Raw genomic sequence first — 56,927 nt, 5'->3', positions numbered from 1 at the left:
GCTTAACCAACGCCTTTGAAGGTCGTCTTCGAAGCGTCTTCACGCGGGTCACAGATACCACTCGTCAATGCATTGCGTATGCAAGGAGATGTCATGTTTGTTGTTATTTTCGGTCGTCCTGGATGCCCCTTCTGCGTGCGCGCCAAGGAGCTTGCCAACACCCTGAGCGATGCCGGCAGCATTGAAGGCTACCGCTACGTCGATATCCATGAAGAAGGTATCACCAAAGCCGACATGGAAAAGACCATTGGCAAGCCTGTGACCACCGTGCCGCAGATTTTCGTGGACCAGACCCACGTCGGTGGTTTCACGGAATTCGATCAGTACGTCCGTGACAACGCCATGTTGCCTGCCTGACCACCACCGGGAGTCGGCTCGACACCTGGCCAGGCACCACCGTGAACGGCTACGCGGTAAAGACACCGCGGTAGGCGGCGATCGGGGAGCCTGATGTGCTGACCGACGCGAAGGACGCGTGGAAGACATCTGAAAGACACGTGAAAAAACACGTCGAGAAAGCACGTAGAGAAAGCTCTTGGTAAAAGCACGGCGAGGGATCCATCGGCCCCCTCGCCGTTTTTTTATGCGCAGGCTTTTATGCTCAAGCGAGCAAAAACGACGTCATCAAAGATCCAAGCAGACAAACGTTCTCGCGTCGTTGAATGGTCCTGACGGCGCCATGCCTATACTCATGGCTCAGGTATCGGGCAGGCAAGGAACGGCAATGACAGAGCAGCAGCGCCTCGTTCAGCAACTCAGGCTGGACTACATTCACCAGCATCCGGATGTCAGTGCCTTGCGCCTGTGGCCAGTGGATGCGCCGATCGAGAGCTTTACCTTGGTGACCTTGAGCCAGTCGCCATGGAACCTCGCGTCACTGCTGCCGATGCTGGAAGCCCATGACTACCGCCCGCTGCACCGCTATGCCCTGCCCGAGCGAGGCCTGCTGGCCTGCTTGCTAGGGGGGCTTGGCGATGGCCCGCGTATCATCATCGTGGAGCTGCAGACCACCCGCCTCTCGCGAGCGCCTCGGGACGCGCTGCTCTCGCTGGTCAAGCAGGGCCACCCTTCGGCCCTGCCCCTTCCCGGCGCTTGCCGCCCCTGGCCGATGCCTGACTGGTCGCTGTATGAACGCCTGCATGCAGCCCACCCGCTGGCTGCCTGGCTGTCAGTGATGGGCCCCAGGGTCCATCACGTGGCGCTGGACTGCCACCACTTGGGCCGTCCGCTGTCACAGCTGGATAATGCGGTACGCCAGCAAGGACTTGCCCTCGGCGACGACGATGACCTCCCGTTGCCGATGTCGGCCATGGTCGAGCATCGCTTCTACCCTACCTGTTCACGCCGACTGGCCTTCGCCCATGGTGATGAGCATCGGGTGCAGCTGGGTGGACTGCTGCTGCTGGAAAAACAGGCCAGTGCCGGCCAGGAGCGCACCGCCGACGTGATGCTGCCACCCCACAGTCGCTGCGAAATCCTCTAGCGCACATAGCGTCAGCACCTGCGCGCATATCCAAGACGACATGCACTCGTCCTGGCGCACCGACTGTCAGCTCGGGGTCGACTCAGCCTCAAGATCCAGTTCCAGCTGCTGCGGTTCGTGGCGTGGATCGACCTCGGCGAAATGCGGTGTCTCCATGACCGGCTGAGCCACGAAGGGCTCCTGCTCCACGTGGCGATCTCGTTCACCATGCAGTCGCACCATCACAAACATGGCCAGCGAAAACGCCGCCATGCCCAGGAACAGCCACAGGCCATCAGGGCCTGCCGCCTGCATCACCAGGGACGCACTGAAGGGGCCGATGACCGAGCCGATGCCGTACCACATCATCAGCTTGGCGTTGGCGGCTACCACTTCTTCCGGCTCCAGCCAGTCGTTGGTGTGGGCAAGGCTTAATGAATACAGCGTATGCAACATGGCGGTATGACCACAGGCGATCGCCAGCAACCACCAGAAACTGCCGCCCGCCACTACCGAAATCAGCGCCCCGGTGACGGTCATGACGATGGCCATCCACAGGATGACGCGCCGCCTGTCCAGCCGATCCGATACGCGACCGAGGCCCCACTGGGCCACCAGCGCCACCAATGTGGTCACCGCCATGAATTTCGCGGTCTGGGCCGTTGTCAGACCGATTTCCTGTCCATAGTAGGGGGTCATGGCAAAGAAGGCCTGGACCATGAGACCGCCAGTGAAGGCGCCGACCAGCCCGACCGGAGCACGACGATAGAGCGTCTTCAGCTTGATCTTGCGAGGGGTAATATCGCCATGGCGGCTGGGCCCGTGGATACGATGAATCGATAGCGGCACCAGGGACAGGGCAAACAGCATACCGACTACCGAGAACAATACCGGCCCGGCCGGGTCGGCGATGTTCAGCATCCATTGCCCACCCGCCAGTGAGGTCGTCGAGATCACCATGTACCAGCCGAGCACCTTGCCCCGATTGTCATTGCTGGACTCACCCGATACCCATGATTCCATCACCATCAGCAGGCCCGCGGTGGCACCACCGCCAATCAGCCGCCACACCAGCCAAGCCCAGGGATTTACCCATAAACCATGCAGCATGGCCGTGACTGCCAGGGAGGCGGCACAGGCCGCAAACACGCGAATATGCCCGACGCTGCGGATGCGCTTCTCGAGCCAATAGCTTCCCGCCACGAACCCCAGCGAAAAGCTCGACATCAATAGGCCTGCCATCTGCGAAGGAAACCCTTCCAGTGACATCCTGACCCCCAGCAAGGTCATGATCAGGCCGTGACCTAGCAGAAAGCACATCTCACACAGAAAAAGCACAGGTAGCGTGGCGGGCAGCGCGCGCAAGGGGAACCTCCGTGGGTATGGGACGTGGACGATCGACCTGTCTGTCGTCCGCTCTGCGTGGGTGGGCTACAGGGACAGGACAGGGACGATACGGGGGCAACGGCGCCGCATTGTACCGATCCGTTGAGAGGAGACCATCCCTCGCAGGAGGTTCATCCACAAAATCTGTGGATAAGGCTGTGCATCAAGGCGTTTGAATGGCCCAGGGGCCCGACCACAGGGGGGGCATGCTCAAGATGGTCACAAAATCGACAACCCCTTGAAGCACTTCAATGAAAGCAGCGCTGAAACGAAAGCGGCCCGGCAAGAGCCGGGCCGCGATAATGCGTGTTCAAGCTGACACGCCAATCAGTCAAATACCATCTCCGGTACGTGCTCTGGAACGATCAGCTTGCCGGCGGTCTTCTCCTTGATCTCCTCGACGCTCACACCAGGCGCACGCTCCTTGAGGATAAAGGCGCCGTCATCGATCTCGAGGTAGGCAAGATCGGTCAGCACCCTTTTGATGCAACCCGCACCGGTCAGGGGCAAGGTGCACGACTCCAGCAATTTCGACGATCCATCCTTGGAGGCGTGGGTCATGGTGCAGATGATGTTCTCTGCCCCGGCCACCAGGTCCATGGCCCCGCCCATGCCCTTGATCAACTTGCCGGGCACCATCCACGAGGCAATGTTTCCGTTCTGGTCTACCTCAAAGGCGCCCAGTACGGTCAGGTCAACGTGACCGCCGCGAATCATGGCGAAGGACTCTGCAGACGAGAAAATGGCCGCTCCAGGGCGCGCCGTCACGGTCTGCTTACCCGCATTGATCATGTCCGGATCGACCTCTTCTTCCGTCGGGAAGCGGCCCATGCCGAGCAGCCCGTTCTCGGACTGCAGCATGACGTCCATGCCTTCCGGCACATAGTTGGCGACCAGGGTGGGAATACCGATGCCCAGGTTCACGTAGAAACCGTCTTCGAGTTCACGGGCGACACGCTGTGCCATCTGTTCACGAGTAAGTGCCATCTTGATGCCTCTTGTCTATGTCATGGAGCTGGTTGCCCGTTGGCGCTTACCTGGGCAAGCACCCTCAACGGGTCTGAATCTAGCGGCCTGTCAGCCCTGATGCACCGTGCGCTTCTCGATGCGCTTCTCGAAGGTGCCCTGGATCAGGCGGTCCACATAGATACCCGGCGTATGAATTTCGGCCGGATCCAGCTCGCCAGGCTCGACGATCTCTTCCACTTCGACCACGGTGATCTTGCCTGCGGTGGCCGCCATCGGGTTGAAGTTCTGGGCAGTCTTGCGATACACAACATTGCCGTAGCGATCCGCCTTCCAGCCCTTGACGATGGCAAAGTCGCCAACAATCGCTTCCTCAAGAATGTAGTGGCGTCCATTGAACTCGCGGACTTCCTTGCCCTCGCCGATAGGTGTCCCGTACCCAGTGGCGGTATAGAACGCGGGAATCCCGGCGCCACCAGCGCGCATCTTCTCCGCCAGGGTGCCCTGCGGGGTCAGCTGGACATCGATTTCACCGTCAAGCATCTGACGTTCAAACAGCGCGTTCTCACCCACATAGGACGCCAGAATCTTGCTGATCTGACGATCTTCCAGCAGCACACCAAGGCCGAAGCCATCCACGCCGCAGTTGTTGGATACGACGGTAAGGTCCTTGACCCCGCGACGCTTGATCTCGGCAATCAGATTTTCAGGGATACCACAGAGGCCGAAGCCTCCGGCCAGTACCGTCATTCCGCTTTCGATGCCGTCCATCGCCTCTTCATAGGAATACACGCGCTTGTCGAATCCGGCCATGTGGGCGCCTCGTCTGTCGATGATCAGTGAAAGAAATGCCTGGCAGCCGTCAATGGGCAGCAGGACACTGCTACAAGGTAGCACTGATGGCAGTGTTGCCCGGGATAATATATTTGTTAAGTTTGTTTTATTTATTGATTGTTTTATCATCCTTATAAATTTGACCTTGGTAGCACGCCATGACCGTGAAGCAACTCCGCGCCTTTCTCGCCGTCGCAAGGACGCTGAGTTTCACCCAGGCCTGCGAGCAGCTGCACCTGTCTCAGCCTGCCCTTAGCCTGGCCATCAAGGGGCTTGAAGACAGCCTGGGCGGGCGCCTGCTGATCCGCACCACCCGTAGCGTGCGACTGACACCGGAAGGCGAGTCGCTGGTGCCCCTGGCCAAGCGCCTGCTGGTGGAGTGGGATAACACTGAGGACGCCTTGCGCCAGCGCTTTACCTTGCAATTGGGTCGCCTCTCGCTGGCGGCCATGCCCGCCTTTGCTGGCAATCTGCTGGCGCCGTCCCTGGCGGTCTTTCACCGCCGTCACCCACGTATCAACGTGACCGTGCACGATGTGGTCAACGAGCAGGTCATCGACATGGTCCGCCAACGCCAGGTCGAGATGGGCATTGCCTTTGAGCCGGAAGCCACAGGCAGCCTGCACTTTACCCCGCTGTTCAGCGATCGCTTCATCGCGGTGCTGCCCCCCCGCTCTCCCTTGGTACAGCACTCATCGTTGTCCTGGGACACCCTGATGAACTGGGACTTTGTTGCCCTTCAGCGTCCCTCCATGGTCAGGCGCCTGCTGGAACAACAGCTGGGCAGCCGCCATGGCGCGCTCAAGGTCGCCTTCGAGACCCATCAGCTGGCAAGTGTGGGGCGCATGGTCGCCAACGGGCTTGGGGTCAGTGCCGTGCCAGCACTGTGTATGTCGCAAATGCAGGAAGCCGGAGCGGTCTGTCGGCCACTCTCCGACCCGGCGATCGAGCGCAGGGTCGGTATCGTGACCTGGAATCCCCATGAACTGTCTGTCGCCGCCCGCGCCATGGTCGATATCCTGGAGAGTGCCACGCCGCCCCCACAGCTACCTTCCCGTGCAGCGCAGCAAGAGGCGCAGCAGTGAGTGGCCAGCGCCGAGGATGCGCCTTCGGCTGGGCAGCCAGCGGCATATCCATTAGGATTGGCGAGCTCCCCGCTGCCCCCCAGCAGCGAACCAAGCGATACAATTCTGAGATGAGGTATGTAACTTGATGTCTAGCCTCAAGGGACTGGCCAGCATTCTGCTGCTTGTGGCCAACACCCTGTTCTGGACCCTGCCCCTGGTGTGCTTGACCCTGCTCAAGCTGATCACCCCAGGACGCCATCTGCAGCGTCGTGTGCTGGGCGGCCTAAACGCGATCGCTCTGAACTGGATAGGCTTCAACCTGTGGTGGATACGCCACTGGGTACGCCCTGACGTCAGGATAACGGTGCCTGACGATCTGTCTCCGGAGTCCTGGTACCTGATCCTGTCGAATCACCGCAGCTGGACCGATATCTTCCTGCTGATGATGGCGATGCATCGCAAGGTTCCCATGCCTCGCTTTTTCCTTAAACAGCAGCTGATCTGGATTCCGGTAGTCGGCATGGCCTGGTGGGCCCTGGAATTTCCCTTCATGCGGCGCTACAGCAAGGAACAGCTGGCGGCCAATCCGGCCCTGGCGGAACGTGACCGCAAGGCCACCGAGCGCATGTGCGAGCGTGCGCGGGATGTCCCCATCGCCATCATCAACTTTGTCGAGGGTACCCGCTTCACGCCGGCCAAGCGTGATGCGCGCCAGAGTCCGTTCACCCATCTGCTGCGTCCAAAGGCGGGGGGCATCGCGCAGGTGCTGGCCCTGCTGGGAGATCGCCTGGATGCGATCCTCGACGTCACGCTCGACTACCAGTCGAGCGCGCCGAGTTTCTGGCGCTTTTTGTGTGGCAAGGAAAAGGCCATTCGGCTTGATGCGCGTCGCCTGGACGTCGCTGACTGGATGCTGGATGGCCGCTACCACGACGACCCGATCTACAAGGAACGCTTCCATTCATGGCTCAATGCCCTTTGGCAAGACAAGGACGCTTCGCTCGCCTCGCACCGCTGGTGATCGCCGGCATGGCGCTGCTGATCACCGGGTGCGCTGGTTCCGGTGCCAACAGCGCGCCCAGCGCGAGATCCAGCCATGTGGCGAGCGCCTCCATCGCAGGAGACTGGATCAGCGTTCAACGCGGCGACACCCTCGGCACGATCGCCCGTAGGGCGGGCATTCCGCTGCTGCGTCTTCAGCGCTTTAACCCGGGTGTCGATTCTCGTCATCTGGCGGTGGGGCAACGCCTGCTGGTGCCGTCACGACAGGAGCGCGCGCCCTCCGGCGGCCCCTACCGTTATCAGGTGAGGCCCGGCGATACCTACAGCGCCGTCGCCAGACGCTTCGGCACGACCACGGCGCGCATTCAAAGCGCGAACCCCGGTGTCCGCGCTACTGATCTCAAGGTCGGGCAACTGATTCAGGTTCCACTGCGCGCCAGCAGCGCATCGACCAGCCGAGCGACCGCTGCGTCGAGCGCGCCTTCCAGCAGCGCCCGCCTGCCGGACCCTGGCCCGGTGACATCGCGGGCACGTGGCTGGCCATGGCCGCTGGACGACTATCGTGTAGTACGCCGCTACGGCAATGACAGTCGCGGCAGGCTGCAGCCGATGCTGCTGGCCACCGACGAGGGTGCCAATGCCAAGGCGGTCGCCGATGGAGAAGTCAGTTTCGCTGACAGCATGCGCCAGCTTGGCAAGGTAGTCATCGTCCACCATGCCGATAACCTGCAGAGCGTCTATGCGCTGTGCGGCGACATTCTGGTATCCAAGGGCGATCAGGTCACCCGCGGTACGCCGCTGTGCTCGGTCGGCAAGCACTCGTCGACCGGCCGCTATGACCTGCTGTTCGATATGCGCCATGGGGGCAAACCCATCGATCCTGGCACCATCCTGCGTTAAACGCCTCCGCCGTCGCCCTCTGCCGTCGCTCTCACTTATAGAGCGACGGCTTGCCACTAGGCCTTGCGCCGCGTCTTTCCGTCGATCCTCTCTGCAGCTGCTTTTTCCTGCCCGCACCACCCGCTCCGTCCGCCTGTAGTAACAGGCTATTCACGTGGCTGACCCAGAGCTGTCATGGGCGCATTGCATGCTCGTCCTCGAGCGGGCCAAGTGGGGCCCGACGGGCACGAGGAACGCCATGCGCATCTGTCTGGTCAGCGAAACCTGGTCTCCCGACATCAACGGAGTCGCCCACACACTCGGACGTATCAGCCGGGAGCTGCTTGCCCTCGGCGTGACCTTGCAGCTGGTGCGCCCGGAGCCTGTCGATGCCAGCGCCGCCAAGGCGGAGGGCATGGAGCACGAGCTACGTGTGCGCGGGATGTCGATGCCACGCTACAAAGAAGTTCGAATTGGCTGGGCCAGCGTCGGCACGCTGAAGCGCCTGTGGCAGACGACCAAGCCAGATGCCATCTATGTGGCCACCGAAGGCCCGCTAGGCTGGTCGGCCTTGTGTGCCGCCGAGAAACTGGACATACCAGTGGTCAGTGGATGGCACACCAACTTCGACCACTATTGCCAGGATTACGGTGTGCCCTGGCTAGCTCCGCTGGTCCGCCAGCGCCTGCGCCACTTCCACAACCGCTGCGCCGCCACGCTGGTGCCGACACATCAGCAGGCGCGTGAACTGGCAACCGCAGGATTCGAGCGCGTGTCTGTGATGGCGCGTGGTATCGAAGGTGACCGCTTCACTCCTGACAAGCGGAGCCAGGAGCTCCGGGACTCCTGGGGAGTCGGTCAGCACCAGCCGGTGGCCCTGTACGTCGGACGGTTGGCGCCAGAAAAGAACCTCGACCTGCTCAGAGACACCTTCCTCGACATGCTGGAGGCTCGTCCTGACATGCGCCTGGTCGTGGTGGGCGATGGTCCTGGACGAGCGAGCCTCGAGAAGGCACTGCCTGACGCCATCTTCACGGGGTTCATCGACTCAGCCCAGATGCAGACACACTACGCCAGCGCCGACATCTTCGTCTTTCCCTCCCTGTCGGAAACCTGGGGCAATGTGATACTCGAGGCCATGGCCAGCGGGCTCGCCGTCGTCGCCTTCCGGCATGCCGCAGGAGCAGAGCTGATCAGCACCGATCACGATGGGGTCAGTATCCCGCCGGGAGATAACCAGACCTTCCGCCAAGAGGCTGTGGCGCTATGCCAACAGCAGGCCCGCTACGCGCGGCTGGGCAGAGCGGCTCGGGAACGAGCACTGGCCTACCGCTGGCCCACTATCGCTCAGACCTTCCTGGACGCCCACGAACATGCACGCCATGCACGCGGACAGCTCTCGAACCCTGCCGAAGCCTGAGAGTGGCATGACCCACGCCACGCCGGGCCGGGCGCTGATTGATGTAACGGAGAGGAGACACGAGATGACCAACAAGATTCCTCAGTGGTTCGACCGACTCGACATGCTCGAGTGGCAGCTCTGCCAGCGCACCGCCGGATTCAGCATCTATCGGCCCTGGCTGTCTACCCTGAAAATCGCCAGCAAGCTCGGCGATTGGCCGGTATGGGTGGCGCTGATCATCGCCCTGCCGGCCTTGCATGGCCGTGATATCGGACTGCGCTTGATGTTCGAATACATCGCTACTGCGCTGGTCGCCATCGCGGTCTACAAGCTGCTGAAGACGCGCCTGTGTCGTGAGCGTCCCTTCATTACCTTCGGCGGCAGCATCCAATGCAACGAGCCCGCCAGAGACCGCTACAGCTTTCCCAGCGGGCATACCATGCACGCCGTGATGTTCTGCACCCTGGCAGCAGTACATAGTCCTGTCCTGCTGCCTTGGCTATTGCCTCTGGCCGGGTTGATTGCCATCTCCCGGGTTGGCCTGGGGTTGCACTACTACAGCGATGTCGTCGCCGGTGCCGCGCTGGGATATGCCATGGCCTTGGCCAGCCTGGGGCTCTCGACCACCTCTGTGCTGATGGTAGCAACCACGTCGTGAACCGAGTGCGGACCCTGTACTGCCTGCCAGCGGGTCCGCCCTAATCTGACACAGCGCCCAGCGCTCTCACAGCGTCCCTTCCTAAGAGCCACAGCTTCTCTTCGAATAAGCCCCAGCTTCCCTTATCTAGAGCCTGGCCCTCATGCCATGGCCCTGCAGGGCTGTTATGCTGACGCCATGCCCAACCCTGATACCCATCACATTCTGACGTCGCCCCCGCTGACGTATGTCTCACGCTTTCTGCCGAGCGACGTCGCCACTGACACCCTCGAAGGACTGCTGAGAGACCTGGATTGGCAGCGCCCCGCTATCCGCCTCTACGGCAAGACCCACCTGATCCCGCGCCAGCAGGTATGGATGGGCGACCACGCTTATCGCTTCTCCGGCAACGACTTTCTGCCATGCCCCTGGCACCCGCTGGTCGCTGATCTGCGGGACCGACTGAATGATCAGCTTCCTCCCGCAACGCCTTTCTTCAACAGCGTACTGATCAACCGCTATCGCAGCGGAGACGATCGCATGGGCTGGCACTGCGACAATGAGCGAGAGCTTGGCCCCCTGCCCGTCATCGCCTCCATTAGCCTCGGCGCCAGCCGACCCATGCGCTTTCGCTGGAAGGACCGCCGATCACCGGCGTTCAATGTCTGGCTCGACCATGGCAGCCTGCTATGGATGGGACCTGGCTGTCAGGAGCAGCTGGAGCATGCGCTGCTGCCCCGCAGCAGCGTCGGCCAGCGGGTCAACTTGACCTTTCGCCACCTCGACACGACCTCCTGACCCGTCACAGCTGACGTAGAGGCCTGACAACGAAGGCGCACCGAGATCACAATAGTGTTTTGCTGACACAAAAAACGGCGCCGATGGGCGCCGTTTCGTAGTGATGCTTGCGTTCAGCTGAGGCTTGGTGGCTGTTGTCCCCGAATCTCACACACAAGATAACGGTATAAAATTCACTACGCTGACAGCTCAGGCCTGCAGTGACGAACGCTCGCTGGCGGCCTATCCCCGATAGTAGCCAGGCGTGATGACCGGCATCCGTGTCACCGTCATCGGCAGCCGCTTGCCACGCACCTCGGCGTAGACCGTGGTGCCCAACTCCGCGTGGTCGAGCGTGACGTAGCCCATGGCCACGGGCTTGCCCACGCTGGGCCCAAAGCCTCCAGAGGTCACGCTGCCCAACAGCTGGTTGTCTTCACTGTACAGCTCGGCACCCTCACGCACCGGCGCCCGGCCCTCGGCCAGTAGCCCCACCCGCTTGCGCTGATGGTCCTTGACCTCAATCTGGTGCAGCACCATGTCCGCCCCCGGAAAACCGCCGGCACGCTCGCCACCGCGACGCCTTGGCTTGCCGATCGCCCAGATCAACCCTGCCTCGACCGGTGTCGTGGTGGTATCGATATCGTGACCGTACAAGCAAAGCCCCGCTTCAAGGCGCAACGAGTCCCGCGCCCCAAGACCGATCGCCTCGACCTCGTCTTCTGCCAGCAGCTTGCGGGCAAGCGCATCCGTCTGCTCTGCCGGCACAGAAATCTCGAAGCCGTCCTCGCCGGTGTAACCGCTGCGACTCACCCACACAGCAATACCATCGATGTCGAAACGGCCATGCTGCATGAACACCATGTCACAAGCCGCCGGGCACAGACGCTGCATGACACTGGCAGCCTTTGGGCCCTGAAGAGCGAGCAGGCCACGGTCTACCACTTCAATCTCATGATCCGGCAACCCGCGGCGAAGGTGCGCAATATCCTGCTCCCGGCAAGCCGCATTCACCACCAGATAGAGATGGTCCCCGGCATTGACCGTCATCAAGTCATCGAGAATGCCACCCTCCTCGCTGGTGAACAGACCATAGCGCTGCATGCCTTCCGGCAGTCCCACCAGGTCCGCCGGCACCAGCGATTCCAGGGCGACCAATGCGTCATCGCCGCGAATCAGGATCTGTGCCATGTGCGACACGTCGAACAGGCCACAGGCGGCCCGAGTGTGCTCATGCTCCTTCTTCACCCCCAGGGGGTACTGAACAGGCATGTCATAGCCAGCGAAGGGCACCATCTTGGCCCCCAGCTCGCGGTGAAGGGCATTCAGCGGTGTGGTCTTGAGGTCACTCATGGCGTCTCATCTCGTGGTTCATGAAAGAACCCCCGAACGACAGGAGGTGCCCTTGAGGCACCTCCTGCCGACGGCCTGGGTTCAGGACTTGTGATGGTCGAGGTCTTCGCCCGGCAGGATGTCCTTGCCGTCGAAGTAGTCTTTGGTCAGCTTGAACACCACCGGCGACAGCAGGGCCAGGGCAATCAAGTTAGGAATCGCCATCATGGCGTTGAAGGTGTCTGCCATCAGCCAGATGAAGCCAAGCTGCGCCAGCGCACCTACCGGAATGGCAGCCACGAACAGAATGCGATACAGCATGATGGAGCGCGTGCCGAACAGGAACTGGAAGCACTTCTCGCCGTAGAAGGACCAGCCCAGAATCGTGGTGAAGGCAAACACCGCGAGGGCAATGGAGACGATGATGTCACCCCATCCACCAGGCAAGGCGTTTTCAAAGGACATCGCGGTCAGCGAGGCACCCTGTTCACCGGTTTCCCAGATGGGGGCGGTCAAGATGACCAACGCCGTCACGGTGCACACCATGATGGTGTCGATAAAGGTACCCAGCATGGCGATCAGGCCCTGACGCACCGGATTCTTGGTTTGCGCCGCGGCGTGAGCGATGGGGGCACTACCGAGGCCCGCCTCGTTGGAGAAGATACCGCGCGCCACACCAAAACGAATGGCCGCCATCACCGCTGCACCGGCAAAGCCACCCACTGCTGCATGGGGGTTGAAGGCGTAATAGAAGATGTCGGAGAAGGCGTTACCGATCTGGTCGGCATTCACGGACAACGCGCTGACGCCGGCAATGATGTAGGCGATGCCCATGACCGGCACCAGCTTGCCCGCCACCTTGGCGATGCGCTTGATCCCCCCCAGGATAACGGCGCCTGCCAGCACCATGATCACCAGACCGGTGACCCAGTGCGGGATACCAAAGCTGGAATCCAGCGCATCGGCGACGGAGTTCGACTGCACCGTGTTACCGATACCAAAGGCGGCCACGGCGCCGAAGAAGGCGAAAGCGCCACCCAGCCACAGCCATTTGCGGCCAAGACCGTTCTTGATGTAGTACATCGGCCCGCCGATGTGGAAGCCGTTCTCGTCAGTCTCGCGATAACGCACCGCCAGCACGGCCTCGGCAAACTTGGTGGCCATACCGACCAGTGCGGTGATCCACATCCAGAACACCGCGCCTGGACCACCCAGCGCAATCGCCGTCGCCACACCGGCGATGTTACCAGTACCGATCGTCGCGGACAGCGCCGTCATCAGGGCGTTGAAGGGAGAAATTTCCCCCTCGTCCTGGGAGGACGCCTTGCTATCTCGTCCCCCCCACATCAACTTGAAGCCCATACCCAGCTTGCGAATAGGCATGATCTTCAGACCGATCTGCAGGTAGATGCCTACCCCCAGCAGCAGGACCAGCATGACTGGCCCCCACACCACGCCATTAATGGCGGAGAAGATGTTGTTGAGTGCGTCCACGGAAGTCTCCCTTTGACTCGGCACTTGTTATTATGCGCCACGTATTGATGCGCTACCCGCTGCTGCCCTGCCGCATTCCGATAAAACTCTATCGAAACAACGGATCTGCCAGCGGATTAGGTAGCACGGACCCGCCTAAGATAGCGGATATTGCTACACGCGCACCAGTCACGCTGTTTCACGCAAGCCCCTGTTCGCAAACGCTGGCCCAAGCTGCATAAGACAGGCCCGTCGACACCGGCAGAAGGCAACCACCGAATAAAGACCCACGCCGACGATGTGCTGCGTTGCGAGCTTGCGACACCTCCATCAAAGTTTCTTATTGGAAACTTTTGACACCATATCCAAGACAGCGCTTCCTGGCAAACATTGCCCGCAGCACGGGGCGCACGGCTCCGTTCTGCAATATCAGCATAGTCCCCTGGCATGTCTGCTGCCCACCGCCCGCCTGACCCGCCACCCTCAAGCGCCAAGCAGCCCCGGCCAGCGCTACGTCGGGTGAGGAAGAGGCGTGACCTGCCAGCGAACGGCATCACGAACTTTCCCGCCGGGCTGGACGCGACGAGCGCTTCGATCCACCCTATGTCGTGAGGATACGTCAACCGACTCGGTATTCTCTTGTCATGGACTCGCCAAATGCCTTGAATGGCGTTAGCATGCGCGAAACCGGAAAACCTTTTTCGTATAGGAAATCGAGATGAGCTCAATCCCCGCCAACCTGCGCTACGTCGACAGCCACGAATGGATTCAGGACAACGGCGACGGAACTGTCACCATCGGTATTACCGACCACGCGCAGGAGTCCCTGGGCGACGTGGTGTTCGTTGACCTGCCTGACGTCGGCAGCAGCCTGTCCAAAGGTGACGAGTTTGGCGTCATCGAATCGGTCAAGGCGGCTTCCGACCTGTACGCGCCGGTGGACGGCGAGGTCATCGAGGTCAACGAATCTCTGGAAGACTCGCCGGAGACCGTCAACGAAGCTCCCTACGAAGATGGCTGGATCATGAAGGTGCGCCTGGACGACAAGAGCGCTCTCGACGATCTGCTGGATGCAGAGGCTTATCAGGCAGTGGTCGACGCCGAAGGCTGATCCGGCTTGGTGGCGAGCCACGCCACCACCACCGGGGCCTACCAGGGCCCCGGTTACCGCCCAGGAAGAGCTGAGGGCTGAGGGTACAGGTCAGAGGGAAAGCAGCAGATAGCGCCCTCCCCGACCCCACTGCCGTATCGCTGAGGACGTTGGCAGCCTGTGACGCACAGGCTCATCAGCTCAGGCACTTCTGTCATCTTTCTAACGCTTCACTCACACTGGATCTCGTCGATCCACCACATTCAAGGTGTTCCATGGCTTTCGATACACGTCGCCTGGCCGAACTGGCCGATCATGATGCCTTTCTTCGTCGTCACAACGGTCCCGGCTCCGCTGACAGAGCCAAGATGCTTGCAGCGCTTGACGTCGATAGCATGGATGCCCTGATCGACAAGACAGTCCCCGCGAATATCCGTCTGGGTCGTGAGCTCGATCTGGACCCGCCCAAGGCCGAGGCCGAGGCACTTGACTATCTGTACCGGCTGGCGCGCCAGAACAAGGTGGCAAAGAGCTACATCGGTCAGGGCTACTACGACACTCACCTGCCCGCCGTCATTCAACGCAACGTGCTGGAAAACCCAGGCTGGTACACCGCCTACACCCCTTACCAGCCAGAAATTTCCCAGGGCCGCCTGGAAGGTCTGCTGAACTTCCAGCAGATGGTCATGGACCTGACCGGCATGGAGCTGGCCAATGCCTCCCTGCTGGATGAAGCTACCGCCGCCGCCGAAGCCATGGCGCTGTGTCGTCGCTCCAACAAGAAGGCCAAGACCAATGCCTTCTTCGTCGCCGACGACGTCTTCCCTCAGACCCTGGACGTGCTCAAGACCCGGGCCTCGTGGTTTGGCTACGACATCGTTACCGCTCCGGCAGCGGAGCTCGGCCAGCACGATGTGTTCGGCGCGCTGCTGCAATACCCGGGCAACGACGGCCGCGTGCATGACCTGGCGCCGCTGATCGCCGAGGCCAAGGACCGCGGCATCATGACCTGCGTGGCCACCGACCTGATGGCCCTGGTACTGCTGAAGGAGCCTGGTGCGATGGGTGCCGACATCGTGGTCGGTTCCAGTCAGCGCTTTGGTGTCCCCATGGGCTTCGGTGGGCCTCACGCCGCCTTCTTCGCCACCACCGACAAACTCAAGCGCTCGATCCCCGGGCGTATCATCGGTGTGTCCAAGGATGCCCGCGGCAACACCGCGCTGCGCATGGCGATGCAGACCCGCGAACAGCATATTCGCCGCGAGAAGGCCACCTCGAACATCTGTACGGCCCAGGCGCTGCTGGCCAATATCGCCGGCTTCTATGCGGTGTACCACGGTGCAGAGGGACTGCGCACCATTGCCGGCCGTATTCATCGCCTGACCACCATTCTGGCCACGGGCCTGGAACAGAAAGGCGTCTCCCTCGCCAACGACAGCTACTTTGACACGCTACGCCTGACCGGCGTTGATCGTGGCAAGATCCTGGGTCGCGCCATGACCCACGAGGTCAACCTGCGCTACTTCGACAACGGCGACGTCGGCGTCAGTCTGGACGAGACCACCACGGCCCACGACCTGGACGTGCTGTTCGACGTCCTGCTGGGCGAAGAACACGGCCTTGGCGTGCGCGAACTGGACGATGGCGTGCTCGACAGCAAGGCCAGCGGCATCCCCAGCGCCTGCCGCCGCGAGAGTCGCTTCCTCGAGCACCCGACGTTCCAGCGCTATCGCAGCGAAACCGAGATGCTGCGCTACCTGAAGCGCCTCGAAAACAAGGATTTGTCGCTGGCCCACGCCATGATTCCGCTGGGCTCCTGCACCATGAAGCTCAACGCGACCACCGAGATGATGCCGATCACCTGGCCGGAGTTCGCCCGCATCCACCCCTTCGCGCCGAAGGACCAGGTCGCGGGCTATCGCCAGATGATCGACGAGCTGTCGGCCTTCCTGGTCGAAATCACTGGCTACGACCACATTTCCATGCAGCCTAACTCAGGCGCACAGGGCGAATACGCAGGGCTGGTGGCCATCCGTCGCTACCAGGCGGCGCAGGGCGAAGGCCATCGTGACGTCTGCCTGATCCCAAGCTCTGCCCATGGCACCAACCCCGCTTCCGCTGCCATGTGCAGCATGAAGGTCGTGGTGGTGGAATGCGACGAGCGCGGCAACATCGACCTTGCCGATCTCAAGGCCAAGGCTGAGCAGCACGCCGACACCCTGTCCGCCATCATGCTGACCTACCCGTCTACCCACGGAGTGTTCGAGCAGGGAGTGCGCGATGCCTGCGATATCGTTCACGCCAACGGTGGCCAGGTCTATATCGACGGTGCCAACATGAATGCTCAGGTGGGTCTCGCCCGCCCGGGCGACTTTGGCGGCGACGTCAGCCACCTCAATCTGCACAAGACCTTCTGCATTCCCCACGGCGGCGGCGGCCCCGGCATGGGCCCCATCGGGGTCAAGGCGCACCTCGCCCCCCATGTTGCCAATCACAGCGTCACCCCCCTCGACGGCGTTGAGGCGGACTCAGGCGCGGTATCGGCAGCGGCCTTTGGCTCCGCATCGATCCTGCCGATCTCCTGGGCCTACATCAAGATGATGGGCGCACGGGGCCTGCGCGAGGCCACCGAACTGGCGATCCTCGGCGCGAACTACATCGCCCAGCGCCTCGACGGACACTATCCGGTGCTCTACAAGGGCGAAAGCGGCACAGTGGCACACGAGTGCATCATCGACATTCGTCCGCTCAAGGCGGCCTCCGGCATCAGCGAGGAAGACATTGCCAAGCGCCTGATGGACTATGGCTTCCATGCACCGACAATGTCATTCCCGGTGGCAGGCACCCTGATGATCGAGCCAACCGAGTCCGAATCTCTTTACGAGCTCGACCGCTTCTGTGACGCCATGATCGGCATTCGTGAGGAAATCGCTCGGGTCGAGAAGGGTGAATGGGCGCTCGACGACAACCCGCTGGTGCATGCGCCGCATACCATGGCGGACCTGATGGACCCCGACTGGAGCCGCGGCTACTCCAGGGAAATCGGGGCCTTCCCGTCCGAGGCGGTCAAGGGGGCCAAGTACTGGCCCGCCGCCAACCGGGTGGACAACGTGCTGGGCGATCGACAGCTGATCTGCTCCTGCCCGAGCATCGACGAGTATCGCGACTAAGCGGACCTCGCTAGACCACGAACCCCGCCAGCTGGCGGGGTTCGTGCGTTGAAGCTAGCCTTCCAGCGCTCGCCCATCAGGATGACCGAAACGTTCCAGGTGGCGCTGCTCACGGAAGGCTTCCAGTAAATGGTGGTAACGACTCGGCACCTGAGCACCGCGACGACTCACCAGATAGAGCGTCTCATCCAACGGCTGGCTGAGCGTCATTTCGCGCACCTGGCGCTGCCACGGCGACGTCTCCAGCACCAGCCGAGACACCACGCTGAAACCCAGCCCTCGAGCCACCGCATCCAGCACCATGCCTACCTCGTTGGTGAAGCCCTGGCGGGGAAAGTGGCTCATCGAGCGGAAGTCATCGGGGAAATTGGCTCGCAGCAGGCTCACCGCCTTGTCCAGGCCGTCGGTATAGCTGATGAAGCCCAGTCCGAGCAGGTCGTTGAGGGTGGTACCGGTAAAGTCTGCCGGCACCACAAGGCTCAGGGGTTCGTCGTGCCATGGCTCGCAGACCAGGTCCGGATGCCGGGTTGCCTCCGTCACGATCCCAAGGTCATGTCGCCCGGCCAGTACATCGGCCAGGATCTCCTGATGAAAGGCAAAGCAGTAGGAGACGGTAAGCCCGGGATGGCGCTGCTGCTGGCCGAGAATAAACGGATACAGCATCAGGCCGATGCTGCCCGGCGAGGCCAGCCGGCACTCACCGCTGTCCAGGCTCTCGTCGTCGAGAGAATGTCGGAACTGCTCGTGCTCCGAAAACAGCTTCACCGCGTAGTCGTAGACACGGCGCCCTGCCTCGGTCAGCCGGAAACGTCGCCCCTGGCGCTCCAGCAGTGGCTTGTCCAGGTACCGCTCAAGCTTACGAATATGCTGACTGACCCCAGGCTGGGTCATCTCGAGACGCTGAGCGGTACGGGTAAAGCTACCGGTTTCCACCAGCGTGATGAAGGTACGAAAATACAGGGCATTGAACATGGAATGACGCCAGGATGATTCGCCGGCGTCCTGGGCCATCAGGCGACGGGGCCAGGCACAATCCGGGTGACGCGGCATAGTCTACCACTTCCACCCGGGGGCCGCAGCGGTGCGCCTGAACGCACGGCCGTGATAGCATCACACCATGATCAAGAGTTCGATGTCAGCCACAGCACCTTCTACCACCGCACCTTCCACCACAGCACAAGAGTCACTTTCCATGCATGACCCCATCGCCGCACGTGCCGACGCCATTCATGATGCCCTGCTGGACATGGAGCGTGAGGCCAGTGCCGACGACTTGTTTCCCCTCGGGTATCTGATTCCGCAGATCCCCCTGGTGGTGGACCAGCTTGACTACAACCCCAGCGAGGTAAGCAGCGACGACTTCGACGCCGTCTTCCATGAATGGCTGGATGGCGCCTTTGCCCAGGATGGCATGAGCGACGCGGACCAAACAGCCGTGCGCGAACTCTTCAACCAGGCGTGCGACAAGGCACCGATGCCTTGAATCGCCTCTGACAAGGAAGCCCAAAAATGGCCGAGACCATTTCCACCACGATTTCCCCTGAGGGCAGCCTCGAAATCCTGTCCCAGCATGAAGTCAACCGCCTCCGCGACAGCTCTCAAACCGGGCTGCATGAAATGTTGCGTCGCTGCACGCTGGCGGTACTGAATTCCGGCAACCCCATGGATGACGGCCTGGCACTGCTGGAAACCTACCCCAACTTTGACATTGAGCTGCTCCAGCAAGACCGCGGCGTGCGCCTCAAGCTGACCGACGCCCCGGCCGAAGCCTTTGTCGACGGCCGCATGATCCGCGGCATCCGCGAGCACATCTCCAGCGTGCTGCGGGATATCGTCTACGTCTACAACGAGATTCAGAACCAGTCGCGCTTCGACCTGTCCACGGGAGAAGGCACCACCAACGCCGTCTTCCACATTCTGCGCAAGGCCGGCACGCTCAAGCCGAGCCGCGACCCCAGCCTGGTCGTCTGCTGGGGTGGTCATTCCATCTCTCGAGAGGAATACGAATACACCAAGGACGTGGGATACCACCTCGGCCTGCGTGACCTGGACATCTGCACCGGTTGCGGTCCCGGTGCCATGAAAGGCCCCATGAAGGGGGCCAACGTTGCCCACGCCAAGCAGCGGCGCTATCCCGGACGCTACCTCGGCGTGTCCGAGCCCGGCATCATTGCTGCCGAAGCGCCCAATCCCATCGTCAACGAGCTGGTGGTGATGCCGGACATCGAGAAGCGCCTTGAGGCCTTCGTGCGGCTGGGTCACGGCATCATCGTCTTCCCGGGGGGAGTGGGCACGGCGGAAGAGATTCTGTATCTGCTCGGCATCCTGCTGCATCCCGACAACGTCGACATGGAGCTGCCGGTGGTCTTCACCGGGCCGGCGAGTGCCGCGGAGTACTTTCAGCGTATCGATGAGTTTCTGGTCTATACCTTGGGTGAGTCCGTGCGCGAGCTCTACCAGATCATCATCGACGACCCCACCCAGGTCGCCCGCACCATGCGCGCCAACATCGACAAGGTCACGGAGTATCGGCGCGCCCGTCAGGATGCCTTCTACTACAACTGGCGCCTGACCATTGCCCGAAACTTCCAGGAGCCGTTCGTCCCCACCCACGAGGCCATGGCCGGGCTCGAGCTCAATCGTGAACTGCCCAAGCATGAGTTGGCCGCCAACCTGCGCCGCGCGTTCTCGGGCATCGTGGCCGGTAACGTCAAGGAGCAAGGGATTCGCGCCATCGAAGCACACGGCCCCTTCCGCTTGCACGCCGAAGCGGACCTGATGGAGAAGCTGGACGCCCTGCTGACCTCCTTCGTTGCCCAAGGACGCATGAAGCTGGCCGGCGACTACGTGCCGTGCTACACCCTTGGAGGTAGATCCGGCTGACGGATATCGCCTTCTTGGCAGGTAAAAAAACGCCCTGGATCCATGATCCAGGGCGTTTTGTCATCGCGTCGGCCGCGCCAGGACCTCGCCCTGGCTGGCGTCAGCTGAACTCAGCTCAATCTCGCTTGGAAAACACCAGTACTACAGCATGCAACAAAAGGCCTGCGGTCGCTCCCTGGGATAACGTGATGACGCCCAGGGCCACGCCGCCCACCACCAGCTTGTAGATCACCATGGCGACCAGCGCCACGACCATGCAGCCAAGCAGCGTGAACAACATGCGCAGAAAGCGAGAGCGCCCGGCGCCATCGAGCAGGCGCCACTGAAACAGGGAAGCCAGGGCGAGCACACCCAGCACGATGTAGACCAGCGTCTCGCGGGTCGCCAGGCCGGCCATCTGATAACGTGGCAGGGTCAGCGCCAATACCAGCATCAGACCCACCATCAGGCTGAGGCGAGCAGGGCTCGCGATTGCCCGTGCCATCATGCCACCTTGAGATCTTGGCGAGAAATCCAGCCCTCGACCCAGGGCAAGGCTTCATCGTCAGCCATGAAGGTTTCCATGGCGTCGATCTCCAGTCGGTCATCAAGGCGGGTCGCGCCTTGCTCCTCGAGCAGCTGATCCAGACGGCGGCCGGCACCACAGAAGGTGTCGCCGTAGGAGCTGTCACCCAGGGCGATCAGTCCATAGCGCAGGTGGCCCAGCCCCGGGCTCTTGTCCTGCAATTCGCGTACGAAACTGACGAAATTGCCGGGGAAATCACCGCTACCTGTCGTCGACACGCAGAACAGGGCGAGATCCGGCGCATCGTCGGTGACATCAGCCAGAGAGGGATTTTCGAGAACCGAGACGTCGTACCCGGCCTCCTCGAACAGCGGCTTGACCTGCTCCGCCACGTCGAGTGCACCACCATACATGGTGCCAACCAGTATCTTGAGTGTAGGCATGTAAAGGAATTACCTGAGAATTCTAGTCGGATTCTAGCATGCTGGCCGAGACCGACGCATCCCCGGCGACCTGCAATCTGCCCGGCAAGGCGCTACCATGGCAGGCGCAAGCAAGACGCCTCCCCAGACAGCGAGACCTCTATGCAAGACACCTTCGAGACATGGATCACCCCCATCATGATCGGCGGACTCATGCTGTTCATGTGCTTCATCATCTGGGATCTGGCCAAGCAATCCAAGGCGGGGCGCTTTGGCACCCTGATGCTGTTCATCGTGCTCGGGGCCGGAATGCTCGGCTATGTGGCCAAGGTGGCGATCACCTGGTACCTCGAAAGCCACGGCGTCTAGACCCGCCAAGGTCGGTCTCTTCCCCCTGCTGCGCCCCGCCCAGGTCCACGCCAGCAGGTCGTGGAGCGCCGTTTGCCATATCTCCCATCAGCACCCGTACGGCCCTCAGCGTACGAACCACTTGCACGGACCACTCAATCAGCACAGCGCAGCCATTCAGCACAGAATTGTCTGCCGCCAGGCCCTCTCCCACCAACAAAGACATACGCGGCTGGGTGCCCTGCCCACGCGGCGCTCTCCCATCGAGTTGAACCAGAACCTCAACTCGAGTCGTCTTTCTCCTCGCCTCTGTGTGATATCGATCAAATCATGACGCACCATCGCGCACTTATCCTGTATACACACGCTACATTGTCGTGAATACACTAGCCTAGAGCCAGGTAGGCAACAGCAACCGCCTCGCCATCAGGATCAGGAGCAGCGCCCACGCCCTGCCCCTACGTCTGGCCAACAGTTCGTGCCGGCCGATCTTGTTGGCACAACAACAACGATGACAATGGCCGAGAACATGCACACTCCTCCCAAGACACTGTTTGATTTCCACGGGCGTCCAGGCCTGGCCAAGGCGCTTCCCATCTCGTTACAGCACGTGCTGGCAATGATTGCGGGAGTCATCACTCCTCCGCTTATCGTGGCGGGCGTGGTGGGGGTGAGCCCTGCCGAGAAACTGCAGCTCATCCAGGTCGCTATCCTGGCCTCCGGCGCTTGTACCCTGTTCCACCTGTACGGACTCTGGAAGTTTGGCGCTCGCCTGCCGGCCATATTCGGTGTCGGCTTTGCCTACGTTCCGACGCTGATCGCCGTCGGCAGCCAATATGGCATCGAAGGTATTCTCGGCGCCCAACTTATCGGCGGCATTACCATGGTGATAGTGGGCTACTTCATACAGTTCATTCGTCACCTGTTTCCACCGGTCGTGGCGGGCACCGTGGTACTGGTCATCGGCCTGTCGCTGTATGACATCGCGATCCGCTACATTGCAGGAAGCGGCAACGTCAATGCAGAGGGTTTCGGGAATCTCTCCAACTGGGGGCTCGGACTGCTGACCTTGATTGCCGTGCTGCTGGCATCACAGTTTGGTCGCGGGATCATCAAGCTGTCCGCCATCATCATCGGCATGCTGGTGGGATATCTGGCTGCCATCCCGCTGGGCATGATCGACCTTAGCCCGATCCATAACGCGCCCTGGCTGGCAGTGCCCAAGGCCATGCCTTTTGCCATGGAGTTTCACTCTGCTGCGATCATCTCCATGGTGGTCATCTGTGTGATCAACTCAGTGCAGACCATTGGGGATCTATCTGCGACCAGCGTCGCCGGCATGAACCGGGAGCTCTCCACCAAGGAGCTTACCGGAGGCCTTCTCGGCAATGGCCTGACAACCACCATCAGCACCCTTTTCGGTGCCCTGCCGACCTCCACCTACAGCCAGAACGTCGGGATTGTCGCCATTACCAAGGTGGTCAGCCGCACGGTTTTCTTGCTTGCCGGCATTATCGTGCTGGTGGCGGGGTTCAGTCCTAAATTCAGCGCCCTGATGACGACCATCCCCTACCCTGTCATCGGCGGCGCCACCATCACGGTCTTTGGCATGATCACCGTGACCGGCATTCAGCTGTTGATCAAAGACGAGATGACGGCCCGCAACATGACCATCGTTGGCCTGTCACTGGCACTGAGCCTTGGCATCGCCTCGGAGCCAGCTGCCATCGAGCAATTCCCGGAAACCTTCAAGAATGTCGTGAGCGGTGCGCCCATCGTCATCGCGGCCCTCAGCGCCTTTCTGCTCAACCTGCTGCTGCCGCGCAAGACGCTGGCCGAAGAAGCCGCCGAGAGAGACGAGCCACCGACGACAGCGACACCCAGCGCGGCGGCCACCGGCTCTGACAACGGCTAAGCGGTCGACAACCCGCATCGGGCTACCGACATGACCAGCCCATCGATGCAGCGGGACCAGCACCAAAAAAAGCGCCGCCTGATATCAGGCGGCGCTTCAGCTTTACAGCAGATCATTCCTCTTCATCTGGATGACCTACCTGGCTCTTCAATTTCTGGCCCGGACGGAAGGTCACCACACGCCGCGCCGAGATGGGAATCTCTTCCCCCGTCTTGGGGTTGCGGCCAGGACGTTCGCGCTTATCGCGCAGGTCAAAATTGCCGAACCCCGACAACTTGACCTGCTCATTCTCTCGCAGACAGGCACGGATCTCTTCGAAGAAGGCTTCCACCATGGTTTTCGCCTCCCGCTTGGACAGGCCAAGTTCCGTGTGCAGATGCTCGGCCAATTCTGCCTTGGTCAACGCTCCCATGTCGTCATCCTCATGGTGATGGTCACGCCAACCGTCCGCGCCCGTCAGGCTAAAGCGTCAAGCACGCAGCTCAGCATCGACTCCCTGCCGAGCCGTTGCCACGATGGCATCGACCAACTGATTGATTTCTTCGTCATTTAGCGTGCGCGATGGATGCTGCCAGGTCAAGCCCAAGGCCACACTCTTACGACCTTCGGCTACACCTTTGCCCTGATAGACGTCGAAAAGCGCCAGATCCGTCAACCATTCACCCGCCTCGGCCCTGACCCGGTCGAGCAGTGCCTGTACCGGTTGGTCCTCATCGATGACGAAGGCCAAGTCACGCCGCACCTCGGGGTAGCGCGACAGCGGTGCGAAGGCCGGGATACGGCCCTGGCTAAGTGCATCCAGGCGAACCTCGAACAACACGGCGTCAGTCTTGAGGCCCAGCTTGCCCTTGACCGCGGGGTGCAGCGTGCCAATCCAGCCGGCTTCTTCACCGCGATGCAGGATCCGCGCGCACTGCCCCGGGTGGAGCGAGGGATGCTCGCCTGGTTCGAAACGCCAGGCGTCGGCGTCACCGCTGACCTCCAACAGACTTTCCAGATCTCCCTTGAGATCAAAAAAGTCCACCTTGTCACGGCCACCGGTCCAACCCTCGGGCAGACGCGAACCGCAAACGACAGCGCCTAGCATCGGCACCTGTTCCAGGTCATCGAGCTCGCCGCGGAAGACCAGGCCACTCTCGAACAGGCGCACACGGGTCTGCTGACGATTGAGGTTGTGTTCCAGCGCCCTTACCAGCCCCGGAAACAGACTGGCACGCATCACCGACAGGTCCGCGGAGATGGGGTTGGCGAGAACCGGCGATACCGCCTCAGGCAGCAAGGTCCGCTGCAGCTCAGGCGCGACAAAACTGTAGGTAATCGCTTCCTGGTAGCCACGGGCCGTCATCTGCCTGCGCAATCTGCCCAGCGGGCTTTGCGCCTCATGGTCAGCCTTCAAGCCCAGGCGTACTGCGGGACGGCGTACCGGCAGCCGATTGTAGCCATGGATGCGGGCCACTTCCTCGATCAGGTCTTCCTCGATCGTGATATCAAAGCGCCAACTCGGCACCTTGACCGTCCAACCGCGATCATGGGCGTCAACCGCCATGCCGAGACGCTCAAGGATTTCGCTGACCTCAGCGTCGTCCAGGCGCTTTGACAGTGCCTTCGCCAACCGCTCAGCGCGGAGCGTGACGTCTCGCTGACCGGGCAGATGAGCGTCATCCGCCTGCTCGTTGAGCGGGCCCGGCTCGCCGCCACAGATCTCGATCAACAGCGCAGTCGCACGTTCCACGGCACGTCGCGTCAGCTCCGGGTCGACGCCCCGTTCGAAACGATGGGACGCGTCAGTGTGAAGCCCGTAGGAGCGCGCCTGGCCTGCGACCGCCAGAGGAGTAAAGAACGCGCCTTCCAGGAAGATATCTCGCGTCTCGGCCCCCACACCGGAGTGCTCGCCGCCCATGACGCCCGCCAAGGCCAGAGGGCCCTTGTCATCAGCAATGATCAAGGTGCTCGGATCGAGGGACACGGTCTGGCCGTCAAGCAGCACCAGCTCCTCACCCTGGCGCGCCAGGCGCACCACGACGGCACCCTCAAGATTGGCACGATCAAAGGCGTGTAACGGCTGTCCCAACTCGAGCATGACATAGTTGGTGACATCAACGGCAGGATCGATCGCACGCACGCCGCTGCGGCGCAGACGCTCAATCATCCACATTGGCGTCGGACGGCTGATGTCGACACCCTTGATCAGGCGACCGATATAACGCGGGCAACGCTGAGCATCCTCGACGCGTACCGGGAAGGTCTCGTCGTGACGTGCAGCAACCGGGTCAATGGTTGGCTCAGTCAGGCCGAGACGATTCAGCACGCCCACTTCCCGAGCCAGACCCTGCACGCTCAAGCAGTCGCCACGGTTGGGTGTCAGGTCCACTTCAATGGTGTGATCATCCAGCGCGAGGTACTCACGTAGGGCCGTCCCCACCGGTGCGTCTTCGGGGAGCACCAGGATGCCTTCGGAAGTGCCTTCCTCAAGGCCCAGCTCCGATGCGGAGCAGATCATGCCGCGAGATTCGACACCACGCAGCTTGGCCTTCTTGATCTTGAAATCGCCGGGTAGCACGGCGCCGACGCGAGCAAAGGGAATCCGCTGTCCCACCGCCACATTCGGGGCGCCGCACACCACTTGAACCGGCTCACCGCTGCCATCGTCAACCTGGCAGACGTTCAGCTTGTCAGCGTCGGGATGCTGGACCTTGTCGGTCACCTGCGCCACCACGACGTCGCTGAATGACGCCGCAACGGGCTCGACGGCATCTACCTCGAGCCCCGCCATGGTGATCTGGTCGGCCAGCCCCTGGGTAGACAGCTGAGGGGAAACCCACTCCCTCAGCCACTGTTCAGATACTTTCATGAGGACTCCTTGACGTCCTGTTCACGCAGTCAATGTTCTTCGCAGGGCCGCTGTGCGGGCCTCTGATCAATGGAACTGGCGCAGGAAGCGCAGATCGTTCTCGAAGAACAGGCGCAGGTCATTGACGCCGTAGCGCAACATCGCCAGGCGCTCGGCCCCCATGCCGAAGGCAAAGCCTGTGTAGCGTTCGGGGTCGATACCACCGTGGCGGAACACCTCCGGATGCACCATGCCGCAGCCCATCACCTCCAGCCAGCCGGTGTGGGAGCAGACCCGACAGCCTTCTCCGGCGCACATCACACAGGCAATGTCGACCTCGGCAGATGGCTCGGTGAACGGGAAGTAGGACGGACGGAAGCGCACGGACAGGTCGTCACGCTCGAAGAACGCCTGCAAGAAGTCTTCGATGGTGCCCTTGAGGTCCGCAAAGCTGACGTCTTCCTCGATCAGCAGGCCTTCGACCTGGTGGAACATTGGCGTGTGAGTCAGATCCGAGTCGCTGCGATACACCCGTCCCGGGCACACGATGCGGATCGGGGGCTCCTCTGCCTTCATGGTGCGCACCTGTACGGGAGAGGTGTGCGTTCTCAGCAGTCGCGTGGCGTCGAAATAGAAGGTGTCGGCCATGCCACGGGCAGGATGGTGGGCAGGAATATTCAGCGCTTCGAAGTTGTGGTGGTCATCTTCAAGCTCAGGCCCTACCGCCACATCGTAGCCAATCCGCTTGAACAGCCCCTCGATCCGCTCCAGCGTTCGAGTCACCGGGTGCAAGCCACCAGCGGGCTGGCCGCGACCGGGCAGAGTGACGTCAAGACGCTCCGCAGCGAGCCTGGCGTCCAGTTCTGCCTTGGCCAGGGTGTCACGACGTGCCTCAAGCTCCTTGGCCAGCTCCTGCTTGGCCTGGTTGATGCGTTCACCTGCGGCCGGACGCTCTTCCGGCGGCAGCTTGCCAAGCCCCTTGAGCAGCGCCGTCAGCTCGCCTTTCTTGCCCAGATACCTGACACGAATATCGTCTAGCCCGGCCATGCCCTCGGCGGACTGGATGGCGTCGCGAGCTTGTTGAACCAGATCGGGAAGGTGGTCCATACGTTGAGCTCCGGTAGCGTTGATCTTTCTTTAGTGGAGAGTAGCGATGATAAAAGGGTCGCCAAAAAAACAGGGGAAGAGCGGCTGCTCTTCCCCTGGGGCGATCATGCACTGACCCTCCTTCAAGAGGGTCAGGTCATCCATCGAACGCGCTTACTGGGCAGCCTTGGCCTTTTCCACGATGGCAGCAAATGCCGCCTTCTCGTGAACAGCCAGGTCAGCCAGGACCTTACGGTCGATTTCGATGCCGGCCTTCTTCAGACCGCCAACAAAGCGGCTGTAGGACAGACCGTGCTGACGAGCACCAGCGTTGATACGCTGGATCCACAGGGCACGGAACTGACGCTTACGCTGACGACGGTCGCGATAGGCGTACTGACCGGCCTTGATGACGGCCTGCTTGGCTACGCGGAAAACACGCGAACGGGCACCGTAGTAACCCTTGGCCTGCTTCATGATCTTCTTGTGACGACGACGGGCGACGACACCACGCTTGACACGAGTCATAGCACTCTCCTGACGTTAAAGGGGGTTCACCAAGGATTAGACGTACGGCAGCATGCGACGCACGAGTGCCTTGTCGGCATCGTGGATCTGCTGCATGCCGCGCAGCTGACGCTTACGCTTGGTGGACTTCTTGGTCAGAATGTGACTACGGAAGGACTGCTTGTGCTTGAAGCCGTTAGCAGTCTTCTTGAAGCGCTTGGCAGCGCCACTGTTGCTCTTGATCTTCGGCATGAGAATAACTCCGCTCGAGTTTCTTTAGAAAATTCGGGGCCAATGGCCAGCTCTGGAGCTGGCCATTCGTTGGACGGGCCGTCGAATCACTTCTTCTTGGGGGCAATGATCATGATCATCTGGCGGCCTTCCATCTTGGGGAAGGACTCCACGGTACCGATCTCTTCGAGATCGGCCGCGATCCGCTCCATCAGCTTGCGGCCGATGTCCTGGTGCGCCATTTCACGCCCGCGGAAACGCAGGGTGACCTTGCCCTTGTCGCCACCTTCGAGGAACCGGATCAGATTCTTCATCTTGACCTGGTAGTCACCCTCGTCGGTGCCAGGCCGGAATTTGACTTCCTTGACCTGGATCTGCTTCTGCTTCTTCTTCTGAGCAGCTTTCTGCTTCTTCTGCTCGAAGACGAACTTGCCGTAATCCATGATCTTACAGACGATGGGATCGGCATTTGAAATCTGCACGAGGTCAAGGCCTTCAGCCTCGGCGCGCTCAAGAGCATCGCGGGTATCCACGATACCAAGCTGTTCGCCGTCAGCAGCGATCAGGCGGACCTGATCTTCGGTGATACGCTCGTTCATTGGCGGACGCTTGTCCTGGGGGCGTCCTCTGGGGTTGCTTCGCTTGATGGTTCCGTCTCCACTATAGCTTTGGAAGGTGCGAGAGCTGGGAAGGTGCGTGCCTTTACGAGCTTCGCACGAGGGGGCGGCCCATGCCGCCTACCCGTTAGTACCGCTCGGCCTGAACTCGCTCGATGAAGGCATCCACCGTCATGGTGCCTAGATTTTCGCCGCTGCGCGTACGCACAGCCACCGAGTCGGCCTCTACTTCCTTATCTCCGACCACCAGGAGATAGGGTACCTTCTGCAACGTATGCTCGCGAATTTTAAAGCCGATCTTCTCGTTCCTCAAGTCCGACTTGACGCGTAAACCGATTTTTTGCAGACGAGAGGTCAAAGCTTCGGCATATTCCTTCTGCGCGTCGGTGATAATCATCACCACCGCCTGCTCAGGAGCCAGCCACAAAGGCATGGCACCGGCATAGTGCTCGATCAGGATGCCGATGAAGCGCTCCATGGAGCCGACAATGGCACGGTGCAGCATGACGGGTGGCTTACGCTCGCCCTCTTCTGTCACGTACTGGGCACCCAGGCGAGTCGGCATCATGAAGTCGACCTGCATGGTCCCGACCTGCCATTCGCGGCCCAGGCAGTCCTTCATATGGTACTCGATCTTGGGACCATAGAAGGCACCTTCGCCAGGCAGTTCCTGCCATTCGACGTCGCAGGCCTCAAGCGCACCGCGCAGTGCGTTCTCGGCACGATCCCACGTCTCGTCATCACCGATACGCTTCTCAGGGCGCAGCGCGATCTTGATCGCGATGTCTTCGAAGCCGAAGTCACTGTAGACCTTCAGTGCCTGACGGTGGAAGCTGGTCACTTCAGGCTGGACCTGCTCTTCGGTACAAAAGATGTGCCCGTCGTCCTGGGTGAACGCACGCACGCGCATGATGCCGTGCAGCGCACCAGAGGGCTCGTTACGATGACACCCGCCAAACTCGCCAAAGCGAACCGGCAGTTCGCGGTAGCTGCGCAGTCCGGAATTGAAGACCTGAACATGCCCCGGGCAGTTCATCGGCTTCAGCGCGTATTCACGCTTCTCGGACTCGGTGAAGAACATGCCGTCGGCGTAGTTGTCCCAGTGGCCAGACTTCTTCCACAACGACACGTCCATGATCTGCGGGCAGCGGATCTCCTGATAGCCGCCCTCCTTGTAGACACCGCGCATGTACTGCTCGACACGCTGCCACAGCGTCCACCCATTGGGGTGCCAGAACACCATCCCCGGAGCTTCTTCCTGCATGTGAAACAGGTCAAGACGACGCGCCAGCTTGCGATGGTCACGCTTCTCGGCCTCTTCCAGCCGGTGCAGATAGGCCTTGAGCTGCTTCTTGTCGCCCCAGGCGGTGCCGTAGATACGGGTCAACATGGCGTTGTCCGCATTGCCGCGCCAGTAGGCGCCCGCCAGCTTGGTCAGCTTGAACGCCTTCAGATGACGGGTGTTGGGCACGTGAGGCCCGCGGCACATGTCGGTGTATTCCTGATGCCGGTACAGCCGGATGGTATCGCCCTCGGGAATGCCGCGAACGATTTCCTGCTTGTAGGGCTCGTCACGATGCAGGAACTCGAGCATCGCCTTGTCGCGATCCACGTACTCGCGGACCACATCGTATTCTTCATCGATCAGCTGCTTCATGCGCTTCTCGATGGTCTCGAGGTCTTCCGGGGTGATCGACTGGCCGAAATCGATGTCGTAATAGAAGCCGTCGGTGATCACCGGGCCGATGGCCATCTTGGCCTCGGGATAGAGCTGCTTGACCGCGTGCCCGATCAGGTGGGCGCAGGAATGCCGGATGATCTCCAACCCTTCCTCGTCTCTTGCGGTCAGGATCGCCACCTCGGCGTCCGTCTCGATCAGGTCCGCGGCGTCCACCAATACGCCGTCGATCTTGCCAGCCACGCAGGCCTTGGCAAGTCCCGGGCCGATGCTTTCGGCCAACTCCATGACGCTAAGGGGGGAATCAAAGGTTCTCTGACTGCCGTCAGGCAGTGTCACGATGGGCATGCAAGCTGTCCTTGTGCGCAGTGGTGATCCATACCAGGGATCACGTGTCGCCAAAATGGATTCAATGGGTGAAACAGCGACATAGCCTACCAGAAGCAGCGTCGTCGATGCCACGCCCTACCTTCGCGGCGGGCGAATGTCGCAACAAACTTGCGCGACCAAACGCAGCGAGGCGCCCGAAGGCGCCTCGCTGATGTCGTCGCGCTCGATCAGCTGATCGAGACAGACTCGGTCAGGGCAAACTTACTGCCACTCACCCAGCTCGACACGACGGTTTTCCGCACGACCTGCATCAGTGTCGTTGGTAGCGATCGGCTGCTCTTCACCGTAGCCGATAGCACGCATGCGGTTCGGCTGCACGCCCTGGCTGGCCAGGAAGCGAGCAACAGAAGCGGCACGCTCCTGAGACAGCTGCTTGTTGTAGGTGTCGGAACCGACGCTGTCAGTGTGGCCTTCGATGCGCACGCCGACGTTCGGGTTGGCACGCAGACGCTCAGCGATACCGACCAGTACCTGCTCAGCCTGAGCTGTCAGGGTGGCGGAGTCGAACTCGAAGTTCACGTCACGCAGGACCAGGTCCTTTTCGCAGCCCAGGGAGTTGACCTGGACGCCAGCCGGAGTACCCGGGCACTGGTCCTGGAAGTCCGGCACGCCGTCGTTGTCGGAATCCAGCGGGCAGCCCACGGCGTCAACCGCGACACCGGCCGGAGTACCCGGGCACTGGTCGTTGGCGTCATAAACGCCGTCACCGTCGGAATCCTTCGGAGCGTCCATCGGCTCTTTGTTCGGCTCAGCACACAGCAGAGCGCCAGCCACGGTGCCGACAGTAGCGCCAACAGCTGCGCCGGTTTCTTCGTCGTCGTCGCTGGTGGTGCCGTAGCCGATGCCGCCGCCGATCAGGCCGCCAGCAATACCACACACCATCGGGTGCTGGTACCACGGCTTAGCGTCGCTCATGCCGGAGGAAGACTGTGAAGCGGAGCTGGCGCAGCCAGAGAGGCCGACAACCAGAGCAGAACCGAGCAGCAAGCCAGTCGTTGATTTTTTCATTTAAGACTCCTTCTTCTTTCTGACACTCAATGCTGAATACGGGTAACCCTGTTCTTCAGCGGGTCCAATGTTGTGCCGATCGAGAAACAGGATAGGTACCCTACTTCCTCATAGGCAAGAAAAGCATGAAATATCGCGACTAGCCAGCCTGATAGCCTTCGATATCTCAACGTCTTCCGCCGACGGCCCATCGTGCAAGAAATGCGCTGCACGACCAATCCCTTGCAGGCGACATCATGACGTATCGCTTCTGTACAATCAAATTAGCACAGCCGATAGACGCCCGTCATTCACTTCATCGAACAGTGTTCGAGATCGCTCAATTGAGACTGTCGGGGTAACGGGCCTGAAAATCCAGCGCAGCCTGTGCCGCAGCCAGCACATCCTCACGATTTGCCTCTTCCACGGCCAACCTCTGCTTGTCCTCGGCAAACCGTTCTTTCGGTGTAAGTGCCTGACGAGCCTGGTGCGTGTGCAGATGCCGTGTCTGCTCGTACACCTCTGCGACAACGCGAAACTCGCGCCGCTCAAGCAGCGCAGGGTCGATCAGTTCAAACAGGACTTTCAGGCGCCAGCAGCCCTCTGTCACATCGACTTGTCGCTGCACCAGGGCCGACGCAACCAGTCCGATATTTTCCAGGCCGTTTTCCCGCGCGCGACGTTCCTCGTCTTGACGGAAGGCCTCGCGGCGACGCACTTCCTTGCGCAGTGACCAGGCGTACCCGCCCATGCCTGCAATCACGGCACAGCCAATTCCCAGCAGGACAAGTGCAAGCGTCGTGGACATAGAAGCCCCCTTTGCAATGGTCAAAGGGCGCATTCTACACATCCTGACAATGGGCGGAACCGGTTTCGCCGAGGGCGGACGTCCCCATCCGCGCCAACAGACCTGCACAGCGGCAGTCGGTCTCAGCCCCCCTTTCGAGGAAGCATAGCGGCTATCAGTGACGATCAGATGAACCCATGCCCCAGACCTACCACCGAGCCCTAACGTTGAAGGCCACAACCGAGGCATGAAATTGAAGCCTAAGCCCGAGACCTGACACCCAGCCCTAAATGCCGGGAATAGCTAAGAGCCCATCTGCAAGAGCGAACCTGAAAGAGAGCATCAGGCCGAGAGTGTCAGCACCAGAGACAGGTAGTGGTCGCTCAGCAACGCCAGAAACACGCCCAACAGATAGCGTATCGAGAACCAGAATGCCTGCAGCGGCACCTGTTCATCGCGACCACGCCAGACCCTCAGGTTCCAATGCATGAACCGTATATTCAGCAGCAGGACGCAGCATAAGTACCACCATCCACTCATGCCAATGACAAATGGCAACAGCGTCGCCGCGACCGTGAGCCAGCCGTAAAGCCACACCTGCAAACGCGCAAAGTCCAGGCCATGGGTCACCGGCAGCATGGGAATTCCGGCCTCGGCGTATTCGTCTCGCTTGTAGATCGCCAGGGCCCAGAAGTGCGGAGGTGTCCAGGCAAAGATAATCAGCACCAGCAACAGGGGCTCGGGCGCCATGGCGCCCGTCACCGCGGTCCAGCCCAACAGCGGTGGCGCGGCCCCGGCAACACCGCCAATGACGATGTTCTGCGGTGTGGCGCGCTTGAGAAAAACGGTGTACACCAGCGCGTAGCCCACCAGCGAGGCCAAGGTTAACCAGGCCGTCAGGTCGTTGACGGCGATGGCCAGCACCCCTACCCCCACCACGCACAGCGACAGCGCCCACCCTATTGCCAGGGGCGTTGATAGCCGACCTGAGGCCAGCGGCCGGCGAGCGGTGCGCCCCATTCTGGCATCAAGCTTGCGATCCACCACATGATTGATCGCTGCGGCTCCGGCCGCAGACAGGCCAATCCCCATTAGACCGAGCACCACCGTATCGAGCGGCGGCAAGGGCACCGCCAGCAGCATGCCCACCAGGACACAGACCAGCATCACCGCCACGACACGCCACTTGCACAGCACCAACAGGTCACGCCATACGGACACAGGCGCCATGCCGGGAACTACCGCTTGGCCATCACGCATGTAGCCACCCCCGCTTCTTGCGCTGGGGCTCACTACCGACATCTTGCCCAGAGCGTGAAGTTATCAAAGAGCCTGCGCTGCCGACTCGCCGCCGGTCGGCGTCCAGGTCATCCACAGCCAGTACCAGCGACGTTGGTCGACGTTGGCGGACCACCACGGCCGTGCTATAGCGCTGTTTCCAGACCACCAGCGTGAACGTGAACACCAGCAAAACAGCCCCCGCTGTATGCAGCAACGCCAGGCCAAGGGGTAGCCACCACAGTACATTGGCCACGCCCAGAGCGACTTGTAGCAGTAGCGCGGCAGCAAGGCTCACCAGCCAGGGCCGCATCTCGCGACGCCGCCAGTAACAGACCACGACGACCATCAAGGCGATGCCCAGCAACCCTGCCCCGAGGCGATGGGCTAGGTGGATGGTGGTTCGCGCCTCAGCATGCAAAGCCCCATGCAGGTAAGTGGGCCCCACTGCCTGGGTGAGATGAAAACCTTCCCCCCAATCGGTCTCCGGCCACCATTGTGTGTTGCAGGTAGGAAACCCCTGGCAGGCCAGTCCGGCGTAATTGCTCGACGTCCAGCCACCCAATGCCAGCTGCATCACCAATAGCAACAACGCGATGGTCAGCACACGACCGGGCCGACGCGCTGCGCCAACACCTTGGCCACGGGCCAGGCGCCTCAGGCGAAGATGCAGCCAGACGAAGAGGCTCATCACAGACAGTCCACCCAGCAAATGCAAGGTGACGACCTGAGGCCACAGCTTGAGGGTAACGGTATAAGCGCCAAAGGCGCCCTGCACCATCAACACCGCAAACAGCAGCAGCATCTGGCGCCAGGGCATGCCTTGCCGTCGACGGTGGGGCCAGGCGATCACCAGCAGGCTGACCACCAGCAATCCCAGCCCGCTGGCCAGATAGCGATGGATCATCTCCATCCAGGCCTTGGTGGCATCCAGCGGACTGTCGGGACTGTGTCGCAGCGCTTGGTCAGCATCCGGCACCATGAAGTTGCCATAACAGCCCGGCCAGTCCGGGCAGCCAAGCCCCGCATCAAGCAGCCGCGTCCATGCGCCTGCCAGAATCACCACCGCCGTGAAAGCGGCCCCCGCCAGGCTCAACACTCGCAACCAGAACAGCCGCCGATCATTCATAGGCCACCTCCCTGCTGACCAGCGACGTAAAAGCCTGTGCACTAGACAAGGCCATTGGCCGCGCCTCCGCCCAGGCCTCAGCGCCAGCTATAGCGATTGCATCAACGCGACCACCGAGAAAAGACATTGATCCGGACATCGAAGGAGGCCCATCAAGTGCGCCGGCAACCCCAGGCGTAGCCTGCTGATGCCTTGCCGCGGCTGGCCACTCTGGATTGCGTTTGAACAGGTGCTCGATGTCATCCATCACTGCCCTGGTATCTGTACCATCGGCATAGGCCACTGCCACATTCCCAACGGGATCCAGCAACCACGCTCTGCCTTGGCCACTCCACTCTGGCACCGTCGACCAACGCCAGAGGGATTCGCCGGGTAACGCAGGCGGCGTTCCGCCAATGCGAAGCCTGGTCAGCCGATGCGCTTCCTTACCCAATGCACGGTGCAACCGCCACCAACGGTCAGCATCTTCTTGGCAGCCACTACCGCAATCAAACACCAGCCGCCACGCCCTTGAACTCGCCATGGGTTCGCCGCTGGCCTGGCTGTCCTCATCAGCAGACCCTGTCACCCCCTGCCCCGTCTCCAGAGCTTCGATGGGCCACTCCGACAACACCGGCACCTGACTGTCGAGCGAGCCGTGTGCCGTTCGCTCAACGGGGATGCCGATACGCCATTCGGCCATGATCCACGCTACCAACATCGGTGCCACGAAGATCGATATCAGAGCGATCAGTTTCGTGCGCTGCCATGCCAATGCCGTCATGGGCCCTCCCGTCTTTTCGGTCGCTACCGTGCATCAAGGTCTGTCTTGATCAGCTGGTCCTGTCGCATCCGCCTGGCACCCACCACCAAAGCGATCGTCGCGACCCCTGCCAAGGCCCACCACTGCACCGCATAGGCAAGATGGCGCTCGGGGGGCATGACGCTGGGCACCCACCAATCAAGCAGATGGCCCTCGCCTTGCCGCTGGTGCAGCCAGCCGGGGTAGGTGAAAGGCTGCTGCCAGCTGGCCAGCTCGATTCGCTGCAACCGAGTGCCCTCGAGATTGTCACCAAAGCGTGGCGCGCGGCGGCTGTCGATCTGCCATTCGCCGCGGATCGTGACCGTACCCTCTGGCGTATCAGCGCTCGGTGCCATCCTTGAAACGCCGGTCTCGATAAACCCGCGCTCCACCAACCAACGCCGTCCCTCCAGGTCAACAAAGGGTGTGAGCACCGCCACACCCAGTTGCTGACCAAGGGTGCGATTATCCAGAAACAGGGTTTCGGCACCCATAAACCGCCCTTGTAACGACACTCTTGCGCCGTCTGGCGGTACTGTCTCTGGCATGTGCACCGTCGGTGCCGTATCGCGATGTTCCAGATAGAGGCGCTTGTCGGCAGCCCGCTCCCACTGCCATAGTCCCAGGCACACTCCCAGCACGATCAGCGCTGCGCAGAGCACGCACCACACCACCAATCGGGGCGACCACCGCCACTCACTGTCACCGGAACGGACGCTTGCCATGCTGCTCAAATCCCTGATCCTGATCGTCTTCATTGCCATGCTGACCAGCCTGGCCGCAGGCGTCGGATTCTTGCTCAAGGACGACAGTCAATCTCGCCGCCTGCTGATCTCCCTCAAGATTCGCGTTGGCTTGGCTGCCCTGCTCCTGGGCTTGTTGATCTATGGTTTTGCCAGCGGCACGCTTGGCTGAACCGATCAGTCCCTGACCCGCTCAGGTCGTTTTCTGTCTTGAGCATGTCTGTCTCAGTCAGCCCTGTCTCATTCAGCCCTGTCTCAGCCCACTTCTTCTCGACCGCTTCAGCCCTGTTGGTCTCGCCCCCCCCTCTGTGCCTTGAGGCGAGGGACGCGGGCTTGTCATCACCCGGTGCCTGTCAGCGTCAGAAAACGTAGACGAAGATGAAAAGCCCAAGCCATACCACGTCGACAAAGTGCCAATACCAGGCTGCGGCCTCGAAGCCGAAGTGGTTGGCGCCACTGAAGTGTCCCTTGCGTATGCGCAGCAGGATGCTGGCGAGGATGATGGTGCCGATGATGACGTGCAGGCCGTGAAAGCCTGTCAGCATGAAGAAGGTTGAACCGTAGATGCCGGCTTCAAGGGTCAGCCCGAGGTGATGGTAGGCCTCGTAGTACTCCACTCCTTGAATAATGATGAAGCAGGTCCCCAGCAGTACGGTGCCGAACAGCCAGTTATGCGTTGCCTGTCGCTCCCCCATCTTCAGCGCTTCATGAGCCACGGTAAGAGTGATGCTGGATGACACCAGCAACAGCGTATTGACCAGCGGCAGCTGCCATGGACTGAGAGTCTCCGCGGGTCCCGAAATGCGGCTATCCGGCGGATCGAGCAATGGCCAGCTGGCCGAAAAATCAGGCCAAAGCAGCGCCGTCACCCCCTTGGCGCCTTCGCCATCCAGCCAGGGCAGTGCCAAGGTTCTCACGTAGAAAAGCGCGCCAAAGAAGGCCGCAAAGAACATGACCTCAGAGAAGATGAACCAGCCCATGCCCCAGCGGAATGAGCGATCCATCTGCGCGTCGTACAGGCCTGCCATGGACTCTCGAATCACATCGCGAAACCACAGCACCATGACGGCGAGAATCCCCACCAACCCTGCCAACATCAGCGGTGACCCCACGGCTCCATGTACCAGCCAGGTGCCGCCTCCGACCATCATCACGCCCATCGCCAGAGAGCCCAGAATTGGCCACTTGCTGGTTGCGGGAACATAGTAGCTGCCACCACTCATGTTTCACCTCCTGAGGACCTGTCCGCCCAGCGCCGCGTGGCCACAGCGTCAATATGCTTGCCATCGTCCGACATCGCGGCTGTTACGGTGTCGTTTTCCTGGGGATATAGGGTGTACACCAACGTCACGGTCTTGATCTCGGGCGGCAAGTCCCTCGTCAGCTGAAACACCAGCGGCGCCGTAAAGCTTTCGCCCGCTGCCAGACGCTGGTTCTCGAAGCAGAAGCACACCAGCTTGCGGAGATGTAGCGATGCCGGCGACGGCGTCACACTTGGCACAGCTCGGGCCACCAGCGAGCGCTCACCAAGATTGCGAAAGGTGAAGTGCACCTCTGCGCTCTGCCCTGGATGCACCCGGATCTGGCGCTCCTCCACCTCTAGCCGCCATGGCAGGCCAGCCGCACCACGTGTCACGAACTGCATGGTCACGGTACGCTCGGCATCCACCTCCTGGTGCGCCAGAGACTGAGCGCTGGACGCTGTCTTGCCGTTCAGCCCCGTCACCTGACAGAAGACGTCGTAGAGGGGCACCAGCGCGAAGGCAAAGACGCACATACCCGCCAGCACCACCAGGGTCTTGATGACGGTGCGTCGTACCTGCGGCCTGCGATCCTCGACGACATTCACCATGGGCGATCTCCCGCACGTCAGTGTTCGACCGGTCGATACTGGGGCGGGTGCTCGAAGGTATGCAGCGGAGCCGGGCTTGGCACGGTCCACTCCAGGTCCTCAGCCCCGTCCCACGCCTTGGCGGGCGCGGTCTTGCCACCTCTTACACACATGATGACGATCACCACGAACAGCAGCTGCGAAAGGCCGAACATGAAGGCACCGATGCTCGACACCATGTTGAAGTCAGCGAACTGCAGCGAATAGTCGGGAATACGCCGTGGCATACCAGCGAGACCAGAAAAGTGCATCGGGAAGAACGTCAGGTTCACGCCAATGACCGACAGCCAGAAATGCCACTGAGACAACCGCAGGTGCGGATAATGGCCGGTCCACTTCGGCAGCCAGTAATAGACCGCCGCCATGATCGAGAACACCGCCCCTGGCACCAGTACATAGTGGAAATGAGCCACCACAAAGTAGGTGTCGTGATACTGAAAATCTGCTGGTGAGATCGCCAGCATCAAGCCCGAGAAACCTCCGATGGTAAACAGTACGACAAAGGCAATGGCAAACAGCATCGCCGGTTCAAAGCTGATAGAGCCGCGAAACAGTGTCGTGATCCAGTTAAACACTTTCACCCCGGTGGGTACCGCGATAAGCATCGTGCTGTACATGAAAAACAGCTCTGCGACCAATGGCAGCCCGACGACAAACATATGGTGCGCCCAAACCAGAAAGGACAGGATGGCAATGGACGCCGTGGCGTAGACCATTGAGGCGTACCCGAACAACCGCTTGCGCGCAAAGGTCGGGATAATCACCGACACGATGCCGAACGCCGGCAAGATCATGATGTAGACCTCGGGATGCCCGAAGAACCAGAAAAGATGCTGGAACAGCACCGGATCGCCGCCGCCCCCCGCGTTGAAGAAGCTGGTGCCGAAATTAATGTCCATCAGCATCATGGTGACAACGCCCGCGAGGACCGGCATCACGGCGATCAACAGGAAGGCGGTGATCAGCCACGTCCACACGAACAAGGTCATGTCCATCATGCGCATCCCCGGGGCACGCAGGTTGAGAATGGTCGCAATGATGTTGATGGCGCCGAGGATCGAACTGATTCCGGCAATATGCAGCGATAAGATAAAGAAGGTGGTGGACGGAGGTGCGTAGGTCGTCGACAGGGGGGCATAGAATGTCCAGCCGAAGTTCGGCGCACCGCCAGGCATGAACAATGTGCTCAGCATCAGCGTAAAGGCAATCGGCAACAGCCAGAAGCTGAAATTGTTAAGCCGCGGGAGCGCCATGTCCGGAGCCCCTATCTGGAGCGGCACCATCCAGTTGGCAAGACCAACGAAGGCAGGCATGACCGCGCCAAACACCATGATGAGCCCGTGCATGGTGGTCATCTGATTGAAGAATTCAGGCTGAACCAGCTGAAGTCCTGGCTGAAACAGCTCGGCCCGCACCACCAGGGCGAAGACACCGCCGATCAAGAACATGGTCAAGGAGAAGATCAGGTACAGCGTACCGATCTCCTTATGGTTGGTCGTCAGCACCCACCGCATCAGGCCGCGGGGTCGATGATGCTCGTGCTGGCCTGTCGCAGCGCTATCCGCTGCGGAGGATTGCAGACGATGCTTGGGAGGCAGTGACGCCATGGCGAAGTTCTCCCCGGTTGGCAGTCCGTCCGACACGGACCAGGTGTCAGCGTGTCACGTCAATCTGTGTATCGAGGCTGGGTGACGCACGGGGCGTCACTCGGCCAGCATTGCGGCGATCTCGGCGGGCTGGGTGACCTCGCCCGAGTCATTGCCCCAGGCATTACGTTCATAGGTGATGACAGCGGCTATCTCGACAGGATTCAGCGTGGTGCGAAACGCCGGCATGGCCGACCCCGACACACCGTTGACGACAGTGTCGATATGTCGGCCGGGATCATCCAGCAGCGCCTGGTTACCCGCCAGGGCGGGGAAAGCCGGCGGCAGTCCGCTGCCATCAGCCTGATGGCAAGACGCACAGATCGAGCCATACACCTGCTCGCCCCTGGCCATCAGCTCATCCATGCTCCACTCACGGTCGACGCCCTGCGCCTCCTGGGCGGCGGCCTCCTTGCGCTGTGCCAGCCAGGTGTCGAACTGCTCCTGCTCCACCGCCTCGACCACCACGGGCATAAAACCGTGATCCTTGCCACATAGCTCGGCGCACTGGCCGCGATAGATGCCCGGCTCGTTGATTCTTACCCAGTTCTCGTTGACGAATCCCGGCACCGCATCCTGCTTGACCGCCAGCTCCGGTACCCACCAGGAGTGGATGACGTCATCTGCCGTCAGCAGCAGACGCACCTTCTTGCCCACCGGCAATACCAACGGTTCATCGACTTCCAACAGATAATGGTCCCCCTTGGCGCTGTCACCGGTGATCTGTTCACGCGGGGTCGCAAGATTGGAGGTAAAGTCGACATCCTCACCCAGATAGCTGTAATGCCAGCGCCATTGCTGGCCCGTGACCATGACGTCGAGATCAGCGTCAGAGGCGTCATACATCTTCTTCAGCGTCGCCGTGGCGGGCACCGCCATGCCGACCAGAATCAGCAAGGGCAGCGCGGTCCAGATGACCTCTACCGTGGTGTGTTCATGAAACGTGGCGGCCTTGGCCCCCTGGGAATGGCGGTAGCGAAACAGCGAATAGAACATGGCGCCGAAGACCACCACGCCAATCACTACGCAGATCCAGAAAATCGTCATGTGCAAGGAGTGCACTTCACGACTCACGTCAGTGACACCGACCGGCATGTTCCAGTCAGCCGCGAGGAGAGGACCGCTCACTCCGGTCATCAGCGCTGCAACCAGCATTCCTGCAGTCATCCATACGTGGCGTATGCGCATCGATGCCTCCTGGAGCCTGTGTGATACGTCGGTTGTTATTCGTCTGTCGTGTTACGTCTGTGCCCGGTGGTAGATGCGGGCTGATCGGCGAATTCCCTGGATCTTCACCTGACGCATCCGTCATGACCTGATGCATCCGGCATGCAACACCGCGCTGTTGCCTTACCCGGCACTTCCCGGTAGCGCATCACCCACTTCCACCACACCAGGTGCCACAACGCAGATCGCCACCTCGACGGTGGAGTCACTACCCCGCCGCCAAGGTGGCGATCACTACCAGTACCACCACAAACAGCACCCCTGCCAGGATGCCTACCACGATAAAACTGGACGCCTTGCCAGAGGTGAAATCCTCCTGCCGTCGGGATTCCTTCTGAACGCCAAAGAAGGCGGCGAGTACAGACGTAATGGTCTTCCACATCGCGACCTCCGGTCAGGTCAAGTCATCCCTCGTCCTTCGCTTGACCATAGTTCAGCCGGAGACAGTTTGCGTTGCGCATTAGACGAAGGTCATAGTCCGAAAAGTGCTACCAGCGCCGGTAGCAGAAAGGCCGTCACCAAACCTGTGAGCCCCATGGCAAGCCCAGAGAACGCCCCCGCCATGGCACCGAGCTTGGCAAAAGCCTGGGCGGTACCAAAACCATGCGCCGCCAGTCCCATGGTGAAGCCCTGCACCACAGGATCACGAACGCCCAGCATGCGAAAAATGAAAGGCCCCAGGGCACATCCAATGGAGCCGGTAATCAGCACCAGGCCCGCCGCCAACGATGGAATGCCACCAATCTGCTCCGCCACCCCCATGGCAATCGGCGACGTCACCGAACGAGGTGCCAGCGACAGCACTGTCTGAGGAGACGCACCAAACAGCAGCGCCAGACCCAGCGTCGAGGCCACCGCCGTGACGATACCCGCGCCACAGGCGGCCAACAGTGGCACCAGCAGCTGGCGCACCCGCTCTCGGTGATCGTAAAGGGGTATCGCCAGAGCGACGGTGGCCGGGCCCAGCAGAAAATGGATGAACTGAGCACCTTCAAAGTACGTCGCGTAGTCAATTCCGGTCAGCAGAAGAAAGGTAATGATCAGCGCAATGCTAAGCGTCACCGCATGCAGCAGCGGCGTCCCACCCAGCCAACGATTGATGCGCACGGCCAGGGCAAAGGCCAGTAGCGTCACCAGTAGCGAGACCAGCGGATTCCCCGACAGATAGACCCACAGTTCATCCAGGGCAGAGGCTTCCATTAGCGACCTCCCCTGCGCGTCGCCAGCGACGACATCACCCAGGCCGTCACCGCCAATGTCAGCGCGGTCGACAGCACCAGAGTTGCCGCGATGGCCACGCCATCATTGGCAATCAGTCGACCATGCACCATCAAGCCCACCCCGGCAGGCACGAACAACAGCGTCAGGTAACGCAGCAGCCCCTCACCCGTGGTCCGCAGGCTCTTAGGTACCTTGCCGCGGATCGTCAGACCCACCAGCAGTATGACCATCCCGATAACAGGCCCCGGAATCGGCAGCCCCAACAGCCGAGCCAATAATTCACCCGCAAACTGACAGCCCAGCAATAGGCTCATTCCCAGAATCAGCGGCATCCGCGTCCCCTCCGCACCTTGGTTTACTCTCCCTATAGTGTGTCAGAGCACAGACAAACTGGGCAGCGCTGACCATCACCAGCGGTCAATTTCCAACCAATTGAAATAAAAGCGCAAAAAGGGGTTTTCATTTCGAAATGAACGCGCTAGTATACGCCTCGTCTTCGGGGGACAGGCCAGACGGTCACAGAGCCCAAAGGCCAAGTCGGAGCGTGGCGCAGCTTGGTAGCGCGTTGCAATGGGGTTGCAAAGGTCGCAGGTTCGAATCCTGTCGCTCCGACCACTGAATACTTATGAAAAAAGCTCTTGCGCCCTCCGCGTCGGAGCTTTTTTTGTGTCTGAAGACATGACCTCATCCAGCCTGGAGGCAATGGTGGCACCCGCTACCTCATCACCGGGTCATGCCCCACCCTTGCCAGCGGTTCGCTGCGGTCCCTTGCACACTCCTGCTGTGACCAAGTCACCGATTCCTTTACGTGGCTTAGCCCCACTAACGGATAGCCCTTTCTGTCTAACTGAACATTCAACACACAACAGCTAGCAAATGTTCTGCTGGGACAACACACCGCCCTTTAACGATTACACCCACCCTTCTTTATCCGGCACCACTTCACGATAAGCTAAGCGCACCACTTCGTGGTACTTCTCATCAAACACTTCGCTCAAAAGGGGCGCGAGATCATTTTCAAGCCAGATGAGTAGCTGATTTTCAGCCGGGTCATTAAAAAGCTCATCACAGCCCATATTATCGTTCTCCCAATTCCGCGAAAGCCACTCGAAAAGAACGATAGCCTCATGTCGAGATAACAAAATTTTAATTCCATCTTCTGAAGCAACTGCACTGGTCATTGAAGCCCTCGATGTACTACCCTTGAGTGGTCTATTCTTGGCTTAGACTGTCGCACTTATAGTACAGACGCTGCCAGGAAACGAAGATCATATAGCCGAGTGAATTACTTCACCGCATTTAGATATAGTCTCCAGGATGAAGTCGTGCGAGATAAACACCCCACTGTCCTGGGGCACTAATATGACCGTCATCGACAACATAGGGAGCAGATATAACGACTACCCCGTTATCATAGGAGAAATACCACGCTTCGTTAACATGACAAAAGATTCAAGCCCATTGGGCTCAGGAATTATTTTAAGTTTATCGCCACCAGAAAACAGTAAAACAATACTCCCATCAGAAAGAAGCGACGATGAGTCAACGTTACCATTTAAAAGACTAAAAAGGAGGCTGCTCGTTTCTGGCTCTTCTCCATGCCCCTCAAAACCAGAACCATTTATAGTTGTCTTGAATCGACACGACATAACTATGGAATTATCATTTGTGAAGATTAAAATAAAAGACCCCACGCCAACGGTAATTCCAACAAGCGCACATTTTTCAAATTCAGCCACATCGTCATCATCCACAAAATTCATAGTTCATCTCTCGGGAGGCATAGCGTTTTTCAGGTAGTGGGACATGATACTATCCACGAGAACCAGGCTTACCTGTTGTGGGATTTAATGGTTGACCTTCTGAAACGGAGACCCAATAGCCACTTTCCACACTAGGTATCACTGTCGATCCGCAAGGCATTTCCTGGATCTCGGTACTACCTTTTGCACTCGGGGTTGGGCCAGAAAGGTAGAAAAGAATACTGCCTGACGAAGACCCTCAGGTCGTTGCCAGCATTGAGTTTGGCGGCCTCATAGGTCAGGTCAGCCGTTGCTTGCGATCTGGCAGCCCTGGGCGCGCAGGTCCTGCACTTCATCGAGACGATGCTTGTCACCGCCGAACAGGCCAAAGCTCACGTTCTTCTCGTAGCGGGAGTAATCCTCGTCGTTGGCAGCCAGCAGGGCCACGTCGCCAACGGCCTGGCTAAGAAGGAGCTAGGGAAAGGACCGGGTTCTGTACAACTGTGCATCTGAAACTTGGCATCTATAGCCGGCTTCTACTTTACAATAATACAAACCCTCTTGAGCCCATCTTTATCTGAAGGAAAACTTATTAATGGGGAACCATCAACTTTCCATATAAATAGCTCTCTAAACTTACCTTGCGAGTTAACAAATAATATAGCATCTACATAAACTCCATCCACATCGTCGAAATTGCAATTCGAAATCGCTTTGACACGTTCTCCTCGCCTGCAGCTTGCAGCTTGCAGAGCATATAGACCCAGAGTCCGAGTCTATCACATCAACCATCTCCCTTTCTAAGCCATCTACTGAGAGCCCTGCCACCTTCAACAATGAAGATATAATCACCACTTCACTCTTAGATATGACTCGACTCATAGATGAAATACCGATCATATATTAAACTAATGGTCCACAAAACTATAAATTCGATGCTCAAGCTCAACACTGCTTACAACCACCCTCCCTCTGTGAGCCCCGGCGCCAAGACTAGTAAGATTATCGTAAAAATTGCGTTCTGTATAAGTATTTGGCCCACGTCAACCTCGTCTATGAGACGACAGGCATGCTAATTAAAATTCATCAAGTTGGCCTTAGATTTGATAAATCAACCAAGAATTTGAAGAGATTGGCATCGTATGTACGTTCGATACCAGGCCCAACAGCCAAAATTTTTGTTTCATGGGTTACTGATGTATCGAGATAGAAATAGCATCCATCCCATCATCACATATGGGGATGAAACTATTCTTATCCGTACCAGCTTGGCCCATAGCCCGGAGTTGTTTTGTCACGGTGACAACGTCTTGCCATAAAGGCGGATTGCCGTCTTCTTCTACTTGGATTAACCCATAAACCTCGACACCTCTCGTGAAAACAGCACCGTATTTCCGTAGAAACTCATGATATTCGGATGGGAATTGAACACCAAGTTCATTCTCGGCCTGACCAATAGCTAAGTCACTAACAGGCCCGGAGACCGCCCCAGCCTTACACAACCGGTTAAATTCATCATTCCACACGCTCATAGTTATTTCCTTAGCGAGTCATCTCCCCACATTGGACTAAGCTCGCGGGTTGTTGAAGACGACATGACGATAAATAGCTTGGTTGACGCATTGTCCCGCTCCTTGCCAGGTGCCAAGGGGTGTTCCTGTGCCAATCCCACTATTAGGCAGCCCAGTTGTAAGGCCGGACTGGGTGCCAGCCCAACCGTCGTACAGGCCGTTGGTCAGCCCGGCGGTTACGCCCGCCACGGCGTCGCCGCGCAGGGCGTCTCTTGAGGTGACTTCGCCCCAGGCCTCGCCCAGGTCACCCTGATGATTGATGGTACTGACAGCGGCGTTGCTGGCCATGCCGGTCAATAACGCAGTAGCCGCCATATTGACCCAGCTACCAGGGTGAGATCGCCCCCGGCGACCAGGGCCAGGTTCCCCTACTCGACGTTACGAATCAATTGAGTGGATTCTGGTGTGGGTATTCAAACTTAGTCGTTACGCTCCCGTCCTCGTTGATAGACAGCGTAAAGGCATACCAATCGCCGCCAGTGTGCGCTTTCATCTTCGCGTGAAGCTCTTTGACTAGGTCCTTTACTAGACGCCGACGTTCACCATCTAAAGCTGGATAATGCGCCTTACCGTTGTAGAAAAAACTGAGCTCTGACCCGACACTGATGCTGCCATCAGAATAGCCATGATCGTAATCAAACCTACATCTCACTAATTCGGCACCATCTGGACAGCTTCCTTTTACGACTCGGTATAATTGATCGATGACTTGCCGTTGCTCTACTATCGGGTTCATTTCCCTCCCCCCGCTTGATTTTCAAAATCACGCGTAAAGGTTCGCTCATTGATTTGATACTCGATCTCAATGCTATCCAACCTCGGATTACATCGATTGGCCCGGTTCAGCCGCACAGCCACATTTCCCACATCATCGCCATTTTGAAACATCCAAGACACGACACCTAGCCTACAAGGCACGCACTAGTCAGTCCGCGCTCGACAATCGATTGCGTTAAACACATCCTTATCACCTCGAAGGTACTGTTTTAATAATACTAGCCATTCTATTGATTCCATACCGTCAGAAAGCGGATCGTAGTCACCTGTCACAGTCCCGATCAGTTCCGACACCTCCGGAATAGCAGATATCAACTTAATAAATCCATTGAGATATTTAATCATCTCTTCAGACGCTTCATCAGTATGACATAATTCGCGTTCTACCACTTCGACCATGCCGCCTTCTTCGTCCAAGTCCCAAGTTTGATAAAAGGTCCCGCTCATCCACGAGCGTAGGGTTTGCAAATCGGCATCAGAAATAGCACGCTGCTGAGCATTTTTCATACAAAGGCCTTAGTTAATCACTTTTGACACAGGATGGACGGTTATGATGCGATAGCCGTTTGGGGAAAGATGAGTCTGGCATTATTATCACTCTGACCCCGGTAACCGATTGAGGAAAGTCAGCCCCGCTTGTCACGCTGCCACGATTGACCACGTCACCCCCGGCACGGATGTCGAGTTGGTCGCGGGCGCTGGCTGACGCCCTGATCGAAATCGCTGCGATAGTCGCATGAAGTGCCAGCCGCCAAGCTTAGGCGGTCGTTGACCACGTCGCCGCCACACAGGCCATCTTTAAGGGAATGCTGGCCAGTGGTCGCCAGCACCACCTGACGAAAATCAGGCGCGACTACAGATTACAGCATCGTTTCCTGTCATCAGACTCACTGCCCGGCCAACCACTGGCCGAATCCTTATGAGACGTCGAAAAGCCCAAAGGATCGGGTAGCTGAATCCTCAGAATAAAACCCCACTACTGGGCCGTAGTCTTGATCCGTATTGGACGTATAAACATGAAAACGGCGTTCAGGAAAGCTACCATTCAATGCCAAACGGAGGGTCTGCGCCATCAAACTCGCTACGCCTTCAAACGAAGCCGCCGTGATTTCTTCGCTCGTTAAAAATAAATCATACACGTGCTGATGATTGATGACCTTCTCGATGGCTACGGTTTCTTCGAGTTCCTCTTTCCACCGTAAATACCCCGAGAGTGAGAACCGCTCCCGAAGGAACACCCCTCCCTCGTGTTCGACAAAAGCAGGAATTAACAACCGTCCGACCACAGAAACTACGTCTGGGTGGATGTAGTAATTTACGTAATCAAGCCATGGCGAGTCAGGTCGCGGTAAAATCTTGTCGCCCCAGAATCTAACTGTTTCAGGCTCCGACCAATCAGGCAGCGGGTCTCGGAACTTCATGGTATCTCATCCAGTGTAGATGGTCTTGGGTCGGCCCTTGGGCTTTGAACTCGGATGCTTCCATCCGGAAATCTATTTCGCCCATACTCTAAAACGTGTGGGGTCTGAACGCCATTGTGGGCGGCACCAGTAACATCCACGCGCCTCACTATCATACCATTAGCGTCGTAGACTGCGTAACTTGTAATATTGCCTTGATTGACAGCTCTAAAGACAGTGCCGCTGGGAAGACCGTTTTCGAGATTGAAATGACCTCTCAACTGCGTCACTCTTTCCAGCGTAAACAGATCAATCAGCAGCTCAGATACCCAGTCAGCATCTTCCACCTGTCCTAGGCTGGCTGCATGTACCAAGCCCTGCAACAGCTCGGACGTATCTGGCGCGGCTGCGCCGATACCCCCAATTTCACCCTGGTGCACCCACGCCTGCTGACTGCCGTAGCGATCCGCAAGGTCATCCAGCGGCACTCCGAGCTGAGTCACCTGTAGGTCGCCAAACAGCCCTCTATCGGCACACTGTTCAGGCGTGGACTGGAAGGGACGTACCGGCTAGCCCTACGCCACTTCAGGGTGGGGTTCTGCTCAACCGAACATCCGAGACACTACAGTTAGCTCGCGAGACCGGTCTGCCAGAACCTCCCGCTCCTGCGGATGCAGCAGCCGGTTATACTGCGTCGCACTCCCCTGAGTGGCGCCGGCGTTGACCAGATCGTCAACTCCGTTACGGCGCTCGGCCGAAGTAACGGACATCCCTTTCTGGCCAATTAAACATCCGAGACGTAACTTACGTTATTTCAAGAGTCTTACGCTCCTTCACTCCAATAATATTGCGCCTGGAGGCTGAGTCTGCCCGGTGAGTCGTGCGATAGCTTACTCAATCAAACTGATGTTCCACTTGCTCATTGAGACCGAAAACCGTGCCCATCTGGTTCAGGAATCGTGTAAGTATACCATTACACGTTCACATTCAACATCCACCTCCCCCCAGTCTCCTTGTAGGATGTACCTTTTCCCTTTCCATAAAAAAACATCAATATTCCCCATATCAGCTTCTTCTGATAGATCACTAAAAACCATAAAACTGTTATAGAAATTATTAACTTTCTCCACCACAGAAAACTCGATAACACCGCGTCTGTAGCAATACTGCTCACCTGGATGATAATTAATGTACTTAGAGTGCGCTTCCATTAATACAAGATCCATGGAAAAAGATATATGGTCAGGCCCTTTATCAATTTTCAGAACATAACTATCCTGAAGATAAACATCCTCAAGACCCTGAATAGTAAAGTACTCATTCCATTTTTTATATTTCTCGTCATTATATATCAAGTTCAATCTCCGTGTGATTTCCTGGCGAGCGACGATTCGTCAACTCTCCAGTCTTCAGATCAATCCTTTGCCCTGCCGAATTTCTAACCTCGATGTGAGGCGCCGCACTGCCCGGTGCTCTTTCACTTCCACCCTTTATTCTGATGCGAGCAACACCATTCTGGTCCAAGTACTTTAAAGGACCTCTAGCACTCTGGCTTGCAACCCACACCAGGCTTTCAACTCACTAGCTTTAGGAATAGCCCCATCAACAAAAAAGTCGCCTAACCTACTAAGCGGTATTGATCCATTGGTAACCAGCCGCGACTGCAGCAACCTTCTAATCCCCGACGCCGCAGCCTTGGCTGCAACACCACCACCCGATAGCGTCAATACAATGTCAACATCGGTGGTGTCGACTTCAGCGCCGCCCCCCATGGCACTCCAGTAGGCTTGATCATACACCCTGATGGTATCGGCGGAGCCAGCGCTGCCAATCGAAGCCATCTCGCCCTGGTGGTGGACAGTTGCTCCCAGACTATACGGTGAGTCGAGCCCACTTCCCCAGTAGCTGGAATCCACCGCTCCAAACAGGCTGCCATCTTGGTACTGGGCCTCGCTGGCTTGGAACATGACCACTGGCTCACCGTGAGCGATGATGACTTCTCCATCACTCCACCTGAGCGGCTGCCCAGCGTACTGTTGCCTTATTTCATTGTAGGCGGCCTGTGCGACCTGAAGGTCACTCAGGAATCTCGCATACTGTGGGTTGTTTGCATTGCTGGATGTGCCCAAGCTGGCGAGCAAGTCACTGAAGGCGGTGGTTTGGCTAGCGTCCAACTGAGCACCAGAGACCAGCGCGAACATATCGTCCCAGCTCAGATCACCAATACTAGGTTCACCCCGCTCCGCTGCTAGCTCGCGAGACCGGTCTGCCAGAACCTCCCGCTCCTGCGGATGCAGCAGCCGGTTATACTGCGTCGCACTCCCCGCCACTTGGGCGCCGATCTGCAGTTCGCTGTCGTCGTTGCTGGCGATCTCGGCGGCGATCACGCCGATGATCTGGGAGTTCATTACCAGCAGCCGGCCTTTGTCGGCCTGGTTCAGGTCGCTGTACTCTCCAGCGAGCTTGTCGACTAACAGCTCGTTGGCCCCGGCGGCCAGTGCGCCGGTGGTGAAGTCGCCGCCCGCGGCTTCGGCTGCCAGGCCACCCATGACGGCGTGCAGGGCAGCCTTGTTCAGGCTGCCGTTTTCAAGGGAGGTATTGCCGATGGCGTTGAAGCCAGCGGCGGCGAAGGTGTTGGCCAGGCTTGCTTGAAATGCGTCACCCAGCGCAGCGTCACCGCCCAGCGCCCGGTCCAGCAGCGCGGAGGTGGTGTTCTGCAACAGCTGATTGGCGCCGAACTGCCCCGCCCCTTGCCAGGTGCCAAGGGGGGCGCCTGTGACCATCCCGCTATTGGGCAGGCCAGTTGTCAGGCCTGTCTGGGTGCCGGTCCAGCCGTTGTACAGGCCGTTGGTCAGCCCGGCGGTCATGCCCGCCACGGCGTAGCCACGCAGGGCGTCACTGGAGGTGACGTCGCCCCAAGCCTCGCCGAGGTCCCCCTGTTGATTGATGGTGCTGACGGCGGCGTTGCTGGCCACACTGATCAGCGAGGTAGCAGCCGCTACATTGGCCCAGCCACCTTGTCGACTAACAGCTCGTTAGCCCCGGCGGCGAGTGCACCAGTGGTGAAGTCACCGCCTGCGGCTTCGGCGGCCAGGCCGCCCATGACGGCGTGCAGGGCGGCCTTGTTAAGGCTGCCGTTTTCAAGGGTGGTGCTGCACTTATTGCTTGAATTCAGGCATGTAAGTCAGCTGGTTAGAACTTTTTCAGGGGGGCAGTCTCACGGATTCAGGCTCATGTAAATGGTGAGTGAGCTGATAACGAAGTACAATGAAGTTCCTCCGTCAACCCATTGGCCGTGCTTTACTCAGGAACCGCACCCAGCGATTTCATCTCATTCGAGTAAAGGAAACTCTTCCACGTGGCCAAACAGAAAGTGTTAGCTCCTGAGTAAACGCGCCATCGCCAAGCGTAATGACAACTACCTTTCGTGTCTCATCCAAGCGAACACAAGAAACACATTCGTCGAATACACGCACAACTTCTGTACCATTTTTTGTCATCGATAGGCTAAATGTTCGATCAACACTTCCAATCCACATCCTGGATATATCACTTAATTCATCCTCAAAAACATACTCCTCAGTGTGGGTCTGGCGATCAAAATTGACATCGCAGCCAAACGCCGCAATGAAATCTATCGAAGCGGGTAGAACAAAGTTTTCGCGGTTAATAGCGGCACGCATCATCATTCTTTTACCGATAAGGAATCGTGGTAATAAAACGGCTTGTGCCGTCAGGCATCGTTTCAAACGTTGTTTCCAATCGCGCAAAGCCGCCGGGACCAGAAAGCAACGACCCCCTCACTGTGAATTTTTGACTAACACCATTGTGGGTTTCCGAAAAAGTCCGCACAACACTAGACGAGTCGGAGGCAACATCATTAAAGTGGTCAATCAGAATACGACGTCCTTCTGCTGTATCATGGATGCCAATGTGCGACAATTCACTTCGGAGTTGTCGAGAGCGAGCCGTGTTATGCGGGTTTGATGTAACCCGGCCGAAGATATAATCGAACTTTCCGTCTTCAACGACTACTGTTCTATTTGGGACCCCACCCCCCGGCACATCATCCAAGCTAGCATACGTCTGCCCCTCGGGCGATACGTAGTACCTGTCGCCCTCTGGGGACTGGAACACCTTGTATCCCGGTGGCGTGGTGTGCTGCGCGCCTACCGGCCTCAGCTCAATGGAGCCTGCCGGCAGGTCCACTCTGGTACTGTTGGCAGCGGTAGTGGCCAACCGACCGATTTTCCCGGTCGTCATGGCAGCTTTCACGGCTACCGCCCCGGCAAGTGACAACACCTCCACCGCGGCCTTGCCCATCTCCATCCCGGCGTTGTAAGCACCGTCAGCGCCCGCTCGCTCGTACTCACGGTGGTAGGTCTCAAACCGCTCGGCGTATTCCTGAACCACCGCCTCACCCAACGTGGCGATGATGTTGTCTTCCTGCAGCAAGGCCAGCATGGCGGCGTAGGTATCACCATCAAACAAGGCCAGGAGATCACTAGCACTCTCGTAGAGAGCTTGCGGAACGCCTGATGCCATGCCAGAGAGATAGGCGCTGTCTTGCAGCTGGTTCACCTTGGTCCAGTATTCGTTACGCTCCGCCTTGCAGCTAAGGCTTTGACACGCCTCCAGCTCCTGGCTCCTTTGTTCCTTCTGCCAATGGCTCAGGTAGTTATACTGCGTCGCGCTCCCCGCCACCTGGGCGCCGATCTGCAGCTCGCTGTCGTCGTTGCTGGCGATCTCGGCGGCAATGACGCCAATGATCTGGGAGTTCATTACCAGCAGCCGGCCTTTGTCGGCCTGGTCCAGGTCGCTGTACTCTCCAGCGAGCTTGTCCACTAACAGCTCATTGGCCCCGGCGGCGAGTGCACCGGTGGTGAAGTCGCCGCCTGCGGCTTCGGCGGCAAGGCCGCCCATGACGGCGTGCAGGGCAGCCTTGTTCAGGCTGCCGTTTTCAAGGGAGGTATTGCCGATAGCGTTGAAGCCGACGGCGGCGAAGGTGTTGGCCAGGCTCGCTTGAAATGCGTCACCCAGCGCAGCGTCACCGCCCAGCGCCCGGTCCAGCAGCGCGGAGGTGGTGTTCTGCAACAGCTGATTGGCGCCGAACTGGCCCGCCCCCTGCCAGGTGCCAAGGGGGGCCCCTGTGACCGTCCCGCTATTGGGCAGGCCAGTTGTCAGGCCTGTCTGGGTGCCGGTCCAACCGTCGTACAGGCCGTTGGTCAGCCCGGCGGTCATGCCCGCTACAGCGTAGCCGCGCAGGGCATCACTGGAGGTGACGTCGCCCCAAGCCTCGCCGAGGTCCCCCTGTTGATTGATGGTGCTGACGGCGGTGTTGCTGGCCACACTGGTGAGCGAGGTAGCAGCCGCTACATTGGCCCAGCCACCAGCCGCCAGGGCGCCAGTTGACGCACCACCCGCGACCAGCTTGGTGGCCATGGGGCCGACGTAGTAGGCCACCACAATCGCCACCACCAGCTGCGCGGCGGCGCTCATGCCCGAGTGGTCATAGTCCCACTGATCATGGAGGGCCTTGACCTCGCGCCAGTCGACGTCGCCACGGGCTTCCATCTCGGCCAGCCAAGCTAGGCTCGGGTCGGCCTCGACCATGGCGGTGATGGTCTGGTGGATGCTCTGTTCATCGACCTGCTCGATGTCGACGTTGACGCCCTGGGCGGCGCGGATGATCCGCTCCCCCTGGGCCACCAGCTCACTCTGGCGCAGGGTCTCGACGGTCTCGCCTTCGCCCTTGGCCGACTGCCAGACGGCATTGCTCGAGCTTTTTTCGTGGGTCTCGCTATGCAGGTCGCGGGCATGGGCGAAGGTGATCTCGCCGCCGCTGTCCAGCACCAGGTCGTTGCCCGCATCGAGTCTGGCGCCTTCATAGGTCTGGTCGCCGTCGCTGACGATGATCAGATCACCGCCGCTTTCAATCTGGCTGCCCTGGGCGCGCAGGTCCTGCACTTCATCGAGACGATGCTTGTCACCGCCGAACAGGCCGCCGCTCTCGTTCTTCTCGTAGCGGGAGTAATCCTCGTCGTTGGCGGCCAGCAGGGCCACGTCGCCACCGGCATACAGATACGCCTCATCGCCAGCGCTGGCGGTACTTGCCACCAGGGTGAGATCGCCCCCGGCGGCCACCGTCAGGTCGGTGCCGGCCGCCAGCTCGCTGCCCTGCTGACGCACCGTGCGGGTGTCGTAGGTCTTGTTGGGCTTGCGGGTGTGGCTCTCGCTGGAGTTGGCCGCAGACGCCAGGGTGATGTCGCCGCCGGCGACCAGGCCCAGCCCCTCCCCGGCCTCGACGCGGCTGGCGAGCAGGCCGATATCGCCTCCGGCGCTAAGGCTCGCACTGCCTCCCGCCTCAAGGGCGCTGCCCACCTGGGTCATGCTGTCGGTGGTGGTGATCTGGCGGCGACTGACGTCGCGGCTGGCGTCGCTGTCCTCGCCAGAGACAATGGCCATGTCGCGTCCGGCGGCCAGCACCAGGTCATCACCGCTTAAGACCTGACTGGCGTCGATCGCGATATCCCGTCCGGCCTGCCAGGTAAGATCGCCCCCGGCGGTGGTGGTTGAGCCGAGCGTAGTGCGGCTGTCCTGATAATCGCGACCGCGGGCATCCTGCCAGTGGCTGACGTCCACCACGGCCCCGGCCACGATGTCGCGGCCGGCGGTCACGGACAGGTCAGCACCGCTGGTCACGCTGCCACGGTTGACCACGTCACGCCCGGCCTGGATGTCGAGTTGATCACGGGCGCTGATGCTGCCGCCCTGGTCAAGATAGCTGCGATAATCCCGTGAGGTGCCAGCGGCCACGCTTAAGCGGTCGTTGACCACGTCCCCCTCAAGGGCCGTCAGGCTGACCCGGTCCCCGCGAATCTGCCCACCCATGGCGTTGCGGATATCGTCGCGGGCGGTGAGGTTCAGGGCGTCACCGGCCTTGACCAGGCCGCCCTGCAACACCGACCCAGCGGCGTAGGCATTGAGGTCGTGGGTGGCGCGAAGCGTGCCGACGTTGACCAAGTCACCGCCGCTGATCAGGTCGATGTCACGACCCTGGATCACCCCACCACCGCGCACATCTCGGCTGTCCAGGTTGGCCAGGTACAGCACCGGCGCGAGCACCGTCTGGCCGTCGATCTGACGCTCCTCCAGCCAGACGATGTCGTGGGTCAGCGCCGCCACCTGCTCGGGGCTCAAGCCCACGCCCACAGACAGCGACAGGCGGTCCTTCGAGGCCAGGGCGTTATTCATCAGGTAGCGATACTGGGCGTAGTCATCGCCCAGCCCCTCGCTGAGATAGCGTTGGCCGGTGGTGGCCAGCACCGCCTGACGGATCAGCCGGGATTCATAGCGACCATCGCCGAGCAGCCGATAGGCCTCGTCATCGGTGTAGCCGAGCTTGTCGAGCAGGTAGTCGGAACCGCGCCACTGCTCGAGGTTGGTGAACTCCGGGTTGGTCTCGACCAGATAGCGCCCCTGGGCCTCGGGGGCGCGCACGAACAGGCCATAGTCACCTTCCGGCAGCCGGAAGGACGGCGTCTGCGCGATATCGACCCGCAGGAAGGGCGCGTCGTCGAAGACCCAGACGCCGCCTCCCGCGTCAAAGCCAGCGCCCACGCTGGTGTCCAGTGCACCGTCAAGACCCCCGCCAGCGGTGTTGGGCGTTGCGCCGATATCCGCCAGCGACGCATCGCGGCTGGCACCACTGCGGTCCACTCGCGATGGCGCGTTCAGCCCCTGGGCACTGGCCTGGTCGGCATCACGGCCCAGGGTCATGGACAGCGTGGAAACCGGCCCCTGGGTCGCCGCATCGCCAAGGCGCCCCTGCAACTGGGCCAGGGTATGTTCCTGGATATCGCCGTTGTGGAGTTGCTCGGTGGCGGTAATGGAGACACGGCCACCGGCGGAAATCACGGCGGGAGCACCACCTGGGAGAATGGTGCGGGTTTCCACCTCGCTGACCTTGACCACTTCATCAGTGAGAAAAGGAAGAGGAAGAAGCGTGTTGCCACTATCAAATCCACTCGTTGTATTCCAGCTATCGAATCGAGAGTTGGATTCATCAATGAACAATCGATAGAAACGGCCACCGCTGCCGTTATAGCCCATGCAGCGATTAAAGTTTTCTCTCTTTGTACAGGCTAGTGCGTCTTCGTCCGTTGCCAACACGGTGGTTTTTTCGACCAAGGTGTTGGACCGGCCGGTATTTTCCAAGGTGTCAGTACGAATCTCCACATCGCCGTTGGCAGCGATGATACTGGCATCATTCACCAGTTCATCGGTGAGCAACGTGACATTACCCCCGGCCACTATTTCGGCAGCAGCGGACTCCAGGCTGACACTATTTTCGAAGCGCTCAACGAGCTGGTATTCACCGAAATGATCGATAGTGCCCAGTAGCGTGATGGTTTCTGTCGCTCCGCTCCCATCATGGCCGTCGTGGTCCACCGTTTTGCGATACATACGAACTTCGTACTGAGTGCCCGAAACTTCACGACCTACCAGCTGTTGCTCTGTAGAAAACGCATCAACGGTATTTGTGACATTGCTCACCGCGACCGTCATATCTCCCTCGGCCTCGATGGTCCCGGAGCGGTTTTCCAGCCGGTCCGCCTTGGCCAAGGCGCTGTTGCGTGTCAGGGTCAGGTCGCCCCGGCTATAGATGTCCCCATAGCGGTTGAACAGCTGCTGCGTATGCAGCGTCATGTCGCCACCGGCGAACAGCAGGGTATCGGAGGCATTGGTGATGCTGGCGCTATCCAGGCGCAGGTCGCCCAGGCTGCCCAGGGTGCCCTGGTTATCGAGCGAGGCCGCGCTCAGGGTCATGTCGCCCTGGCTGGTCAGGCGTCCCAGGT

At 59.8% G+C, this 56,927-nt stretch carries 56 protein-coding genes, 1 tRNA gene and 1 pseudogene; 17 read left to right on the top strand and 41 right to left on the bottom strand.

The window, feature by feature from the left end; translation table 11 throughout:
- Positions 1-93 precede the first annotated feature (93 nt).
- Both KUV72_RS11090 and KUV72_RS11085 read left to right on the top strand, forming a co-directional pair.
- A complete protein-coding gene (locus KUV72_RS11090) occupies positions 94-357 on the top strand; it encodes a GrxA family glutaredoxin (RefSeq protein ID WP_206938577.1) in 264 nt (87 codons plus the stop codon).
- Positions 358-724: 367 nt separating this feature from the next.
- Entirely contained in the window at positions 725-1,483 is a 759-nt protein-coding gene (locus tag KUV72_RS11085) for a DUF1338 family protein (RefSeq protein ID WP_222238411.1), read from the top strand.
- A gap of 66 nt (positions 1,484-1,549) precedes the next feature.
- Here the strand turns inward: KUV72_RS11085 and KUV72_RS11080 are convergent, their stop codons facing one another.
- The 3 genes from KUV72_RS11080 to KUV72_RS11070 all read right to left on the bottom strand — a co-directional run bounded on the left by KUV72_RS11080 (position 1,550) and on the right by KUV72_RS11070 (position 4,627).
- Positions 1,550-2,827 carry an MFS transporter gene (locus KUV72_RS11080; RefSeq protein WP_206938573.1) on the bottom strand — a complete coding sequence of 426 codons (1,278 nt, stop codon included), beginning with the start codon at positions 2,825-2,827 and terminating at the stop codon, positions 1,550-1,552.
- Between the two features lie 348 nt (positions 2,828-3,175).
- A complete protein-coding gene (locus KUV72_RS11075) occupies positions 3,176-3,835 on the bottom strand; it encodes a CoA transferase subunit B (protein ID WP_206938571.1) in 660 nt (219 codons plus the stop codon).
- Between the two features lie 90 nt (positions 3,836-3,925).
- Positions 3,926-4,627 carry a CoA transferase subunit A gene (locus KUV72_RS11070; RefSeq protein WP_206938569.1) on the bottom strand — a complete coding sequence of 234 codons (702 nt, stop codon included), beginning with the start codon at positions 4,625-4,627 and terminating at the stop codon, positions 3,926-3,928.
- Between the two features lie 179 nt (positions 4,628-4,806).
- On the opposite strand from KUV72_RS11070, the gene KUV72_RS11065 reads away from it, so the two are divergent.
- The 6 genes from KUV72_RS11065 (at position 4,807) to KUV72_RS11040 (ending at position 10,433) form a co-directional block, all read left to right on the top strand.
- Positions 4,807-5,733 (top strand): LysR family transcriptional regulator, encoded by a 927-nt coding sequence (locus tag KUV72_RS11065; RefSeq protein WP_222238409.1) that lies wholly within the window; start codon positions 4,807-4,809, stop codon positions 5,731-5,733.
- A 127-nt stretch (positions 5,734-5,860) separates the two neighbouring features.
- Positions 5,861-6,736, top strand: a complete 876-nt coding sequence (locus KUV72_RS11060; RefSeq protein WP_222238408.1) for an acyltransferase — start codon at positions 5,861-5,863, stop codon at positions 6,734-6,736.
- Positions 6,679-7,617, top strand: a complete 939-nt coding sequence (locus KUV72_RS11055) for a LysM peptidoglycan-binding domain-containing protein (RefSeq protein WP_222238407.1) — start codon at positions 6,679-6,681, stop codon at positions 7,615-7,617. The genes KUV72_RS11060 and KUV72_RS11055 overlap by 58 nt, the downstream gene beginning before the upstream one ends.
- 238 nt (positions 7,618-7,855) lie before the next feature.
- Positions 7,856-9,016 (top strand): glycosyltransferase family 4 protein, encoded by a 1,161-nt coding sequence (locus KUV72_RS11050; protein ID WP_222238406.1) that lies wholly within the window; start codon positions 7,856-7,858, stop codon positions 9,014-9,016.
- Positions 9,017-9,080: 64 nt separating this feature from the next.
- Positions 9,081-9,656 (top strand): phosphatase PAP2 family protein, encoded by a 576-nt coding sequence (locus KUV72_RS11045; RefSeq protein ID WP_222238404.1) that lies wholly within the window; start codon positions 9,081-9,083, stop codon positions 9,654-9,656.
- Between the two features lie 177 nt (positions 9,657-9,833).
- Positions 9,834-10,433, top strand: a complete 600-nt coding sequence (locus KUV72_RS11040; protein ID WP_222238403.1) for an alpha-ketoglutarate-dependent dioxygenase AlkB family protein — start codon at positions 9,834-9,836, stop codon at positions 10,431-10,433.
- Positions 10,434-10,655: 222 nt separating this feature from the next.
- On the opposite strand, the gene gcvT is transcribed toward KUV72_RS11040, so the two are convergent.
- Together gcvT and KUV72_RS11030 are read right to left on the bottom strand one after the other, a co-directional pair.
- A complete protein-coding gene (gcvT, locus tag KUV72_RS11035; RefSeq protein WP_206938540.1) occupies positions 10,656-11,765 on the bottom strand; it encodes a glycine cleavage system aminomethyltransferase GcvT in 1,110 nt (369 codons plus the stop codon).
- Positions 11,766-11,846: 81 nt separating this feature from the next.
- Positions 11,847-13,181: an alanine/glycine:cation symporter family protein gene (locus tag KUV72_RS11030; protein ID WP_242520666.1), complete on the bottom strand. Its 1,335-nt coding sequence runs from the start codon at positions 13,179-13,181 to the stop codon at positions 11,847-11,849.
- A 754-nt stretch (positions 13,182-13,935) separates the two neighbouring features.
- Between KUV72_RS11030 and gcvH the strand changes: the two genes are divergently transcribed.
- Positions 13,936-14,328: a glycine cleavage system protein GcvH gene (gcvH, locus tag KUV72_RS11025; RefSeq protein ID WP_206938536.1), complete on the top strand. Its 393-nt coding sequence runs from the start codon at positions 13,936-13,938 to the stop codon at positions 14,326-14,328.
- Between the two features lie 254 nt (positions 14,329-14,582).
- Positions 14,583-17,477, top strand: a complete 2,895-nt coding sequence (gene gcvP / locus KUV72_RS11020) for an aminomethyl-transferring glycine dehydrogenase (RefSeq protein ID WP_222238402.1) — start codon at positions 14,583-14,585, stop codon at positions 17,475-17,477.
- A gap of 54 nt (positions 17,478-17,531) precedes the next feature.
- Here the strand turns inward: gcvP and KUV72_RS11015 are convergent, their stop codons facing one another.
- A complete protein-coding gene (locus KUV72_RS11015; protein ID WP_206939245.1) occupies positions 17,532-18,449 on the bottom strand; it encodes a LysR family transcriptional regulator in 918 nt (305 codons plus the stop codon).
- 220 nt (positions 18,450-18,669) lie between these two features.
- On the opposite strand from KUV72_RS11015, the gene KUV72_RS11010 reads away from it, so the two are divergent.
- Both KUV72_RS11010 and ppnN read left to right on the top strand, forming a co-directional pair.
- Complete coding sequence (locus KUV72_RS11010) at positions 18,670-18,960, top strand: YfcL family protein (RefSeq protein ID WP_222163865.1); 291 nt, start codon at positions 18,670-18,672, stop codon at positions 18,958-18,960.
- Positions 18,961-18,986: 26 nt separating this feature from the next.
- The gene (gene ppnN / locus KUV72_RS11005; RefSeq protein ID WP_242520577.1) at positions 18,987-20,360 is read left to right on the top strand and encodes a nucleotide 5'-monophosphate nucleosidase PpnN; all 1,374 of its coding nucleotides are present in this window, start codon (positions 18,987-18,989) and stop codon (positions 20,358-20,360) included.
- Between the two features lie 115 nt (positions 20,361-20,475).
- Here the strand turns inward: ppnN and KUV72_RS11000 are convergent, their stop codons facing one another.
- Entirely contained in the window at positions 20,476-20,844 is a 369-nt protein-coding gene (locus tag KUV72_RS11000; RefSeq protein ID WP_206938530.1) for a hypothetical protein, read from the bottom strand.
- Positions 20,844-21,308, bottom strand: coding sequence for a flavodoxin domain-containing protein (locus tag KUV72_RS10995; protein WP_222163866.1), 465 nt, complete (start codon positions 21,306-21,308; stop codon positions 20,844-20,846). The genes KUV72_RS11000 and KUV72_RS10995 overlap by 1 nt, the downstream gene beginning before the upstream one ends.
- 141 nt (positions 21,309-21,449) lie before the next feature.
- On the opposite strand from KUV72_RS10995, the gene KUV72_RS10990 reads away from it, so the two are divergent.
- Both KUV72_RS10990 and KUV72_RS10985 read left to right on the top strand, forming a co-directional pair.
- Positions 21,450-21,656: a DUF2788 domain-containing protein gene (locus KUV72_RS10990; protein WP_206938526.1), complete on the top strand. Its 207-nt coding sequence runs from the start codon at positions 21,450-21,452 to the stop codon at positions 21,654-21,656.
- Between the two features lie 508 nt (positions 21,657-22,164).
- A complete protein-coding gene (locus KUV72_RS10985) occupies positions 22,165-23,550 on the top strand; it encodes a uracil-xanthine permease family protein (RefSeq protein ID WP_224852096.1) in 1,386 nt (461 codons plus the stop codon).
- Positions 23,551-23,662: 112 nt separating this feature from the next.
- Here the strand turns inward: KUV72_RS10985 and ihfA are convergent, their stop codons facing one another.
- The 13 genes from ihfA to KUV72_RS10920 all read right to left on the bottom strand — a co-directional run bounded on the left by ihfA (position 23,663) and on the right by KUV72_RS10920 (position 36,576).
- Positions 23,663-23,962, bottom strand: a complete 300-nt coding sequence (gene ihfA, locus KUV72_RS10980; RefSeq protein ID WP_222238400.1) for an integration host factor subunit alpha — start codon at positions 23,960-23,962, stop codon at positions 23,663-23,665.
- A 57-nt stretch (positions 23,963-24,019) separates the two neighbouring features.
- Positions 24,020-26,401, bottom strand: a complete 2,382-nt coding sequence (pheT, locus tag KUV72_RS10975) for a phenylalanine--tRNA ligase subunit beta (protein WP_222238399.1) — start codon at positions 26,399-26,401, stop codon at positions 24,020-24,022.
- 66 nt (positions 26,402-26,467) lie between these two features.
- A complete protein-coding gene (gene pheS, locus KUV72_RS10970) occupies positions 26,468-27,487 on the bottom strand; it encodes a phenylalanine--tRNA ligase subunit alpha (RefSeq protein ID WP_206938518.1) in 1,020 nt (339 codons plus the stop codon).
- A gap of 153 nt (positions 27,488-27,640) precedes the next feature.
- The gene (gene rplT, locus KUV72_RS10965) at positions 27,641-27,994 is read right to left on the bottom strand and encodes a 50S ribosomal protein L20 (protein ID WP_045991494.1); all 354 of its coding nucleotides are present in this window, start codon (positions 27,992-27,994) and stop codon (positions 27,641-27,643) included.
- 36 nt (positions 27,995-28,030) lie between these two features.
- The gene (gene rpmI / locus KUV72_RS10960; RefSeq protein WP_045991495.1) at positions 28,031-28,225 is read right to left on the bottom strand and encodes a 50S ribosomal protein L35; all 195 of its coding nucleotides are present in this window, start codon (positions 28,223-28,225) and stop codon (positions 28,031-28,033) included.
- 86 nt (positions 28,226-28,311) lie between these two features.
- Entirely contained in the window at positions 28,312-28,851 is a 540-nt protein-coding gene (gene infC / locus KUV72_RS10955; RefSeq protein ID WP_315857894.1) for a translation initiation factor IF-3, read from the bottom strand.
- A gap of 97 nt (positions 28,852-28,948) precedes the next feature.
- A complete protein-coding gene (thrS, locus tag KUV72_RS10950) occupies positions 28,949-30,847 on the bottom strand; it encodes a threonine--tRNA ligase (protein WP_222238398.1) in 1,899 nt (632 codons plus the stop codon).
- A gap of 243 nt (positions 30,848-31,090) precedes the next feature.
- Entirely contained in the window at positions 31,091-31,897 is an 807-nt protein-coding gene (locus KUV72_RS10945; protein ID WP_206938504.1) for an OmpA family protein, read from the bottom strand.
- Between the two features lie 319 nt (positions 31,898-32,216).
- Positions 32,217-32,684 (bottom strand): DUF2489 domain-containing protein, encoded by a 468-nt coding sequence (locus tag KUV72_RS10940; protein ID WP_222238396.1) that lies wholly within the window; start codon positions 32,682-32,684, stop codon positions 32,217-32,219.
- Positions 32,685-33,005: 321 nt separating this feature from the next.
- Positions 33,006-33,923: a heme o synthase gene (gene cyoE, locus KUV72_RS10935; protein ID WP_222238394.1), complete on the bottom strand. Its 918-nt coding sequence runs from the start codon at positions 33,921-33,923 to the stop codon at positions 33,006-33,008.
- A complete protein-coding gene (locus KUV72_RS10930; RefSeq protein WP_222238392.1) occupies positions 33,916-35,070 on the bottom strand; it encodes a COX15/CtaA family protein in 1,155 nt (384 codons plus the stop codon). Before KUV72_RS10930 ends, cyoE begins: the two co-directional genes overlap by 8 nt.
- A complete protein-coding gene (locus KUV72_RS10925) occupies positions 35,063-35,833 on the bottom strand; it encodes a hypothetical protein (protein ID WP_222238390.1) in 771 nt (256 codons plus the stop codon). Before KUV72_RS10925 ends, KUV72_RS10930 begins: the two co-directional genes overlap by 8 nt.
- Positions 35,834-35,856: 23 nt before the next feature.
- On the bottom strand, positions 35,857-36,576 hold the full coding sequence (locus tag KUV72_RS10920) for an SURF1 family protein (RefSeq protein WP_222238389.1): 720 nt from the start codon (positions 36,574-36,576) through the stop codon (positions 35,857-35,859).
- Between KUV72_RS10920 and KUV72_RS10915 the strand changes: the two genes are divergently transcribed.
- Positions 36,575-36,766: a DUF2909 family protein gene (locus KUV72_RS10915; RefSeq protein ID WP_206938492.1), complete on the top strand. Its 192-nt coding sequence runs from the start codon at positions 36,575-36,577 to the stop codon at positions 36,764-36,766. The two genes, KUV72_RS10920 and KUV72_RS10915, sit on opposite strands and share 2 nt — an antisense overlap.
- Positions 36,767-36,953: 187 nt before the next feature.
- Here KUV72_RS10915 and KUV72_RS10910 read toward each other — a convergent pair whose 3' ends face one another.
- The 7 genes from KUV72_RS10910 to KUV72_RS10880 form a co-directional block, all read right to left on the bottom strand.
- A complete protein-coding gene (locus KUV72_RS10910) occupies positions 36,954-37,817 on the bottom strand; it encodes a cytochrome c oxidase subunit 3 (protein ID WP_206938490.1) in 864 nt (287 codons plus the stop codon).
- Complete coding sequence (locus tag KUV72_RS10905) at positions 37,814-38,446, bottom strand: cytochrome c oxidase assembly protein (RefSeq protein ID WP_222238387.1); 633 nt, start codon at positions 38,444-38,446, stop codon at positions 37,814-37,816. The genes KUV72_RS10910 and KUV72_RS10905 overlap by 4 nt, the downstream gene beginning before the upstream one ends.
- Positions 38,447-38,463: 17 nt before the next feature.
- Positions 38,464-40,092: a cytochrome c oxidase subunit I gene (ctaD, locus tag KUV72_RS10900; RefSeq protein WP_206938486.1), complete on the bottom strand. Its 1,629-nt coding sequence runs from the start codon at positions 40,090-40,092 to the stop codon at positions 38,464-38,466.
- A gap of 96 nt (positions 40,093-40,188) precedes the next feature.
- On the bottom strand, positions 40,189-41,319 hold the full coding sequence (gene coxB / locus KUV72_RS10895) for a cytochrome c oxidase subunit II (RefSeq protein ID WP_222238385.1): 1,131 nt from the start codon (positions 41,317-41,319) through the stop codon (positions 40,189-40,191).
- Positions 41,320-41,566: 247 nt separating this feature from the next.
- Positions 41,567-41,740, bottom strand: a complete 174-nt coding sequence (locus KUV72_RS10890; protein ID WP_206938482.1) for a DUF2970 domain-containing protein — start codon at positions 41,738-41,740, stop codon at positions 41,567-41,569.
- Between the two features lie 89 nt (positions 41,741-41,829).
- Positions 41,830-42,558 carry an LrgB family protein gene (locus tag KUV72_RS10885; protein WP_206938480.1) on the bottom strand — a complete coding sequence of 243 codons (729 nt, stop codon included), beginning with the start codon at positions 42,556-42,558 and terminating at the stop codon, positions 41,830-41,832.
- The gene (locus KUV72_RS10880) at positions 42,558-42,911 is read right to left on the bottom strand and encodes a CidA/LrgA family protein (RefSeq protein WP_206938478.1); all 354 of its coding nucleotides are present in this window, start codon (positions 42,909-42,911) and stop codon (positions 42,558-42,560) included. Before KUV72_RS10880 ends, KUV72_RS10885 begins: the two co-directional genes overlap by 1 nt.
- Before the next feature lie 206 nt (positions 42,912-43,117).
- On the opposite strand from KUV72_RS10880, the gene KUV72_RS10875 reads away from it, so the two are divergent.
- Positions 43,118-43,194, top strand: a tRNA-Pro gene (locus KUV72_RS10875).
- Between the two features lie 296 nt (positions 43,195-43,490).
- On the opposite strand, the gene KUV72_RS10870 is transcribed toward KUV72_RS10875, so the two are convergent.
- The 9 genes from KUV72_RS10870 to KUV72_RS20060 form a co-directional block, all read right to left on the bottom strand.
- The gene (locus tag KUV72_RS10870) at positions 43,491-43,760 is read right to left on the bottom strand and encodes a hypothetical protein (RefSeq protein ID WP_222238384.1); all 270 of its coding nucleotides are present in this window, start codon (positions 43,758-43,760) and stop codon (positions 43,491-43,493) included.
- A 219-nt stretch (positions 43,761-43,979) separates the two neighbouring features.
- Positions 43,980-44,342: a hypothetical protein gene (locus tag KUV72_RS10865; protein ID WP_222238383.1), complete on the bottom strand. Its 363-nt coding sequence runs from the start codon at positions 44,340-44,342 to the stop codon at positions 43,980-43,982.
- A gap of 282 nt (positions 44,343-44,624) precedes the next feature.
- On the bottom strand, positions 44,625-44,768 hold the full coding sequence (locus tag KUV72_RS10860) for a hypothetical protein (protein WP_222238381.1): 144 nt from the start codon (positions 44,766-44,768) through the stop codon (positions 44,625-44,627).
- Positions 44,769-44,857: 89 nt separating this feature from the next.
- The gene (locus tag KUV72_RS20065) at positions 44,858-45,073 is read right to left on the bottom strand and encodes a DUF6984 family protein (protein ID WP_409995889.1); all 216 of its coding nucleotides are present in this window, start codon (positions 45,071-45,073) and stop codon (positions 44,858-44,860) included.
- 438 nt (positions 45,074-45,511) lie between these two features.
- Positions 45,512-45,853, bottom strand: a complete 342-nt coding sequence (locus KUV72_RS10855) for an SMI1/KNR4 family protein (RefSeq protein ID WP_222238380.1) — start codon at positions 45,851-45,853, stop codon at positions 45,512-45,514.
- 36 nt (positions 45,854-45,889) lie between these two features.
- Positions 45,890-46,207: a DUF637 domain-containing protein gene (locus KUV72_RS10850; RefSeq protein WP_261317462.1), complete on the bottom strand. Its 318-nt coding sequence runs from the start codon at positions 46,205-46,207 to the stop codon at positions 45,890-45,892.
- A 606-nt stretch (positions 46,208-46,813) separates the two neighbouring features.
- Positions 46,814-47,176: a hypothetical protein gene (locus tag KUV72_RS10845; protein ID WP_222238378.1), complete on the bottom strand. Its 363-nt coding sequence runs from the start codon at positions 47,174-47,176 to the stop codon at positions 46,814-46,816.
- Positions 47,177-47,586: 410 nt separating this feature from the next.
- Positions 47,587-48,090: a hypothetical protein gene (locus KUV72_RS10840; protein WP_222238377.1), complete on the bottom strand. Its 504-nt coding sequence runs from the start codon at positions 48,088-48,090 to the stop codon at positions 47,587-47,589.
- Positions 48,087-48,359: a polymorphic toxin type 24 domain-containing protein gene (locus KUV72_RS20060; protein WP_409995888.1), complete on the bottom strand. Its 273-nt coding sequence runs from the start codon at positions 48,357-48,359 to the stop codon at positions 48,087-48,089. Before KUV72_RS20060 ends, KUV72_RS10840 begins: the two co-directional genes overlap by 4 nt.
- Before the next feature lie 75 nt (positions 48,360-48,434).
- Between KUV72_RS20060 and KUV72_RS10830 the strand changes: the two genes are divergently transcribed.
- Entirely contained in the window at positions 48,435-48,578 is a 144-nt protein-coding gene (locus tag KUV72_RS10830; protein ID WP_222238374.1) for a hypothetical protein, read from the top strand.
- Between the two features lie 441 nt (positions 48,579-49,019).
- On the opposite strand, the gene KUV72_RS10825 is transcribed toward KUV72_RS10830, so the two are convergent.
- The 4 genes and pseudogenes from KUV72_RS10825 to KUV72_RS10810 all read right to left on the bottom strand — a co-directional run.
- A complete protein-coding gene (locus KUV72_RS10825; RefSeq protein ID WP_222238373.1) occupies positions 49,020-49,424 on the bottom strand; it encodes a hypothetical protein in 405 nt (134 codons plus the stop codon).
- A 174-nt stretch (positions 49,425-49,598) separates the two neighbouring features.
- Positions 49,599-51,056, bottom strand: a pseudogene (locus tag KUV72_RS10820) (DUF637 domain-containing protein); the annotation flags it as partial.
- Between the two features lie 339 nt (positions 51,057-51,395).
- Positions 51,396-51,752, bottom strand: a complete 357-nt coding sequence (locus KUV72_RS10815) for a hypothetical protein (protein ID WP_222238370.1) — start codon at positions 51,750-51,752, stop codon at positions 51,396-51,398.
- Between the two features lie 10 nt (positions 51,753-51,762).
- Positions 51,763-56,927 (bottom strand): hemagglutinin repeat-containing protein (locus KUV72_RS10810; protein ID WP_222238369.1); only part of this gene is annotated, 5,165 nt, incomplete at its 5' end.

Source organism: Halomonas sp. DP4Y7-1 (genome assembly GCF_019800705.1).
In the GTDB taxonomy this organism is placed as follows: Bacteria; Pseudomonadota; Gammaproteobacteria; order Pseudomonadales; family Halomonadaceae; genus Halomonas; species Halomonas litopenaei_A.
This window is presented reverse-complemented; position numbering and strand designations above follow the sequence as displayed.

Excerpts from the sequence above, each read along its gene's own strand:
- thrS (WP_222238398.1), bottom strand. The coding sequence starts at position 30,847 with ATGCCCATCGTGACACTGCCTGACGGCAGTCAGAGAACCTTTGATTCC.
- KUV72_RS10940 (WP_222238396.1), bottom strand. The coding sequence starts at position 32,684 with ATGTCCACGACGCTTGCACTTGTCCTGCTGGGAATTGGCTGTGCCGTG.
- ctaD (WP_206938486.1), bottom strand. The coding sequence starts at position 40,092 with ATGGCGTCACTGCCTCCCAAGCATCGTCTGCAATCCTCCGCAGCGGAT.
- rpmI (WP_045991495.1), bottom strand. The coding sequence starts at position 28,225 with ATGCCGAAGATCAAGAGCAACAGTGGCGCTGCCAAGCGCTTCAAGAAG.
- KUV72_RS11015 (WP_206939245.1), bottom strand. The coding sequence starts at position 18,449 with ATGTTCAATGCCCTGTATTTTCGTACCTTCATCACGCTGGTGGAAACC.
- KUV72_RS10850 (WP_261317462.1), bottom strand. The coding sequence starts at position 46,207 with ATGGCGGCTACTGCGTTATTGACCGGCATGGCCAGCAACGCCGCTGTC.
- gcvT (WP_206938540.1), bottom strand. The coding sequence starts at position 11,765 with ATGAGTGACCTCAAGACCACACCGCTGAATGCCCTTCACCGCGAGCTG.
- KUV72_RS10840 (WP_222238377.1), bottom strand. The coding sequence starts at position 48,090 with ATGAAGTTCCGAGACCCGCTGCCTGATTGGTCGGAGCCTGAAACAGTT.
- KUV72_RS10920 (WP_222238389.1), bottom strand. The coding sequence starts at position 36,576 with ATGGCAAGCGTCCGTTCCGGTGACAGTGAGTGGCGGTGGTCGCCCCGA.
- KUV72_RS10930 (WP_222238392.1), bottom strand. The coding sequence starts at position 35,070 with ATGAATGATCGGCGGCTGTTCTGGTTGCGAGTGTTGAGCCTGGCGGGG.
- KUV72_RS11030 (WP_242520666.1), bottom strand. The coding sequence starts at position 13,181 with ATGCTGGTCCTGCTGCTGGGGGTAGGCATCTACCTGCAGATCGGTCTG.
- ihfA (WP_222238400.1), bottom strand. The coding sequence starts at position 23,962 with ATGGGAGCGTTGACCAAGGCAGAATTGGCCGAGCATCTGCACACGGAA.
- KUV72_RS10905 (WP_222238387.1), bottom strand. The coding sequence starts at position 38,446 with ATGGTGAATGTCGTCGAGGATCGCAGGCCGCAGGTACGACGCACCGTC.
- coxB (WP_222238385.1), bottom strand. The coding sequence starts at position 41,319 with ATGCGCATACGCCACGTATGGATGACTGCAGGAATGCTGGTTGCAGCG.
- KUV72_RS11090 (WP_206938577.1), top strand. The coding sequence starts at position 94 with ATGTTTGTTGTTATTTTCGGTCGTCCTGGATGCCCCTTCTGCGTGCGC.
- KUV72_RS11055 (WP_222238407.1), top strand. The coding sequence starts at position 6,679 with ATGGCTCAATGCCCTTTGGCAAGACAAGGACGCTTCGCTCGCCTCGCA.
- KUV72_RS10845 (WP_222238378.1), bottom strand. The coding sequence starts at position 47,176 with ATGAAAAATGCTCAGCAGCGTGCTATTTCTGATGCCGATTTGCAAACC.
- KUV72_RS11070 (WP_206938569.1), bottom strand. The coding sequence starts at position 4,627 with ATGGCCGGATTCGACAAGCGCGTGTATTCCTATGAAGAGGCGATGGAC.
- KUV72_RS11065 (WP_222238409.1), top strand. The coding sequence starts at position 4,807 with ATGACCGTGAAGCAACTCCGCGCCTTTCTCGCCGTCGCAAGGACGCTG.
- KUV72_RS11045 (WP_222238404.1), top strand. The coding sequence starts at position 9,081 with ATGACCAACAAGATTCCTCAGTGGTTCGACCGACTCGACATGCTCGAG.
- KUV72_RS11085 (WP_222238411.1), top strand. The coding sequence starts at position 725 with ATGACAGAGCAGCAGCGCCTCGTTCAGCAACTCAGGCTGGACTACATT.
- KUV72_RS10945 (WP_206938504.1), bottom strand. The coding sequence starts at position 31,897 with ATGAAAAAATCAACGACTGGCTTGCTGCTCGGTTCTGCTCTGGTTGTC.
- ppnN (WP_242520577.1), top strand. The coding sequence starts at position 18,987 with ATGGCCGAGACCATTTCCACCACGATTTCCCCTGAGGGCAGCCTCGAA.
- gcvP (WP_222238402.1), top strand. The coding sequence starts at position 14,583 with ATGGCTTTCGATACACGTCGCCTGGCCGAACTGGCCGATCATGATGCC.
- gcvH (WP_206938536.1), top strand. The coding sequence starts at position 13,936 with ATGAGCTCAATCCCCGCCAACCTGCGCTACGTCGACAGCCACGAATGG.
- KUV72_RS11010 (WP_222163865.1), top strand. The coding sequence starts at position 18,670 with ATGCATGACCCCATCGCCGCACGTGCCGACGCCATTCATGATGCCCTG.
- KUV72_RS10865 (WP_222238383.1), bottom strand. The coding sequence starts at position 44,342 with ATGAATTTTGTGGATGATGACGATGTGGCTGAATTTGAAAAATGTGCG.
- KUV72_RS10870 (WP_222238384.1), bottom strand. The coding sequence starts at position 43,760 with ATGACCAGTGCAGTTGCTTCAGAAGATGGAATTAAAATTTTGTTATCT.
- KUV72_RS10885 (WP_206938480.1), bottom strand. The coding sequence starts at position 42,558 with ATGGAAGCCTCTGCCCTGGATGAACTGTGGGTCTATCTGTCGGGGAAT.
- rplT (WP_045991494.1), bottom strand. The coding sequence starts at position 27,994 with ATGACTCGTGTCAAGCGTGGTGTCGTCGCCCGTCGTCGTCACAAGAAG.
- cyoE (WP_222238394.1), bottom strand. The coding sequence starts at position 33,923 with ATGCGTGATGGCCAAGCGGTAGTTCCCGGCATGGCGCCTGTGTCCGTA.
- KUV72_RS11040 (WP_222238403.1), top strand. The coding sequence starts at position 9,834 with ATGCCCAACCCTGATACCCATCACATTCTGACGTCGCCCCCGCTGACG.
- KUV72_RS10880 (WP_206938478.1), bottom strand. The coding sequence starts at position 42,911 with ATGCCGCTGATTCTGGGAATGAGCCTATTGCTGGGCTGTCAGTTTGCG.
- KUV72_RS10910 (WP_206938490.1), bottom strand. The coding sequence starts at position 37,817 with ATGAGTGGTGGCAGCTACTATGTTCCCGCAACCAGCAAGTGGCCAATT.
- KUV72_RS11060 (WP_222238408.1), top strand. The coding sequence starts at position 5,861 with ATGTCTAGCCTCAAGGGACTGGCCAGCATTCTGCTGCTTGTGGCCAAC.
- KUV72_RS10855 (WP_222238380.1), bottom strand. The coding sequence starts at position 45,853 with ATGAGCGTGTGGAATGATGAATTTAACCGGTTGTGTAAGGCTGGGGCG.
- KUV72_RS11050 (WP_222238406.1), top strand. The coding sequence starts at position 7,856 with ATGCGCATCTGTCTGGTCAGCGAAACCTGGTCTCCCGACATCAACGGA.
- KUV72_RS10995 (WP_222163866.1), bottom strand. The coding sequence starts at position 21,308 with ATGCCTACACTCAAGATACTGGTTGGCACCATGTATGGTGGTGCACTC.
- KUV72_RS10915 (WP_206938492.1), top strand. The coding sequence starts at position 36,575 with ATGCTGCTCAAATCCCTGATCCTGATCGTCTTCATTGCCATGCTGACC.
- KUV72_RS11000 (WP_206938530.1), bottom strand. The coding sequence starts at position 20,844 with ATGGCACGGGCAATCGCGAGCCCTGCTCGCCTCAGCCTGATGGTGGGT.
- KUV72_RS10990 (WP_206938526.1), top strand. The coding sequence starts at position 21,450 with ATGCAAGACACCTTCGAGACATGGATCACCCCCATCATGATCGGCGGA.
- KUV72_RS10925 (WP_222238390.1), bottom strand. The coding sequence starts at position 35,833 with ATGACGGCATTGGCATGGCAGCGCACGAAACTGATCGCTCTGATATCG.
- pheS (WP_206938518.1), bottom strand. The coding sequence starts at position 27,487 with ATGGACCACCTTCCCGATCTGGTTCAACAAGCTCGCGACGCCATCCAG.
- KUV72_RS11075 (WP_206938571.1), bottom strand. The coding sequence starts at position 3,835 with ATGGCACTTACTCGTGAACAGATGGCACAGCGTGTCGCCCGTGAACTC.
- KUV72_RS10890 (WP_206938482.1), bottom strand. The coding sequence starts at position 41,740 with ATGTGGAAGACCATTACGTCTGTACTCGCCGCCTTCTTTGGCGTTCAG.
- KUV72_RS10985 (WP_224852096.1), top strand. The coding sequence starts at position 22,165 with ATGCACACTCCTCCCAAGACACTGTTTGATTTCCACGGGCGTCCAGGC.
- KUV72_RS10815 (WP_222238370.1), bottom strand. The coding sequence starts at position 51,752 with ATGCGTGCCGCTATTAACCGCGAAAACTTTGTTCTACCCGCTTCGATA.
- KUV72_RS10830 (WP_222238374.1), top strand. The coding sequence starts at position 48,435 with ATGTACCAAGCCCTGCAACAGCTCGGACGTATCTGGCGCGGCTGCGCC.
- pheT (WP_222238399.1), bottom strand. The coding sequence starts at position 26,401 with ATGAAAGTATCTGAACAGTGGCTGAGGGAGTGGGTTTCCCCTCAGCTG.